Here is a 57,671-nt window from a genome sequence, read left to right on the forward strand (position 1 = left end):
GGGCCGCCGCGAGCCTCGACGAGGCGAGGGAACATCCCCTGGGGCGTTCCGGCACCTGGCCCAGCGAGGACCTGGAGGCGGAGGTCACCGGGTGACCGCTCGTGGGACCCGGTCTCAGCCGAGTTTCTCGTTCTGGCGTTCCACGGAGGCACGGGTGAACCCCACCAACATCTCCTCGTAGTCCTCGATGCCGCCGGGGCCCATGATCGACGTGGTGCCGACCAGCCCGCCGTTGCGGTACATGACGCTGTACATGTGGTTGCGATCGTCACCGGTCTCTACGTCCACGGCGAAGGCGCGCGACTCGTCGCCCAGCTCCGGCAGCTCCGTCAGGTCGCGCACCCCGTAAGCGGAGGAGGTGCCGTCCTCGTAGGTGGCGGTGTAGGTGTCGCAATCGGAGGGCGGCCGGGAGGCCAGGGCGGCGGTCGCGCCCTCGTCGTCCAACCGGACCAGGAGGTGGGTCAGGGAACCCTGATCCCACTGGTACGAGGTCAGGGACGCGGGCGCGGCCTTCACGGACTCGGTGTCCGCCCACCGGTTGGCGGCGTCCAGGCAGGCGGGCTTGTCGAGTTCGGTGGAGGCCCGCACCTGCTCGCTGTACCGGACGGTGACCAGTTCGGAGTAGACGCCGGCCTCGCTGCCCTCGGGTATGAGTTCGGCGCCCTCGAACGTGATGAGCTGTGCCTCGTGCAGCAGCGCGACGGCCTCGGCGTCCCCGCCGGTGTCCTCCACGGCCTGGCCGCCGCAGGCGCTCAGCGCGAGGACGAGAGGCAGGCCCAGAGAAAGGGCCCATGATCGGACGGCCTTGCGATCCCCGCCGTCACGGCGGCTCTGACCAGGGACGACCCGGGCTGTCGTGGTGGGTTCCGGACGCGAACGCATGGTGTTGTCTCCTCGTTTGTGCGATATTTCCGCTGGGAGCGGTGACCGACCCGGACGCGCGATCGCTGAGCGTGTCGCGGGGTTAGCACAAAGTATTGAGGAAGGACAATGGTGTCGGAGTCGAAATCGCCATATCTGCGGTCGGTGCTGGAGAGCATCCCCGCCTACAAGCCCGGCAAGAAGGTCATCGGGCCCGACGGGCGATCGATCAAGCTGTCCTCGAACGAGAGCCCTTACGGGCCGCTCCCTTCGGTGCGCGAGGCCATCGCCCGCGCCGCCGCCGAACTCCACCGCTACCCGGACCCCGGGGCCACCGAACTCACCGCGGCCCTCGCCCGCCGGTCGGACGTCCCCGAGGACCACATCGCCCTGGGCGCCGGCTCCGTCGGCCTGCTCCAGCAACTCCTCGAAGCCGTCGGTGAACCCGGCGCCGAGGTCGTCTACGCCTGGCGTTCCTTCGAGGCCTACCCGCTGCTCGCCGAACTCGCCGGGGTCACCTCAGTCCGGGTCCCGCTGCGCGACGAGACCCACGACCTCGACGCCATCCTCGACGCCATCACCGAGAACACCCGCATGGTGCTGGTCTGCAACCCCAACAACCCCACCGGCACCACCGTGCGCGAAGCCGAGCTCACGGCCTTCCTGGACCGGGTCCCCGACCACGTTCTCGTGATCCTCGACGAGGCCTACCGCGAGTACGTCCGCGACCCGCGGGTCCCCGACGGCGTCACCCTGTACCGCGACCGCCCCAACGTCGCCGTGCTGCGCACCTTCTCCAAGGCCTACGGCCTGGCCGCGGTACGCCTGGGCTTCCTCGTCGGTCACCCGCCCGTCGTCGCCGCGGTCCGCAAGACCCTGGTGCCGTTCGCGGTCAACCACCTGGCCCAGGCCGCGGGCATCGCCTCGCTCTCGGCCGAGGACGAACTGCTGGAGCGCGTGGCCGCCACCGTCGCCGAACGCACCCGGGTGCGCGACGCCCTGATCGCCGCAGGGTGGACCGTCCCGCCCACCGAGGCCAACTTCGTGTGGGTGCGCCTGGACGAGGACACCCTCGACTTCGCCGCCGAGTGCGCGAAGGTCGGTGTGTCCGTGCGCCCCTTCGACGGCGAGGGCGCCCGCGTCAGCCTGGGCACCCCCGAGGAGAACGACGTGTTCCTGTCGGTCGCCCTGGAGTACGGCAAACGTCGCTGAGGCCCGCCGGTCCGCGTGGACCGGCGGAGACGGGGGCGCCGTCCGGTCCCGGACGGCGCCCTTCCCGCTCTCGGGAGTGACCTTCAGGGGCGGCGGGCCGTCCGTGCCAGGTCGCGGGCCAGGTGGGACCGGCGCGGTCGCCGGGTGCGCAGCAGTCGACGCAGGTCGGCGCGGATGTCGTGCATCAGTTGCACGTGGAAGTAGTTGACGTGCTCCAGGATCGCGAACAGTCCCAGCGCCACGCCCACCGCCGCCCGGGTCCACTGCTCGCCCTCGACCAGGGCGACCGCCACCAGTGCGCCGGTGAGCGCGAACAGCGCGACGTTGATCCACCGCAGTACCCGGAACACCGCCATGCCCGCGGGCGTGCGCCCGCCCCCGGCGGTCTGCCGGAGCTTGAGCCACCAGTAGGCGGACCCCTCCGCCAGCAGCAGGGCGAACACGCCGAACCCGGCGAGGTTGGCGGGGGAGGCCGGGGCGCCGAGCACCCCGAACAGGGCGAACGCGAACAGGGGGATGTTGACGAGTTCCAGTACGGCCAGGGAGAGCAGTCGTCGGCGGATCATCGCAGGATCCTCCCAGCACGGGGGCGTGCCGCGCTCGGGGGGTGCGGGTCGGGCGCCGTTCGGACGGCGCCCCCATCGTGCCGGGCCTCGGACGCCTTCCCGCCAGGGGAACACGCAAGGGGCGCCTCCCGGGGGGAAGGCGCCCCGTGTGCGAGGGCGGCTACTTGCCGGCGGCGTCCTTGTCGAGCTTCTCAACGATCAGCCGGTACAGCTGGCGGGGGCGCCCCGGCTGGAGCGTGCGGTTGGGGGGCAGGGGCCAGGCCAGGCCCTCCTCCACGAGGGTGCGCAGCAGTCGACGCGCGGTCCGGGAGGTGACGCCGAGCATGCGACCGGCGTTCTCCGCGTCGACGACGAGGGGACCGTCCTCCTCCGCGATCTTCTCCGAAAGCCGGATCAGGGTCTCGCGGCCCTTGGTGCGCAACGGTTCGGAGGACTGCCGTGAGGGCGCGCGCTGGGCGGGGACCAGGGAACGCCCCTCCCGGTCCACCGCGAAGCTCTGACGGGACGCCTGAGCGCGGTTCAGGGCCGCGCGTGCGTGCGCCTCGGCGTCCTGGGTCGTGCGACCCATGCCGATGCCCACTTCGATGGCGATCCCGAGTTCCGCCTTGATGCGTTCCACGAACGGCGGCTGCCGGAACCCCTCGGTCGCCGTCACCAGCGAACCCCGGGTCGCGGTGATCATGAACGAGTGGTCGTCCAGCCGGTGCGCCGTGGCGTTGATCCGGTGCGCCTCCTGGAGCAGCAGCCGGTGCAGTGACAGGCGCAGTTCCTCTCGCCAGTACCGGGGGGTCGACCGTCGAGAGGAGTCGCGCAGCGTCGGCACGTCCACCACGACCACACCCAGCTGCGCCTCCTCCAACCGGTGGTGGGCGCCCAACAGACCGGCGGTCTGCAACGCGCTGCGCACCCCGGCGTTGGTCGGCCGCAACCGGATGACGGGGACACCGATGGCCTCCAGCCGCTCCGCGACGCCGCGCACACACGTGATGGCCATCTTCGTGGCCTTGCGCCGCCACAACCCCTCGTGGAACGAGGTGAGCTGGGCGGTGTTGGTCAACTCCTCGTGGACGTGGATCCCGTCCACGGGCAGGTCCACCTCGGAATAGGCCTCCACGACGTCGGCGCGACTGAGCACGTCCAGACTGGCTCTGGTCGGGTCGTAGCGCTCGTCCAGGGTGGCGCGCAGTAGGGCCTCGTGCAGGCTGGCGCCCCCGAGCGGCACGTAGGTGGCGGGCATCGTCAGCACGCCCGCCTTCCGCGCGAACTCGTAGGGCACCGGGCTGGCGAACAGGTACGCGTCGATCGCCGAACCCAGCCTGACGACCTTGTCCGTCGCCTCTTGCTCATCTCGGTATGCGGCGGCGATGAGTCTGGCGTTGAGGGGTCCTGTGGACCCGGGACCCATGAGCATGACCCGCTCGACCACCTCATGGGGCCCTATGACGCCGATCGTCAAATCGCCAGTACGCTGGGCACTCACCTCGGGTTGCTCCCCGCTACCATTCCACGCTCTTCACTATGTGCGCCCACTGGTTTCCCGACCCGATCTCTGTCACGGCATGATTGCCGAGATCGTACCCATTGTGCGGGGCCAAAGAAGATCGTTTTCCATATCAACGCCGAAAGCCCGGGTGGGAGACGGGCTCCCACCCCGGCTTGAACTGCGCTTTCGACCCGCTACGAGGCGACGACGCGCTCCACGTCGGCGCCCAGCGCGGCGAGCCGTGTCGCGAACTGAGCGTGACCGCGGTCCACCAGATAACCAGGCGCCACGATTGTCTCACCTTCGGCGACCAGTCCTGCGAGGACCAGGGCCGCACCGGTGCGCAGATCGTGTGCGATCACCTCGGTACCGCGCAGGTGGGTGGTGCCGTGCACGATGGCACGGGTGCCCTCGACCTCGATCTTCGCGCCCATCTTGTTCAGCTCGTCGGCCAGCGCGAAACGACCGTCGTAGATCGCCTCGTGGATGTAGCTCTCGCCCTCGGCCAAGGTGGCCAGGGCCATCAGCGGCGACTGGAGGTCGGTGGCGAAGCCCGGGAACGGCGAGGTGACGGCGTTGATCGGACGCAGCGGCACCGCGGGGTCGCGGGTCACGTGCAGGACCGCGCCCTCCTGCGAGAACCCCACGCCCATCTGCTCCAGCTTCCACCGGGCCACGCCCAGGTGGTCCAGGTTGGCGCCGACCAGGCTGACCTCGCCACCGGTGGCCGCGACGGTCATCGCGAACACGCCGGCGTCGATGCGGTCCGACATGATGGTGTGCTCGACGGCGGTGAGCTCCTCGACGCCCTCGACCGTGATGAGGCCGGTGCCGCCACCGCTGATCTTGGCGCCCATGGCGCTCAGGAACGAGATGACGTCCAGGACCTCGGGTTCGAGCGCGGCGTGCTCGATCACCGTGGTGCCGGGGGCCAGGACCGCGGCCATGATGAGGTTCTCGGTGCCGGTGTGGGACGGGGTGTCCAGGTACAGGCGACCACCGCGGAGGTTGGAGGCCTCGACGTTGATGTGGTTGCGCTCCAGGTCCTCGGTGACCTCGGCGCCCAGGCGCGCGAAGCCCCGGTAGTGGAAGTCCAGGTTGCGGCTGCCCAGGTTGCACCCGCCGACGCCCTCGATCCGGGCGCGGCCGGTGCGGTGCATCAGTGCGGGAACGAAGAGCACCGAGCCGCGGAAACGCGCGGCGATGTCGGCGGGGAGGACGGCCCGCTCGGGGTCGTTGAGCCTGGAGGCGTCGATGACGACGGTCCGCTCGGCTTCGTGGAACTCGACCTTGGCACCCACGTGCTCGGCGAGTTCGAGCGATCGGTAGACGTCCTCGATGACGGGGACGTTCCGCAACACCGTGCGTCCCTTGGCCGCGAGGAGAGCGGCCCCGATCATCGGCAGGACGGCGTTCTTCGCGCCTTGGATGAACGCCGTACCGCTGAGGGGGCGTCCGCCGCGGACGCGGTAACGAACCTCCTGGCCCATGCTCATGTGCTCCTTCGTGAGGCAGATGTGAAAAAAGGTCACCCTCGTCGGGTTTCGCCTATGTGCGTTTTAGACGCGGGTTTCCCCTGGAACGTTCGACGATCTTGCGTGTGACCTGCACGGCCAGCGAACCGGGTGTTCGGCACGACTCTATAGCACCCTGTGGTCCGTACCGGTCCAGAACGTGGTATACCCCCGGAACAGGGATGGAGTACCGCCAAACGGCCAAAGAGGCATCCGCTTAACGGAAAGAACCGGGGTGGATGTGGGGACGCCGTGCGCGTGGCCGGACACCTCTGGATGTCCCGCACAACCCCACCACCATACGCGCTCCGGCGAGCGATTCCGAGACCGCGTGCCCGGAATCACTGCGCCGGACGCGCGTCACAGCTTGGGTTCGGCTCCGGTCAACCGCGTGTAGATGTCCACGTAGCGGTTCAGCGTGCGCTCCACCACCGGCTCCGGAAGCTCCGGCGGCGGTGCGTCGGCGGCCCGGTCCCACCCCGACTCCGCCGACGTCAGCCAGCCCCGGACGATCTGCTTGTCGAAGGACGGCTGCGCGCCGCCCGGAGCCCACTCGTCGGCCGGCCAGTACCGGGACGAGTCGGGAGTGAACACCTCGTCGGCCAGGACCAGGGCGCCGTCGGTGTCCCGGCCGAACTCGAACTTGGTGTCCGCCAGCAGGACGCCCCGATCGCGCGCCAGCTCCCGGCCGCGCGTGTACACGCGAAGGGTGAGGTCGCGCAGCGCGCCGGCGAGTTCCCCGCCGTGCCGGTCCGCGACCGTCTCGAACGACACGTTCTCGTCGTGCTCGCCCACCTCGGCCTTGGTGGCCGGTGTGAAGATCGGCTCGGGCAGTTCCGAACCGTCCACCAGGCCCTCCGGCAGCGCCACCCCGCACACGGTGCCGTCCACGCGGTACTCGGCCAGACCGGAACCGGTCAGGTAGCCGCGGGCCACGCACTCCACCGGCACCATGTCCAGCCTGCGGCAGACCAGGGTCCGCCCGGCCCAGTCGGCGGGCGCGCCCGCCGGCGGCACGTCCGAGATCACATGGTTCGGCACCAGGTCGGCGAGCCGGTCGAACCACCACAGGGACAGCTGCGTCAACAGCCTGCCCTTACCGGGGATCTCGGTGGGCAGCACCCAGTCGAACGCCGAGATCCGGTCGCTGGCCACCATCACCAGTTCACCCGAGGCGGTGGCGTACAGATCGCGCACCTTCCCGGTGTGCAGGTGTGTCAGGCCGTCGACGTGGACCGGCTCGGGCCGGACGACGAAACCGCTCATGGTGGATGCGGTCCTTTCCTTGCTACGGTTCGGCGCTCGCCGCTACGACTCGGCGGCGGCGCGCTCGGCGATGTCGGTCCGGTGGAACGACCCGCGCAACTCGATCCGCGACACCGCCGCGTAGGCGCGCTCACGGGCCTGGGCCAGGTCGACACCGGTGCCGACGACGCTGAGCACCCGGCCGCCCGCCGACACCACGTCGCGCGCACCGCTCCAGCCGGTACCGGCGTGCAGCACGTAGGCGCCCTCCAGGGCGTTGGCGGCGTCCAGCCCGCCGATCACATCGCCCTTGACCGGGTCGCCCGGGTAGTTCTCGGCGGCCACCACCACGGTGACCGCGGCGCCCGACTTCCACTGGAGGGAGCCGATCGAGCCGAGCCCGCCGGTGTCGGTGGCCTGGAGGACCGCGCCGATCGGGGTGGCCAGCCGGTCCAGCACCACCTGGGTCTCCGGGTCGCCGAACCGGGCGTTGAACTCGACCACGCGCGGTCCCTCGGAGGTGAGCGCCAGGCCCACGTACAGCAGGCCCTGGTAGCGGGTGCCGCGCCGGTTCATCTCCTGAAGGGTGGGTCGCACGACCGAACCCATGATCTCGTCCACCAGGCCGGCCGGCGCCCACGGCAGCGGCGCGTAGGCGCCCATGCCACCGGTGTTGGGACCCTGGTCTCCGTCGTAGGCGCGCTTGAAGTCCTGGGCGGGCAGCAGCGGCAGCGCGTGCACGCCGTCGCTCAGCACGAACAGGGACACCTCCGGGCCGTCGAGGTACTCCTCGATGACGACCCGGCCGCACTCGCGGGCGTGCTGCTCCGCCAGGGCCCGGTCCTCGGTCACCACGACGCCCTTGCCCGCCGCCAGACCGTCGTTCTTGACGACGTAGGGGGTGCCGAACTCGTCGAGCGCCTCGGAGACCTGGCCCGCGGTGCGGCACACCCTGGCCTTGGCGGTGGGTACGCCCGCCGCCTCCATGACCTCCTTGGCGAACGCCTTGGAGCCCTCCAGGCGCGCGGCCTCCTTGTCGGGGCCGAACACCGGGATGCCCCGCTCGCGCAGGGCGTCGGCGACCCCCGCCACCAGCGGTGCCTCCGGTCCGACCACGACCAGCTCCGCGCGGATGCGCGCGGCCAGCTCGGTCACCGCCAGCCCGTCGGTCACGTTGATCACGTGGTTGTCGGCCAGTTCCGAGATCCCCGGGTTGCCGGGGGCACAGTGGATACCCGTGACACCCGGGTCGAGGGACAAGGCGCGGACGAGGGCGTGCTCGCGGCCTCCGCCGCCGAGGACGAGGGCTTTCACTACTGGGGGCCTCTTCGTGTGGGAGACGGACAGCGGACAGGCGGACGCCGGTCAGACCAGCGAACGCAGTTCGAGGGTCTGGTCGCGACCGGGACCGACACCGATGGCGGAGATCGGGGCTCCGGACATCTCCTCCAGAGTACGCACGTACGCCTGGGCGTTCTTGGGGAGTTCGTCGAATTCCCGTGCTCCGGTGATGTCCTCCGACCAGCCGTCGAGGTACTCGTAGACCGGCGTCGCGTGGTGGAAGTCGGTCTGGGTCATCGGGATCTCGTCGTGGCGGACCCCGTCGACCTCGTAGGCGACGCAGACCGGGATGCGCTCCAGGCCCGTGAGCACGTCGAGCTTGGTCAGGAAGAAGTCGGTGATGCCGTTGACGCGTGTCGCGTACCGGGCGATGGGCGCGTCGAACCAGCCGCAGCGTCGGTCGCGCCCGGTGGTGACGCCGTACTCGTGGCCCTGGGTGCGCAGCCAGACGCCCTGCTCGTCGAGCAGCTCCGTGGGGAAGGGGCCCGAACCGACCCGGGTGGTGTAGGCCTTGAGGATGCCGACGACCTTGGTGATCCGGGTGGGGCCGATGCCCGAACCGGCCGCCGCGCCGCCGGCGGTGGGCGAGGAGGAGGTCACGAACGGGTAGGTGCCGTGGTCGATGTCCAGGAGGGTGCCCTGGGAGCCCTCCAGGTAGACGGTCTTGCCCTCGTCCAGCGCCGTGTTCAGGATGAGCGAGGTGTCGGCGACGTAGGGGCGCAGCCGCTCGGCGTAGCCCAGGTACTCCTCGATGATGGGCTCGGCTTCGAGGGAGCGCCGGTTGTACACCTTGGTGAGGAGCTGGTTCTTGTCGTTGAGGGCCAGCTCGATCTTCTTGCGCAGGATCTTGGGGTCGAACATGTCCTGGACGCGCACGCCCTGACGGGACACCTTGTCGGCGTAGGTGGGGCCGATGCCGCGGCCGGTGGTGCCGATCTTGCCCTTGCCGAGGAAGCGCTCGCTGACCTTGTCGAGGGCCCGGTGGTAGGGCATGATCAGGTGCGCGTTGGCCGAGATGAGCAGGCGTGACGTGTCCACGCCGCGGGCGTTCAGGCCGCTCAGCTCCTCCAGGAGCACGCCCGGGTCGATGACGACGCCGTTGGCGATGACCGGCACCACGTTCGGGGAGAGGATGCCCGAGGGGAGCAGGTGGAGGGCGTATTTCTGGTCGCCGATGACCACCGTGTGCCCGGCGTTGTTGCCGCCCTGGTAACGGACCACGTAGTCCACGCGGTCGCCCACAAGGTCGGTCGCCTTGCCCTTGCCCTCGTCGCCCCACTGGGCACCCACGAGCGTGATCGCCGGCATTGGTCTCTACCTCTTCGCTCGACACCTGACCGGGGTGTTCCCGACCCCGAACATGGAAGAACCCCTGGCGCAAGGCAGCGACAGGGGCCGTTGCGTATTGAGGGTACACGACCCGTCCGTCCCGGTTGAGTGGCGCCCGAGGTGGGGTTTCCTCACGTCGGGGACGGCGGGCGCCCCGGTCCGGGGCGCCCGCGCGGGAGTCAGGAGTTGAGGACCTTGTCGGCCTCGGCGCTGGAGTCGCGCAGGAAGGTGGCGCAGCGCTCGGCCTCGGCGGTCTCGCCGATCTGCTCGGCGGCCTTGCCCAGCGCGTGCAGGGCGCGCAGGAAGCCCTGGTTGGGCTCGTGCTCCCACGGGACGGGCCCGTGCCCCTTCCAGCCCGAACGGCGCAGCTGGTCCAGCCCTCGGTGGTAGCCGGTGCGCGCGTAGGCGTACGCGGTGACCGGCTCGCCCGCCGCCAGGGCGTTCTCGGCCAGGCGCGCCCAGGCCGCCGAATACCCGGGGAACCGGCCGGCGACCGGGGTGGGGTCCTCGGAGGCGGCCAGCGCCTCGCGGGCCTCGGGGTCGTCGATGAGGCGGGTCTCGGGCGGCTCGTTGAGCAGGTTCTGGTGCAGGTTCATGTCCTCCATCCTGCCACCCGGACGGGTCCGGAGATCGGTCGTCCACAGGCCGGATCCCGGCCGGCGGCCGTATCGGGGCCCACCCGCCCGCCGTCGCGCTCCCCGCTCGTCGCTGCGGCGCGACCCCCGGACCTCGCCGGGCGGTTCCCGCCGCGCCCCCGCCCGGACGCACGGCGCCCGGTGACCGGCATCGGCCACCGGGCGCCGCCCGCGTCGAACGCGATCGCTACTTCATCTTGTTGCCGGCGGACTTCAGCTGCTGGGCGGCCTCCACCACGCGGGCGGCCATGCCGGCCTCGGCGGCCTTGCCGTAGGCGCGCGGGTCGTAGATCTTCTTGCTGCCGATCTCTCCGTCGACCTTCAGCACGCCGTCGTAGTTCTTCAGCATGTGGTCCGCGATCGGGCGGGTGAACGCGTACTGCGTGTCGGTGTCGATGTTCATCTTCACCACGCCGTACTCGATGGCCTCGTGGATCTCCTCCAGGGTGGAGCCCGAACCACCGTGGAACACGAAGTCGAACGCCTTGGCCTTGCCGTACTTCTCGGCCACGGCCTCCTGGGCCTTCTTCAGCACCTCGGGACGCAGCTTCACGAAGCCGGGCTTGTAGGAGCCGTGTACGTTGCCGAAGGTCAGGGCGGTCATGTAGTAGCCCTTCTCCCCGAGGCCGAGGACCTCGGCGGTGCGCAGGGCGTCCGCCGGGGTGGTGTAGAGCTTCTCGTTGATCTCGCCGACGATGCCGTCCTCCTCGCCGCCGACGACGCCGACCTCGATCTCCAGGATGGCGTGGGCGGCCTTGGAAGCGGCCAGCAGCTCCTCGGCGATCTGGAGGTTCTCCTCCAGCTCCACGGCCGAACCGTCCCACATGTGCGACTGGAACAGCGGCTCCCCTCCCTGGGCCACGCGCTCCTTGGAGATCTCCAGCAGCGGACGCACGAACCCGTCGAGCTTGTTCTTCGGGCAGTGGTCGGTGTGCAGGGCCACGTTCACCGGGTACTTGGCCGCCACCACACGGGCGTATTCGGCGAAGGCCACCGAGCCGGTGACCATGTCCTTGATCGTGGAGCCGGACAGGAACTCGGCGCCGCCCGTGGAGATCTGGACGATGCCGTCGCTTTCGGCCTCGGCGAAGCCCCGCAGCGCGGCGTGCAGGGTCTGGCTGGAGGTCACGTTGATCGCCGGGTAGGCGAAGCCCTCGGACTTCGCGCGGCTCAGCATCTCGGTGTAGACCTCGGGGCTGGCGATGGGCATGGTTTGACTCTCCCTGGAATCGGACCTGGAGCGATCGGCCGACGGTCGCGCCGACGGCGCCCCACGTGCGTTGCCCGGTGGAACGGGCCGGTCGTCGGGGGCGGCCCACAGGTCGGGCCGTGCGTCCGGACGTGTCCACCAGGTGTCACCCAAGTATCGCGAACCAACAGAGCCGATGGAAAGGTCTAGACCAAATTACCGAGGTTTCCCGGCCGCGGCATCGTCGATTCGCTGGGTGATTCGTGAAGTTCTCTACCTCATCGCGGGAGCTTGTGAAGTTCCGTGCGCGCGTGACCGAATTGTGGGAACCGGGGAGGTTGTATGCGATCACTGTCGCTTTTTGCCGTGATACACGCTACATTCAACGCCGTGGGAAGGCATAGGAATGATCCTCGCGGCGTTGGCCAGGTAGCGGCCATCGTCGGGGCAGTCGTGCTCCTGATCGCGATGCTCGCGCTCGGCGGGTTCTTCTTGTACCAGTCGCTCCCCGGCAACTCCGGCTCCAGTGTGAGTGCCAACGCCTCCGGAGCGGCGGCCGAGGGAGAGACCCCCAAGGGCGCGTTCTACGTTCGCGTCATCGGTGAGTCCAGTCGGGTGTTCGTCCGCGTCCCCGGCGGCGACGTCCTGCACGACCAGGACGTGCGGCAGGGCAGTTCCCTCCGGTACGCCGACATCCCCGAAGGTGGCCTTGAGGTCACCATCGGCGACCCCTCCGCGGTCGAGCTCTACGTCAACGGCAGCGAGCGCGACATCGCCGATCGCGGACCGGACTACAGCTTCACCATCGACGGCTGAGCCGTCCCCCCGCGACATCCCGCCCGCCAGAGGGCGCGCGTCCGTGTCCGCGTCGTCCCGAGCCCGAGCGGCGGGGACGAACGCCCCGCCGCTCCCTCATCTCTCCCGGGCGCCCTAGAGGTCCAGGTCCGACACCTCGTAGACGGCCCGGTACTCCAGACCCTCCTTCTCCACGCGCTCGCGCGCCCCGCGGTCCAGGATCAACGCGACCGCCACGATCTCGGCACCCGCCTCCCGCAGCGCCTCCACCGCGGTCAGCACCGAACCGCCGGTCGTCGAGGTGTCCTCCAGCGCCAGCACCCGGCGCCCGTTCACGTCCGGGCCCTCGATGCGCTTCTGCAACCCGTGCGCCTTGCCGGCCTTGCGCACCACGAAGGCGTCCAGCCTCCGTCCGCGCGCGTGCGCGGCGTGCAGCATCGCGGTCGCGACCGGGTCCGCGCCCAGCGTCAACCCGCCCACCGCGTCGAACTCCAGGTCCGCGACGTTGTCCAGCATGACCGACCCGACCAGCGGCGCGGCCTCCCCGTCCAGTGTCACCCGGCGCAGATCCACGTAGTAGTCGGCCTCCTGGCCGGAGGACAGGATCACCTTCCCCCGCACGACCGCCTTATCGTTGATCTGACGCAGGAGTTCATCACGTTCGCTCATGATCCATGAGCGTAGAACACCGGGCGACACCGCACGTCATCGGCGGCGCCCGGACGGAGGGACCGCCATGCCGCACACGTCGACGCCGGGGATCGTCCGGGTCGAGGTCACCGTCGACACCCGCGACGGCGCCGACCGCCTGGCGGAGTCGGTGGTCGGACACCGGCTCGCCGCCTGCGCCCAGGTGGGCGGCCCCATCACCTCCCACTACCGCTGGGAGGGGGAGGTGCGGCGCGACGAGGAGTGGACCGTGGTGCTCAAGACCGCCGAGGACCGCCTGGACGACCTCACCGCGCGCATCGTCCGCGAACACCCCTACGACGTTCCCGAGGTGGTGGCCGTGCCCGTCGTCGGCGGCAACCCCTCCTACCTGGCCTGGGTCCGCGACGAGACCCGCCCGGCGGAGGCGCCGGGGGCGGTCGGCGAGGGTCGGGGCGCCGCCGAGTGATCGCCGTCCTCCTTCCCCCCACCCTGGGTCGCCCCACCCGCCTGCCCGCCCTCGGGGACGAACTGGCCGGGACCGGCCTCACCCCCGTCCGCGTCACCGTCACCGGCGACGAACGGCCGCCGCACGCCGCCCGGTACGTGGCCGGCGCCAGCCTGGAGATCAACCGTCTGGTCGCTCCGGGCGCTCCCACGGCCCTGGTCGTCGAGGGGGACGCCGGGCCGCTGACGGCGGCCCTCGGCGCGGCACAGCGCGCCGCGCACCGACCCGTGTTCGGGTACGTGCTCGTCGACGCCCTCCTGCCGCAGCCGGGCCTCGCCACCCGCGCCGACCTGGACCGGGCCCAGAACCCGGAGGGTGCGCCGCCTCCGCCCACCGTCGGGGAGCCGGACGGTTACCGCGCGGAGACCCTGCCGCCCTCCGCCGACTGGCCGGACGCACCGTGCGGGTACCTGCTCACCGACCCCTCCCGCGCGCACACCGCCCGACTGGCGGGGATGCGCGGCTGGACGGTGCGCGAGTGCGCACCGCAGGACGCCTCCAGCGTCCTGGCCGCGCTGCTGATCGACCTGCGCGGCATGGGCTGAGCCGTCGACCGGCCCGCGCCGCGTGCCGGGACCCCTTCCCGCCCCTCCTCGTCGCCCAGTCGGCGAAAACGGGCTGCGGATCCCCTCCGGCCACGGCAACATCGCCCCATGATCACCGACCACTTCCCGATCCTGGGCCTGCGGGTCCGCACCCCCCGTCTGGAACTGCGACCGCCCTCGCTCGACGACCTCTCCGCGCTGGCCGACCTCGCCGCCGACGGGGTCCACGACCCCGCCGTGATGCCGTTCCTCGTCCCGTGGACCGATCAGCCCCCGGCCGGGCGGGCCCTGTCGGTGATCCAGTACAACCTCGGCGTCTACTCCCGGTGGACACCGGAGGAGTGGCACCTCCCGCTCGCGGTCCTGCGCGAGGGCCGGGTCGTGGGCGTCCAGGACATGACGGCCCGGGACTTCGCCGTCACCCGCCAGGTCTCCACCGGCTCGTGGCTGGGCCTCGAACACCAGGGCAAGGGCATCGGCACCGAGATGCGCGCGGCCGTCCTGCACCTGGCCTTCGCCGAACTCGGCGCACGGGAGGCCGCCTCGGGGGCCATGGAGGGCAACACGCCCTCCGAGCGGGTCTCCCGTCGGCTCGGCTATCGCGATGACGGAACCGCCCTCTTCGCGATCCGGGGTGCTCCGCTGCGCGAGCGACGGTTCCGCCTCACCCGGGAGGAGTGGGCGTCGCACCGCCTCGACCTGTCGATCACCGTCACCGGGTTGGAGCCCTGCCTGCCGTTCTTCGGTGCGGAGGACCGTTCGGAGTGACGCGGTCGGACGGCGTCGTCACGCGTCCGGTACCGTTCTGCACCGACAGAGCCGGCCGCCGGAGTCCTCGCCTGTGGGTGCGCCCGGCGGTCCACCGTCCCGGTCGTACGCCTCGGGCCACCTGCGCCCGCACCCGCCGTCCCCGTCTACCGCGTCCGGTCGGGAAGGGGGATCCTCTCCGGAAGCCCGAACCGGACCGGCAGGCCGTCGTCGAGGAACCGGGTGACCGCCTGGATCCGGTCCTGCCCCAGGGTGAGCACGATCAGCCCGACGGGGTGCGCGACGAGCCCGGAGTCGTCGGGGAGGTAGCAACCGAAGGCGGGCTGGGTGTTGGCCCGCACCGGGACCAGGTGGAACCTGCGTCCCGCCCGCCAGGCCGCGCCGGCCTCCAGGAACGAGGTGATCGCCGCCGCCCCGTGGTACTCGTGCGCGGCCGGTGGCATGGCGAGCCACGCGTCGTCGGTCAGCAGGGCGACCACCGCGTCGACGTCGTCGGCCGCGAACGCTTCGGCAAAGCGACGGGTGAGGTCGCTTTCCCGCACGGATCCGGGTCGTTCGCGGGGCGGTGCCGGACTCGGGGAGCCACCGCGCTCGGCGCACGCGGCGCGCGCACGCTGTAGGGCGCCCTTCACCGCCGTCCCGGTCGTGCCCAGCATCTCGGCGACCTCGACCGTGGAGTAGCCGAGCACGTCGCGCAACACCAGGACCGCCGTCTGGCGCGGCGGCAGCCGCTGTAGTGCGGCGATGAACGCCAGCTCCACGGCCTCTCGGCTCCGGTAGCGGGCCTCCGGCCCCGGGACGGTGTCGGCCACCTGGTCGAGCAGTGTGTCCGGGTAGGGCTGGAGCCAGGTCACGTGCCCGCGGCGCGAGGGTTCGGGCGGCTCGAACGGCGGCACCGGAGCGCGCGGGACACGCCGCCCCGCGCCTCGCAGGGCGTTGAGGCAGCGGCGGGTGGCGATGCTGTATAACCAGGCCCGCAGCGACGACCGCCCCTCGAATCCCGCCAGCCCCCGCCAGGCCGCCAGCAGCGTCTCCTGCAGCATGTCCTCGGCGTCGGCCAGCGAACCCAGCATCCGATAGCAGTGCAGGTGCAGCTCACGGCTGTAGGGGGCGGTGAGCGCACCGAACGCCTCCGGGTCACCGGCGCGGGCGAGGTCAAGTGTGTCCTGGCTCACAATTGCGCCCTCCACCGTTCCGTCCGGGTCGACCCTGGTGTCCCAACACACAGGAGTACCGCTTTGAGGCGGATGCGCACAAGGAGCGTGCAGCCGCCGAGGGGCGACGCCGCGACCATCGAAGGGACACCACCATGACCGACCGCACCGGCCCGGCCCTGGCGACCGCACTGGCCTACCACGAGGCGTGGACCGGAGGGGACCTCGACCGTGCCATGACCTACATCGCCGACGACATCGTGTGCGACGCACCGGCAGGGCGTATCGAGGGAGCCGCGGCCTACCGCGACTTCATCGGCCCGTTCACCGGAATCCTCGTCCGCGCGGAGATGATCGCGGCCTTCGGCGACGAGGAGACCGCACTGGTCATGTACGACACCGAGACGATCCCGGTTCGGAACGCGCCGGGCGCCGAATGCGTCACCGTCAAGGACGGCAGGATCATCCGCAGCCGGTTCCTCTTCGACCGGGCACCGTTCCAGACCGCTGCCGAGGCCGCCGCCGAGATCTCCTAGCACTGCGTGGTCGGAGCGCTTGTCGCGATCTCCTGGCCCTTGCGCGCGGGCCGGGGCGTGTGACGGTGTGCGCACGCCTCGGTGGCCGTCAGGTACGCGTTGAGTCGCACAAGGTGATGACCGCTCCCGCCGGTGAGAAAGCAGAACATCCCCGCCGGAATCACGCCGTGTGCGCGACTGCGATCCTGGCGGGGATGTCCGCCCATGCCGCCCCTCCGGCCTCTCCGGCCTCTCCGCGTCGGTCGACCTCGCCGCCGACGGGGTCCACGTCCCGGCTGTGCGGCCGTTCCTCCCGTCGGCTCGGCTATCGCGATGACGGAACCGCCCTCTTCGCGATCCGGGGTGCTCCGCTGCGCGAGCGACGGTTCCGCCTCACCCGGGAGGAGTGGGCGTCGCACCGCCTCGACCTGTCGATCACCGTCACCGGGTTGGAGCCCTGCCTGCCGTTCTTCGGTGCGGAGGACCGTTCGGAGTGACGCGGTCGGACGGCGTCGTCACGCGTCCGGTACCGTTCTGCACCGACAGAGCCATCGGAACCGCCTCAGGGCGGGCATCGGTGACGAGTCGGAAGGAACGTCTCCGTTGTACGAGAACCGACCCCCCGCCGATCGGGCGGTGACGGCTTCGCTCCCCCCGGGACTCCAGTTCCCGTACGCGATCCGCAGACCCGACCCGTACGAGTCCACCGGCCCCCGCCCCCGCCCGATCCGGGGCGGGTCCGGCGTCCCCGGTCCCCTCCCTCGGGCGATGACGCCCCCACGGGGTGCGCCGAGGGCTCTGCCGCACGACCAGGGCCCGCCTCCGAACCGACCGCGCCCTCCCCGCACCCGGGTGGTCGACGCGACCGCCGCCGCCTTCCTCGCGGGGGAGCCCCGTCCGATGACCGGTCCCCGGCGGGGGACTCCGCGCTCCTGGTTCGACGTTCCGGGTCAGGGGCCGTCCCGCCCCTGAGCGTGAGTCGCGCGTACGCGTCACCGGGCGTGCGGGCCGGGGACGTCCTCCACCCGCCGACGCCGCCTCTTCCGGCCCTCGCGCCACCGCTCCCTCAGGAGTGGGCGGTGCCGCCGACCGGCTCCCCGTCCGCCGCGCCGTCCCCCTTACCCCGGGAGGCGCGCAGCATCCCCACCATGCCCACGAGAATGCCCGCCAACATGCCCACGCCGCTGAGGACGCCGCTGACGAACGGCACCCACTCCGCGAAGCCGGCCGCCGCCATCACCAGCCCGGCGGCACCCAGTGTGGAGAGGTAGACCGCGACGCCCAGGATCTGCCCCATGCGCCAGTACCAGGCCAACGGCAGGAAGTGCAGCCCCACGACCAGGGCGATCCAGGCGACGTTCGCCTCCATGGGGGCTCCCAGCGCCCGGAGGACCTGGATGCCGCCGAGGAGGAGGACGACCTCCAGCAGCACGACGATCCCGTAGAAGGGACCGAACCGGAATCGGGGGGCGGCCTCCGTGCCCGGAACGGGGTCGTCCCCTCCCCGGCGCGACAGGATCACCGCCGACGCGATGACGGCCACCAGCGCGCCGACCGCGAGGAGGCGCAGGATCAGACCCGCGGCCGACGGCAGGGGCGGTCCGGCGTTGGCCAGCACGAAGGCCGTTCCGAAGCCGCCGCCGATGAAGAAGCCAGTGAATTGACGCATGATGCGAACCTAGCGGTCGAATGTCCGATCACGGGGTGATCGGGCCGTATGCGGTCAACCCGAGACCGCGGACCGTTCAGCGCGAGGTCTGGACGACCACCGAGCGGGAGAAGCGGTCGTGCAGGCACTGCCTGCGCTGCTTGTCGCGCAGGTGCCAGAGCACGTTGGTGAGCGACCACGGCAACAGCAGGTTGACGAGGTTGAAGACCCCGGGGGCGAAGCACAGCGCGCGCAGCAGGGCCCGGCCCGCGGGCAGCCTCCGCTTGCCGCCCTCAGTGGGGACGACCCACAGGCCGAGGGCGATCTTGCCCAGGGACCGGCCCCACACGGAGACCTGGAACCACTCCCACAGGATCGGCAGCAGGAAGAACGAGAAGACGTACCCGATCGCGAAGCCCGTCTCCGAGGCCCCGTCCACGATGTCGCCCCCGCCGATGGCCACGGCGGTGAGCGTGGAGGCCATCATCGACAGGAACCACAGCACCCCGACCGCCAAGGTGTCCAGGAACCGGGCGAGGAAGCGCTGCCCGGAGTCGGCCAGCCCCACGGTGGGGTTGTTCGGATCCCATTGGGCGGGGTCGGAGAGCCGGACCACCGGTGTCCCGTACCCGGAGCCCGGGTGACCGACGGGGTAGCCGGGACGTCCACCGGGGTGCACCGGGTACCCGGCCGGAGGAACGGGGTATCCGGCGAACGGCGGGTGGCCGTGGGCGGGCGTACCCGCGGGCGGCATCCCACCGCCGCCGTAGGGGGCGCCGGGAACGGGGTGACCGGCGGGGCCCACCCCCGTCGGGTGGGCGGATGTCGCGTACGCGGGCGGCCCCGGCGGGGCGAACTGCGGGCGGGGCGGCCCGCCGTCGGTCCCCGTGATCGCCGGTGCGGTCGGCGGAGCGTCCCCCGACGGCGGCGGCTCCGACACGGCCGCCTTCGCGGACGGGGCCTCCGGCTGCGGGGCGGTCGGGCCGGTCGGCAGCACCCGCGGCTCGCCTTCGCCGGTCGCGGGGGTCGCGGTGATCGTGTAACCGGCGTAGCGCCGTGCGGGCGCGGCCTCCTCGGCACCGCCACCGTTCGGAGCGGTCTCGGGGACCTCCCGACCGATGTCGTCGAGGGCGTTGAGTTCGGTGTCGGTCTCGGGGGCCTTGGGGGTGTCTCCGAGGTGGTGGAGCAGGGTGCCGCGGTGGATGCCGGCTCCGTCGATGTCGATGGTGCCGGTGGTGGAGAGGGAGAAGCCGCCGCCGCGTTCGTACATGCGGATGAGGGGTTCGAAGGGGTCGGGCAGGTCCGGTAGGGACGCTCCGGCGTCGCGGGCGGCGGCCAGGTGCAGTGCCCAGACACAGGTCTTGCCGACGGTGGGGAACTGCCGCACGATGTCGGGGTCGTCCTTGACGCCCTTGAGGACCTCGTCGGTGGCGCGGATCCCGGGTGCGGCGAACTCGGCGAGGTCGTAGAAGGGCCAGCCCCTGGCGTCCAGTGTTCGGGTCCAGAGCGCCATCCGGCGCAGGTACTCGCGCATGAGCAGGACGCGCGACCGGGTGTGATCGAGGTTCCCGTTCCAATCGATCGCGTGGATACGGACGGCCAGGGCGTCGACCTGGGTGGCACCGCTCATCGGGTTCCTCCCATGGTCGGAGCCGAGGGAAGGGCCGCCGCTGTCGGGGTGCTGGGACGGGGGCTGCATGCTACTCCTGCCGCAGTCATCGGATGATTTCGAGGCGTGACGTCATCAGGGCGCCGGTGTCCACCCGGGCGTGGCCCGGCGCGCATCCCTTCCGATGCCGGAAGGACGCGGGGGGTTTCGGACCCGAGGCCACACCTGTCCCACGGCCGGGACGGTCCGGAACCCGCCCCGGCCCTCGCCGCGCCTCAGTCCCGCAACGCCGTCTGGATCAGGTGCGTCGCACCGCCCCGGGTCACCCACTTGCCGCGACCGGGCGGCTGCGGGGCCGCGTACACCCGCGGCAGCAACTGACCCTCCGACCGGTCGCCCGACATCACCAGCGCGCTCGTGCCGATCTCCCGGACCGCCTGTACCAGCGGTTCGTACATCCCCCGCCCGGAGCCGGCCACCCGCCTGGCCAGCACGAAGTGCAGACCGATGTCCCGCCCGTTGGGCACGAACGGCACGAACGGCGCCAGTGGTTTCTGCCCGGCCGTGGTGAGCACGTCGTAGTCGTCGGCCAGGACCACGATGCGCGGCCCCTTGAACGAACCCGGCTCCAACGAGTCCAGGTCACCGTCCTCGGGGATGCGCGACTCGACCTCCTTGGCCACGCCCCCGGCCAGCCCGGCGCACACCTTGGGGGTGCTCGCGTACCCGCCCATGTACTCCTCGGGCACCACGTTGCGCAGGGTGCGACGCGGGTCCATCACCGCGAACACGACCTCGTCGGAGGAGTACCGGGCCACCAGCCCCTCGGCCACCAGCCGCAGCAGGTTGGTCTTGCCGCACTCCCCGTCGCCCAGCACCAACAGGTTCTGGTCCCGGTCGAACAGGTCCAACAGCACCGGGTCCAGCGCCCGCTCGTCCACCCCGATCGGCACCAGCCTCGGCTCCGACTCCCGGGTGGGCAGGGTCCGTGCCGACAGCTTGTGCGGCAGCACCCGCACGCTCGGCGCCCGGCGTCCGCCCCACGCGCCGTCCACGGCCCGCACGGCCTTCTCCACGGCCTCGCCCAGGTCCTCGTCGCCGTCGACCCCGTCGATGCGCGGCAACGCCACCTGTCCGAACAGTTCGTCGTCGGTGAGCGCCCGGCCGGGGGCCTTGGCGCTGATGGTCTCGGCGAGCTTGCGGTCGATCGTCGACTCGGAGGCGTCGTTGAGGTGCAACTCCACCTTCTGTCCGAAGTTCGATTGCACGGCGATGCGCACGTCGTTCCAGCGCAACATGCCCGCGACCACGTGGACGCCGAACCCGCCACCGCGCTGGAGCAGCTCGTTGACCATGCCGTCGATGTCCTCGAAGTCCTTGCGCAACGCCCCGAACCCGTCGATGACCAGCAGGACGTCGGCGCTGGCCAGCTCGGGCACCTCGCCCCGGGCGTGCATGCGCCGCAGCTGGGCCACCGAGTCGATGCCCCGCTCCCGGAACACCTCCTGGCGGTGCTCCAGCATGCCCCGGATCTCCTCGACCGTGCGCCGCACCCGCTCGGTGTCGGTGCGCCCGGCCACCCCGCCCACGTGCGGCAGGGAGGACAGCGATTGCAGACCGCCGCCCATCAGGTCCAGGCAGTACATCGCCGCCTGCTGCGGGGTGTGGGTCATCGCCAGGGACAGGACCAGGGTGCGCAGCAGGGTGGTCTTGCCGCTCTGCGGACCGCCGATGATCGCGACGTGACCACCGGACGCGGTCAGGTCCAGCCTCCACACGCCCTGCCACTGCTTGGTGGCGTCGTCGAGCAGACCGATCGGGACGCTCATCCGCGGGTGCTCACCGGGAAGCCGCAACCCCAGGTCGGTCTTCTCCGGGGCGCCCGCCATCGTGTCCAGGGCGGCGGCCGTGGGCAGCGGCGGCAACCAGATGGACCGGGTGCGCTCCCCGTGCCGGTCGAACTGGCCGACCATCACGTCGAGCAGGGTCGGGCCCACCGACCGCGACGGCATCGGGCTCTCCTCGGCCGCCGGCACCGCGCTCACCCCCGGTTCCTCCGGAGCCGTGTTGTACGCGGTGTACGGGCGCACCGACACCGACGCGTCCCTGCTCTCCTCCTCCGCCACCGGACCCCGGTAGGGGCCCGACACGTACCCCGCCTTGAACCGCTGGTACACGCTGGTGTCCACCTTGAGATACCCGAACCCGGGCAGTGACGGCAGGTGGAAAGCGTCGGGGGTGTTGAGGACGGTGCGGCTCTCCTCCTCGGAGAACGTGCGCAGACCCAACCGGTACGACAGATAGGTGTCCAGGCCGCGCAGCTTGCCGCCCTCGATGCGCTGGCTGGACAGCAGCAGGTGCACGCCGATACTGCGACCGATCCGGCCGATCGACAGGAACAACTCGATGAAGTCGGGGCGGGCGGTCAACAGCTCGCCGAACTCGTCGATGATCACCAGCAGGTGCGGCAGCGGCGGCAGGCTCGGGTCGTGTCGGCGCTTGTAGGCGTAGTCGCCGATGTTGGGCACGTTCCCGGCGTCGCGCAGCACCTGCTGGCGGCGCTGCACCTCACCGGACAGGCTCGCGTACACCCGCTCGATGAGCGCGGCGTCGTCCTCCAGGTTGGTGATCACACCGGCGACGTGCGGCATGTCCTCGAACGGCGCGAACGTCGCACCGCCCTTGTAGTCGACCAGCACCATGCTCACCCGATCCGGCGAGTGCCCGGCCGCGAGCGCCAGCACCAGGGTGCGCAGCATCTCGCTCTTGCCGGAACCGGTCGCGCCCACGCACAACCCGTGCGGGCCCATGCCGAGCTGCGCCGACTCCTTCAGGTCCAGCACCACCGGTTGGCCCATGTCGTCCATGCCGATGGGGACCCGCAGGAACGCCCGCTCGCTGCGCGGCGCCCACAGCCGCTGCACGTCCATCGCCCCCGGGTCCTGGACGCCCATCATGGAGGTGAAGTCGACGCTGCCGCCCTCCTGGGCGGTCTCCTCCACCGACTCCGGGGACAGCCGGAGCGGCGCCAGCATGCGGGCCAGGCCCATGAGGGTGGCGGCGGGGACGTCGTCCACGGTGCCGACGGTGACCACCGGGTCGGAGCCGCGCAGCTCCTCCACCCTCACCTGGTCTCCCTTGACGGTGACGCGCACGTTCACGTCACCGGGTTCGTCCACCTGCCGGGACACCAGGTGCAGCACGGTCACCGCGAGCGCGCCGGGGTCCACCGCGTCGTCGGGGCGCACCAGCTCCGCGGCCACCTCGCCGTGCGTGTCGTGGACGACGAGCAGGCGGCGCATCATCTGGTACGCCTCCCGTTTGCCCATGCCCCGACGGATCTCCGAGGCGAAGTCGGTACGGGCGCGCAGTTCGTCGGCGAGCAGCCCGCCCAGCTTGGCGGGGGTGGGGGCGATGAGCCGCACCGCGGCGCCGCCCTCACGGCGTTGCGGGTCCAGTACCTGTGGCAGCCACGGCAGCCATTCCCAGTCCCGGGCGCGGTCGGCGGGGTAGGACACCGCCAGACCGGCGTCCTCGGGGGCGTGGAACGCGCCGAACTGGGCGACGAGCGCCCGCATCAGGCGCATGACGTCGGCGCGTTCACCGATGACGCTGACGTTCCCCGCCATGTCCAACGGCAGGGCCAGGGGCATCTCGGGGATGGTGGAGAACCGGCGGATCGCCGCCTGGGCCTCCGACAGCATGAACGGGTCGGTGGGGGTGAGCGCGGTGCCCTGCTCGGCCAGCCGCATCGGGCGGCCCTCGGTGAGGCCGGTCCCCACCCGCACCCGCAGGAAGTCGCGGTGCCGACGCCGGCGCTCCCACAGCCGGGTGGGGTCGCGCACCACGTCGTACAGGGCCTCCGGCGGCGGGTCCAGCAGGCGGGCGTGCGAGCGGGTGGACTGCTCCCACTCGGTCAGCTCCTCGCGCAGCTCCTCCAGGTACTGGAGGTAGAGCTCGCGCTGGTTGCGGCGCTGGCGGCCCACCTGGCCGCGACGGGAGAACAGCATGCCGACCGCGGCCAGCAGCGCGATGACGAGGACCACGCCGCCCAGCGCGATGAACGCGGGGTTGCGCATGACCATCATGATGGTCATCGACCCCATCATGCCGACCATCGGCAGGATCGTCATGAGCGGATTGCCCTGCGCCTTGCCGTCCGGAAGGGTCGGCGGGGCCTCCACCTCGTGGGGTTCCTGTGCCGGGGCGGGATGCACGGTTCGTGTCGGCCGGTGCACGACGCGAAGGCTCATCGGCGTTCCTCTCGGCGGTGCAGGGGTGGAGGGGGAGACGGGGGCGCTCGGGGTCCGTGAGAACCCTACCGAACACGGACACCGTGGACCTTTCGGTGAGCACGGGCGCCAACGGGTATCAAGCGGTGGCGGGTTCGCCGTCGGGGTGCAGGTGGGCCATCAGCTCACGGAACCGCGTCCACGCGTCGTCCTCGATCCCGTCGCCGATCCGGTACCACAGGGCGGGGGTCATGGGCGGGCCGAACGGGATGCCCCGCACGGGAGCGGACAGGGCCCGCTCGGTGCCGATGGAGGACACGCCCTCCACGCCCACGGCCATGCCCACCGGAAGCGGCAACCCGGTCCAGTGGGGGGCGTAGGTGAGGTCCGCACGGCCGCCGGCGCGTCGCACGCTCATGGTCCGCAGCACGTCCCGGTCGGTGAGTTCCTTGACCACGGACGCCAACGCCGACAGGTCCGGCTCCTCGCCCTCGGTGTATCCGACGGCGAACGTGATCGCCTCGCGCACCCCGGACGCGGTGCGGCTCACCCGCACCGTGCCGGCGAAGGGGCGCACCCCGTCCTCGCGCACGCCCTCGGGCGGGCCGGCGATCACCGCCCAGGTCTGGCCGGGGGCGCGACCGCGGGCCAGCCGGGTGAACACGGCCCGCTTCCACTCCTGCGGCAGGGGCTCGGCGGTGCCCCACACGGACGGCGCCGCGCCGCCCAGACGTTCGGCCAGCAGCTCCACGGAGGTGCCCAGGACCAGGCCGTTGTCGGCGGGGTGCTCGACGTTGAGGTCGACGTGCACCTGGCAGCCCCGATCGGCGTCGTCGGCGCGGAACGCCTCCGGAGGCCCGTCGGGGCGGGCGTCCTCGTCCACGACGAACGCCTCCCGGTCGTCCCAGCGCAGCGGGACGCCGGAGAAGCCGTCGTAGTAGGAGCCGTTGGGGGTCTGGGCCACCCAGCGGGCGGTGGGCGTCATCAGGATGGAACGCAGGGCGTGCGTGACGCGCGAGGTCGAGGGGGTGACGACCTGGAGGCGCAGGCCCTGGCGGCCGTAGCGCGCCATCGCGTCCACGAGCCAGGGGGACATGGGGACCAGGGGGCGGTCCTGCACCACGACCACGGTCTTCTCGGTGCGGGTGGTGACGGCGGGGTGTTCGGTGGCGCCCTCCAGGAAGGCGTCACCGCGGACCAGTACGGGGGAGGGTTCCCACACGGCGCCCCCGAGCCGCTCGGCCAGGTCGCGGACGAACCGCCCGACCATGCCCGCCGTGTCCGCGTCCGGCAGGTCGGCGCCCCGGGCCTCCACCCAGTAGGGCTGGGCGGGCAGTTCGTCGCCGATGTCGTCGGTGAGCAGCCGCTCGGCCTCGGCCGACAGGGCCAGGCGCTGTGCGGCCTGCATGGCGGCGACGACCCGGTCATCGAAGTCGAGGAGTTCGACCAAGGCGCCGTCCGCGGCCAGGCGTACGCGCAGGTCCGGGCCGGCGGCCACGAGTGCCCTGGTGAGGGCTCTCCGGTCGGGGGGATCGGCCAGCAGGGCGACCGCGTCGTGGCTCAAGGGGTCTCCTCAACACTCGTGGGGGCCGGACGGGTATCGAGTGGGATACACGGAGTGTCCGGAAGGTTCGCGTTCGGGGGATTCCCGAGTGTCCGCAGTGTTCCTCTCCGCCCCGGGGCCTCACCCGGCGGCGGTGCCCCCGGCCTCCTCGCGAAGCTTCTCGTTCAGCCAGTCGGGGATGTACTCGGGGTCGCGGGGGAAGTGCCGAAGGTCCAGGGCGAAGTCCGACGACTGCGGGTAGAAGACGAACCGCGGCTGTCCGTCATAGTCGTAGTCCGCCTTGAATTTTCCCGGTCGGGTGATGGTGTAGGTAAGGGTGAACCAGGTGCCCTTGTTCTCCTGGTACATCCCGGCGCGCAATTCCCTGACCAGGTCGATCACTCCGAGTGGGATGCGTCTGCGCTCTGGCTCCCCGCCCGCCCGGGTCTCCTCCAAGCGCTCGGACATCTGACCAATGAGAGCACACGCGGTGTAGGTGATGGTCTCCCATTCGTCACTGACCGCCGTGAGCAGTTCCCCGCCGATTTTCTGAAGGATTTCCTGCTGCTCCTGGGGTTTCAGGTGGCTTCGTTCTATCATTGGTTCTCTTGTGAGCTTGGCTCGGGCGCTCGTTCGGAATTCTTGGAATTACACTGTTCCCTCGCCCCCGGCCTCCTCTTGGAGTTTCTCGTTCAGCCAGTCGGGGGTGTGCTCGGGATCGCGGGGGAAGTATTTGAGGTCGTTGGTGAATCCCTTGGCGGTGCCGAAGGTGATTCCGGGGTCGTCGTCGTAGTTGTAGTGGACCTTGAATTTTCCGGGTCGGGTGATGACGTATTCAAGGGAGAACCAGGTTCCCTTGCCTTCGATGTACATCCCGGCCCGGAGTTCGTCCAACGGGATCCCGATATCGCTCGGAGGTGATGCGCGCTTTTTTTCGCCGTTCGCGAATTCGATTTCCACTAGACTGTTGGCCACCTCGATCAGTGCACTTCGTGTGTAGATGATCCTTTCCCAGTCATTCGGCGCCTTGCCTAGAATTTTCGATCCGACCTTGGTGAGGATCTCCTGCTGTTCCGCCGGTCCCAGATGTCCGCGCTTGAAAGTGTGGTCTACCAAGGATTTTTCTCCTATTCAGTGAGGGGAGGGAGGTTCTTGTATTCGATCATCTTCATGTCAACGCCGTTGAGGGACCACTCGACGATCACTTCGCCGGGCGGCGGTCGGAGGGCGTCGACCACGTCACCGTTGTCGTCCAGCACGTCGATGGGCTTCGGATCCGGGTGGTCCAGGGTGGTGATCCACACGTGGATGTTCGGCGGCTGCGGCCCGTTGCGGATGATCTTCCGCCATCCGGTTATCGCGGCGTCTCAGTTCGCGGCGGGCACGCCTTCGCGCTTTTCGACCCTGCGCAACTCGGACCGGTTCCCGCTCGGAAGTTCGCCCCGTCGCGCATTCCTCGACCCCAGCGCTGCTCGGGGAGGTCGGGGAACACCATCCCGTGGCTCGCTCCGCTGCCCCGCTCGACGTCGTGTGGAGCCTTCGTCGGAATCGATGGCGAAGGCCGCCCCACGACCGCGTCCGGCACGGGAACACCACCCGCGCCCGGCCCGCGCCGGCGCAAGGTCGGTGGTGACGGCTCCCGAGCGATCTCCTTCCACCGCCCGCCCACGGCAGGCCCACCGGGGGCGGGTAGGGATGCCCCGGGCCCCTTCGACCACCGTGCTTCCCTCAGAGTGCGATCTCGCCGTACCGGGTGCGTTCGAGGATGTGCTTGGGCAGGTAGGGGGATTCGAGGTCGGGGTTGAAGTCCGGGACGGCCCGGGCGAGGTCGTAGGCCATGCACGCCACCCCGAAGAGGTGCAACGGAACCGTTCCCTCGCTGTCCTTGGCACGCTCCTCGTCGGCGGTGTAATAGGCCCGGAACAGTCGGATGCCCTGTTTCATGGCCTCGTTGAATTGCGCGGTGTCCTGCCGGACGAGCCGGTAGAAGGCGTTCATCACCGGGAAGACCAGGTGGTCGAGGCCCTCCGCGCTGCTGATGGAGGCGTTCTCCGGTTTGGACAGCTCCATGGCACGTTGGAGGTTGTCGCCCAAGGCGGGGCGGTTGAGGACGAAGTCCTGCAAGGCGCCGATCCAGGGGTAGATGTACTCGTCGTAGGCCCCGCCGCGTTTCTCACCGGCCTCCTTGAGGAACTCGGGCGTGATCCGGCACAGGGAGTCGACGCGCTTCTCGTCGCGGCAGCTGACGGCGAGGAAGAACGCGGTCAGCCAGGTGCCCGCGTCGCACTCAGGGCCCGGAGGCAGAGGGTGGAGCGTACGGGTCTTCTGGTTGATGACGCGCTCGACGGTCTCACCCGAGGCCAGCGCGCACATCGCGAAAGGAGCCTCCGCGACCTGCATCCACGTGGTCCAGGCCTCCCAGCTCAACAGTTCGGCGGCCCTGGGATCCACGGACAGGCAGATCCGGGTCTCCAAAGCGATGTTGTCCAGGGCCATGCCCGCCATCGATGGAGCGGTGACCAGCCAGGAGACCTGTTCCTCGATCTCTTCCGGGAAGTCCTCCATCATTTTCCTGAAGTGGGGCAGACTCGTATCGTGCTTGGGGGTGTCCGACAACATCGAACGTCACCTTCTCTCTAGTTTCCCGGACGGCTCGGGGATATATCGAACATCCCGAAGGAGACGCCCCTGTGCTCCCCTGTGGGCGTGGAAGCACCCTTGACTTCCACGTAGTGGAGCTTACCCGAGTTGAAGGCACTCAGCATTTTCAGTGCAAGGTCTCGTTCGTTGACATATCCTGAGCCGAAAGGCTTATCGCTCTTCCGGGGGTCGTTCTTTCCACGCTCGATCATGTCGTCGAAGGTCGCCCGGAGGTAATCCTCCGTTCCCTGGGAAACCCTTCGTTCGTTGGTGCCGGATCCGACCTTGCGCTCGCCGAGTTCGGTCTGGACGTCTCCCTTGGCCTCGGTGATGACGAATCCTTCATCAGCGGTCCGGTGGACAAGGTCGAACTGGTAATTTCCGCTCGCGGGGGCGGTCTCCACCTTCCCCAGGACGTCGCCTCCGATGATCTCCGGAAGAGTCACATTCTTCTTTGTGATATTGCCGTCGGTATCGATCGACTGGACGTCGTATTTCGTTTTCCCGTCGAAGATCTCGGGGAGGTACGACCTTGCGGTCTCCTCTCCGTAGAATTCGCTGGCCCGGGTCACTCTTCCTTGGTTCTGAGACCTTTGCTCATTGAGTGCGACGACGTCGGGGTGCTTATTGTCACCGTTGTGATCGTTGGTCTTCCGCTCCAGATCATCCTTCACACGCATGTGGGAATCGATTTCATCTCTTCGGACGCCGGCCATCAGGTCCAGCTTCGCGTTGTCGGCATGGCCTTCGCGTCGCGAGAAGAATTCCCTTTTCTCGGGGAGGAGGTAGTCCGGCTTCGGCGGGGTGGGGAGGTCGCTCTTGGGCTCCCACGTGCCGTCGTCCGCCCGTTTGATCTCGGGGAGCCCGAAGTTCCCGATCTTGTCGTCCACGCTCCAGCGATGACCGTCACTGGCCCGGTAGAAGATGTCGACCAGTTCCGGCGACGCGTTCAGGCGCTCCACGAAGTCCTTGACGAACGCCTTCCCGGAGCTGGTGTCGAGACCCTCCAGGTGCGGCCGCGCAAGTTCGAGCTTCTGCTCGATGGACTTTCCGTAGCCGGTGACCTTCGGCTTGTCGCCGTTGCTCCCCGAATCGCCGTTCGTCGGGGTATCCGCATCGGGGCCTTCGGCGTCGGCGCGGCGGGGGGCGTCGTCGGCGAGGTCGGGGTTGATCCGGGTGGACGGATGGGAATCGTAGAGGTCCGGCCTGATGTCCCCGCCGGAGCCGCCCGATCGGGAACCACCCGGGTCCGTGTCGATGTCGATGGCCATCCCCGGAGCGCTGCCGCTCGGCCGGTCGCCCGTGGGGTAGCCGCCCTCGGGGTTGCGTTCGCGCCACCAGTCCAGGGCGTTGGCGGCGACCCGGTCCAGGTTGGACATGTCGTCGGCCAGGCGGAAGTTCGGCTCGGGCTCGGGGATGCCCCACTTCTCCCACAGCGCGAAGTTGTTGTCCCGACCCTCCAGCGGTGAGATGTCGTGCGCGCCGTTGTTGTCCCGGGTCGGGATGTAGTAGTCGTCATGCCACAGCTGCGGGTCGCGCGAGCGGTACGGGACCCCTTCCCGCATCAGGCGGGCCTCGACGTACTCATGAGCGACCAGGCGCCGGAAGTGGTTGGCCTCGGAGGCGTCCAGCGTTCCGGCCTCGGCCTTGCGCCACAGGTCGGCGATGTGGTCCATGGGTGCGAACCGGCCGCTGCGCAGTCGCCCGTCCGGCGGGGCCGGCACGTCCGGGTGCTCGCGGAAGAACAGGTGCTGTTTGATCTCGCCCAGCACGTTCCCGTCGAATCCGGTGTTCTCCGAGATGCGGTCGACGTCGCCGTCGTTGGCACGGATCTCGTTGTACCGCTCCAGCGCCCGGGCGCTCTCGGGGACGTCGACGTACCGGTTGCCCTCGTCGTCGAAGTAGAGGCCGTTCTCGTCGCGATAACCGACTTCGATGTGCCTGCCGTCGGCGTCGTAGAATCCTTCCCCGGCCTCCATGTTGGCCCGGGGGTTGTTGTCCCCTTCCATTCCGCCGGCACGCTGGACGTACTCCGGTTCACGGCGCTCCGGGGCGTCCGGGGTCTCTCCCCGGCCCGGGGTGAGGTCGTCCGGGCCCTCGGGGCCGTCGAGCCGCTCGGGTCCGTCCGGCAGACCGTTGCCGTCCGGGGTGTGCGCACCGTGTCCCGGCCCGCCTGTGCCACCGGCACCGCCACGGCCGGAACCGGAGTCCACGTCGATGACCGCCGTGCCGCCGCGCGGGGTGTCCAGGGTCGCGGTCCCCCCTGCGCTGTCGGTGACGGTCCCGTCGTTGCGCGCGTTGATCTCGTTGCCCGCGCTGTCGACCTCGACCTTCTCCTCGGCCTCGAACCGGGACGGCTCGGTCTCGTAGCGCTGCACCGGGGTGTCGTTGACCGAGGAGATGTCGTCGGGGGCGGTCTGCGAGGCCACCCAGTCGTCCTGCTCGGCGTCCGTCCGTCCGCGTGTCGTCTCGACGACCTCTTGTCCGTCGTCGAGCTGCCGCGCGGTCGGGTTGACGGTTCTTTGGGCGTCGACATCGGCGTCGCGGTCGTCCGCGGTGTCGGTGCGCCGCCGCTCGGTGCCCTCCGGCGTCGACTCGGTGCGCGTCGTGGTGACGCGCTGCGAGGACGTGTCGCCGGGGGCGTCGGGGGCGTCCGCGGTGACCGGTGCGCGTCGTCCGTCGGTGCCTTCCGGCGTTCCCGACCCCTGACCGTTCCCGTTGTTGTTGGTCGAGGCGTTGAGCCGTTCCAAGGCCTCGTTCATCCGGCCCAAGTCGGCACCGTCGATGTCGAGGTCGGCCACACTGCTGAGGTCCACCGGCGTGATGGACCCGTCGCCGAACCTGGGCACCCGGGCCAGCAACGCCGGATCGATGCCGCCCGGCAGGTCCGCCGCGTCCGGGACGTCCGGGGTACGGCTGCCGCCCACCGAGTTCACGATCTTGGCGCCGCGCCAGGCCATCAGCGGAACACCGACGACCGCGCCCACTCCGGTGGCGGTCAGGAGCGCGCCGCCCACCACCGCGCCGACGTTCAGCAGCGCCGTACCGATGGTGTACCAGGGCCGCTCGCCCCACTCCTCCCACGGCACGACCGCGTGCGCGGCCTCCTTCCAGGAGTTGCCCATGGTCGACCAGGAGAAGCCCCAGTCCCCGTTCTCGTCCTTGCCGACGCCCGCCAACCCGGCCAGGCCCTCGACGGTGCCGCCCCAGTAGTCCCAGAGGTTGTCCCCCCAGTTCCCGGAGAACCACCCGTTCGGACCGTGCGCGCCGACCATGCCTCCCGCGTCCTCGGCGATGCCCACGAAGAAGTCGCCGACGGCGTCGCCGAAGTCGTTGTACCAGGCGTGATCGGTGGTCTGCGGCGCCCCCCATTCCATGGGAACGCCCTCCAACGGCTTGTCGAACCCGTACACGAACTCCTTCGAGCCCGGCTTGACGGACCCCTCGGAGTTCTGGGCGATGAACGTCGTGCCGCCGAACAGACCGGTGATGGCGTTGGCACAGGTGCGCTCCGCCTCCTGGAACTCGTGCAGGAGACCGGCCGCCCGGTTGAGCAGTTCGTTGTGCTCGCCGACCTCGGCGCTCTCGGACTTCCACCAAAGGAAGCCGCCGCCGTCCCGCCAGCCCTCTTTGTCGCCGTTGTCGATCTTGCGGAGGAACTCGTTGGAGTCGGTTCTCAGGGTGGCCCAGCGCGCCTTGATGTCGCGGACCTTCTCGGCGAAATCGCTGAGCGCGTTGGAGGTGCTGGACAACGCCGAGGACACGTCCCCGGCATCGCCGGTGATCGGCTTGAGGACGTTGAAGAGCGTCTCGTCCTCGGGAGCGGAGTAGATGCCGTCCAACCCCGCCCACGCGCCGGTGATGTCACCGGCGGTGTCGGTGAGGTCGGTGCCGTCGGTCTTCAGCTTGGCCGCCACCGCGTCCAAGGCGTAGGTGAGGGTCTTCGGGACGGGAAAATTACTCGGATCGATCAGGTCGGACAAGGTGGACCACCGTTACCTGTTCCGGGGGAGGCCGCGGGCGGGGTCGAGGGCCGTGGCGGTTCCCAGGGTTCCGTACGTGTCTGGGGTGGATCCGTGCGGCGCGTTCGTGGGGGCGGACGGCGCGGATCCGGGGGCCGGTGGGGTCGGGCACCGGGGGAGGGGCGGGGATCGGGAAGTCTGGTGTGCGGGGCGGCGCCGCGCGCCGGGGCGCGGCGCCGGATCAGTCGTCGAGGGCGTTGAGTTCGGTGTCGGTCTCGGGGGCCTTGGGGGTGTCTCCGAGGTGGTGGAGCAGGGTGCCGCGGTGGATGCCGGCTCCGTCGATGTCGATGGTGCCGGTGGTGGAGAGGGAGAAGCCGCCGCCGCGTTCGTACATGCGGATGAGGGGTTCGAAGGGGTCGGGCAGGTCCGGTAGGGACGCTCCGGCGTCGCGGGCGGCGGCCAGGTGCAGTGCCCAGGCGCAGGTCTTGCCGACGGTGGGGAACTGTCGCACGATGTCGGGGTTGTCCTTGACGCCCTGGACGATTTCGTCGGTGGCGCGGATCCCGGGTGCGGCGAACTCGGCGAGGTCGTAGAAGGGCCAGCCCCTGGCGTCCAGTGTTCGGGTCCAGAGCGCCATCCGGCGCAGGTACTCGCGCATGAGCAGGACGCGCGACCGGGTGTGATCGAGGTTCCCGTTCCAGTCGATCGCGTGGATACGGACGGCGAGGTCGCTCACCGCTGTGCTCATCAAGGGATCCCTTCACTTCCAGAGCGGAGGACGGCCGGTGGTGGCCGCCGATGTCTTCTCCCGGTCGAGGATGCCGTGCATCCGGACGCGGATCGCACGACCTCCTCGACCGTTCTCGACGTGGGGGGTGTGGTGGGGCGTCGGGTCGGTCACGCGTTCACGTGTCCCCGGACCATGCGGGTGTCAGACCGCCAGGTTGGGACCGTGGTTGCGGGGCGGCTCGGGCTCGGGGACCACCCCGGCGTTGCCCTGGGCCTCCTCCGCCATCTCAAGGTTGCCGTTGACGTAGTGGGTGGTGGCCTTGCTGGCGCCGGACACCGCCGACATGGTGAGGGAGGCCATGTCGCCCATCGTCTTGAAGTAGTGCGTGGCGAACTCGCCCAAGGCCATGCCGACCACGCCGCTCTGGGCGCAGTCACCGCATTCGCCGAGGTGCTTCTCGATGTTCTCCATGACACCGATGAGACCGTCGCCGCTCCCCTCCTCACCGAGGTGACCGGCGACGGTGGTCAGGACACCGCCCACCGCTGCGGGCTGGATGTTCCACTGCGACACGGACTGCTCCTTTCACGTGTTGGTCGGCTCTCGGGCCCGTCGGTGCGTGGGTGACCGGGGCGCCGTGCCGACGTGTCGATGATCGGGGTCGGGGGTCGGGGGCAGGGACGAGGGGGTGCGTCAGGCATTGCGCGAGGAGAAGGCTCCGGGGCGGAAGTTCGCGGGGGTCACGGAGTCGGCCGGGAGGATCACGGACTCCTCTGCCTGGACGGAGGTGATGGTCTCCCACATACGGCCCAGGGCGGACTGAAGGGCCTCCCTCTCCAGACGAAGGCGTTCGCGGGCACGGTCGGCGGCGGCCCGGACGGGGCCGACGACGGCCTGCGGCGGCTCGGGTGCCTCGGACCGAGCGGTCTGCGGCGGGTCCTCCCAATCGAGAGGTTCGACCAGCTCGAACTTCACGGTGTTTCCTCCGGCGGCGGTTCAGTGCCCTTCGTTGGCTTTCGTCCGCCTGTGAGGAGGCGGATACAGGTATGGGATGTTCGTTCGGCGTCGATGGTTTCACCGACTGTGGCGCGAAGGAAAGTCATGACCGGGGAGGGATTTCAGGCACGCCGATGACCTGCGGTCATGCGGATGGGAGTGGCCTCGGTCTCAGCGGGGGCGTGGTGCGCGCGGGGACCGCGTACGCGCCACGGGTGCCCGTGGGGCGGGTGGAGGGCCGGAGGCGCGCGGAACGTGCGGAGCCCCGAGGACGCGGGCACACGAGAGGACCTCTGGGGGCGGGAGGTCGTCGGCGGGTCACAGGGCCGAGTGCGCGCGCAGCCGCTCCTCAAGTTGTTCGGGGGTGGGCTCGACCTCCGTGCGCCAGGGTGCGTCGGGGTCCCGGTGAGTGGCCATCCACAACGATCCCGTCCAGGCGATGCGATGGGTGCGCCCCCACGTGGACCTGAGCCGTTCGAGGGTCTGCTCCGGCGGCTCCCAGGTCTGCCCCTTGGCGTCCTCGTGCGGTCCGCTGTGCCCTGCTTCCAGCAGGCAGACCCGCCGGGCGCAGGCGTGGTCGAGTCGGGCCTCTCCGCACAGCGGGGCGACATAGGGGGTGGAGGGAAAGGGAGGGGTCGCGGTCACGGAGCGGGCTCCTTGCCGTCGCGGAGCCTCCGGTCCAGGATCCTGACGGCGGCGTGGGCGTCGTCGGTGTGCCGTGCGCGCCGCAAGGCTTCGCGGACCGCCCGAGCGCACCGTTCCTCCTCGGCCCCCGGGTCGGTTCGGGCACCGCCGCGGTCGAGTGCGTCCGCGGCGGTGGTCGGTGGATCGTCGAGATGGATGCCGTTCATCATGGGGAGCTGTTCCCTCTCCGGCGATGAAAATGCCGATGTGCCGTGAGTGGGCTCGTGAGGTTTCCCACGCGATCACTGTGACCTGCGGAATCGACGTTCGATCAGTGGTGTCGGGTTTCTCGGGAACGAAAGATGGAGGTCGGGAACGGCGTATGGATTCTCTGCCGTGAATCTTCGGGGATTCCCTCCGACCCTCGTGGAAGCCGCCGCGGTGGCCGACATGGTGAGAGGTCTCCGTCGGACTCCATGACGTTCGGCACAAGGGAACCGGGTGTCCGGAGCCCACGATGGCGGGCGGTCGGTCCCGGCGGGTTTCACCGAACGCACCGGCCGGCCTCCGTCCGGTCGAACGACAGCGCATAAGAGCCGGTTCCTTCCCCTGCCGGACATATCCCTTTTCCTGCTCGACGGGTTATGAATTCTTGGGAATCGAATCAAAGACCCACGTCGGCTATTTCTTCTCGACCGCCTCCATGCGCAGGTCAAGGGGCGGAGCGGCGGCGTGGTCCGCTCCTCGCGCGGGATTCGTCCACAGGTTGTGGATAACTTCCGCCGTGTCCATGGGAGGCTCCCGGGCACCACGTCCAGCCCGCCTCCGGAACCGCCGCCGTCACCTGAACCACCGACCGGGCCCGGGGAGACGCCCCCACCCACCTCGGCCTCATGACGCGGATCCTTCCCGCGCACCCGCCCCTCGGCCGGGGCCGACGACACGCCGAAGCCGCCCCACGCCGGATGGCCGCAGGGAGGGACCGCAAGGACACGGTTTCAAAGAAAGCGCGCCCTTCCGCCGACGCCGCCGGGAGATGATCGCTCCGCTCGGCCCCGGCGAGGACCTCCCGCCAGGGGGCGAAGGCCGACCGGCGTCGCACCCGGTCGATCTCGGTGACGGTCACCACCTCATTCGTGCTCGCCTCCATCAGTCCTGGGGGTGGGAGGGGCGACTGGTGAGGAAGGTGCGGGAGAGGCGCGGAATTCGGTGGGGGTGACGGGGCTCGTGGTCGAAGTGCTGTGATGAGGATCACTTTTTGCTGCGGCGATCGCCGACCACAGATTTCCGATGGCCGCCCGGGTGGCCGCGATATCCGCTTTGACCTGCGAATTCACCTGCTCGGTGATGAGTTCGATCGGATTGCGTTCCTCGGCGGCCCGATTTTCTTTCCCTGGTTCGGGATCTGCCTCGGCGGACGTGTCCGTCCCGCCGTCGGGTGGTGCCTCGTCCCAGTCGTCGGGCTCCACGACCTCGAACTTCACGTGCCCTCACCCCTTTGTCCACAGGTAGCCGACTCGTCTATTTCTCGGCCCGTGACCGCTTGTAGTATGCAGATCCTCCCCATCGGGTGTATCGGGTCCCTTGTACGGCTTCGTGGTCGTTCTTCTGAACTGTCGGCACGCTCTGTGCATCCTCTCTCCACGGGAGGCGACAGCCTCGCGAGGACCCCCGAGAAAGAACAGGTGAACGGATGTCACGTTGGGAAGTCGGCGACACCACGCTGGCCACTCTGGGGCAGAGCACCGCGGGCTCGGGCGACGAGCTCAGCTCGCTCATTCAGCAACTCGTTCAGGCGGCCGAACCGCTCGTCGGCAAGTTCGACGGCGCCGGTAAGGCCGCGTTCGACTCCTTCAAGACCCGGGCCGACGGGATCACCGCGGACCTGCGCGCGGGACTCGGCTCGATCCAGGTCGGCCAGGAGGGCATGAACACCGCCTTCACCGGTGGCGCGGACACCATGGCCGACGACGCCAACACCAACATGGGCGCGGCCAACTTCGACGCCGCCAAGTTCCGCTGATCCCCCCGAGGAGCCTCAGATGAAGAACGCCTACGACATCGGCGCCTCCCAGGAGGCCCAGGGCAACATCAACACGATCATGAACCGGCTCGAAGCGATCATCGGCGAACACGACACCGACGTCAGCGCCGCCATGTCCGACTTCGAGGCCACCGGGGTCTCCGAGGAGTACAGCGCCAAAGAGCTCAAGTGGCACAACGCGGCCAACGAGGTCCGCGAGATCATCCGCCTCGTGCGGGAGACCCTGGAGACCAACGACTCCACCGCGCAGGAGACACTGAGCCGCGCCAACTCCGCGGTCCAGAGCATCTGACGCGCGGAGCGGAGCACCGGCCGGGAACGAGAAGCGACGAGGAGCACGCGTGGCACGCGACTACGACAGTCAGTTGCTGGAGTCCGTCGCCGTACGCCGACAACGCCTGCGGGAGGCGGTGCTCTTCGGGGGACAGCGCACCAGGCGCCGTCTCGACGAGAACATCACCAAGGTGATGATCAGTGCCTGTCTCGCCGCGGTGATCTGCGGCGGGACGGTCGGCTGGTCCTTCGTCAGCCACCAGCTCGGCACCCAGCGCGTCGAGCGGGAGCAGGCGGCGTCCGGTCCCACCACCAAGGCGCTCCCGGCCACTCCCGGTGCCTGGGTCGGCACCGAGGTCACCTTCGACCAGCTCCGCGCCGAGCTCGACGCGGCCGGGGTCCCCGAGAGCCTGTACGTGCTTCCCGGGGACCCGCGGCCCGAAGCCGGCACCATCGACAGCTACTACCTCGTCACCGAGGACGCCGACGGTTATCCGGCGGTGTCCGTCATGGACCACGACCAGGGCCGCCCCGGCCCCGGGTTCAGCACCGAGGACGAGACCGCCCGCTGGCTCCACCGCGAACTCGCCACCACCGAGGCCGCCCCCGAACCCCTCACCGCGGCCGAGGAGGCCGAGATGGCCGAGACCTCCGCCGAGCTCGTCGAAGAGGTCCGCGGGAACCTCGAACAGCGCAGCGGCGGCTCCTACCTGCACACCCTCGAACCCGGTGACGTCCTGGACGCCTTCGGTCAGGAGAGCGGGCGCCACCTCAACCCCGACGGCACCCCCTTCGCCGAACGCGGTCTGCCCGCGTACGTGCGCACCGACGCCGACGGAGAACCCCTCTACCACCGGTACCGGGTCATCCACCCCTTCCAGGTGACCGCCACCACCGCGCCCGCCGACGGCGACGCGACCGGCGGCGGGATCCGGTTCACCCTCGACACGGCCGGGTTCGGTGAGGTGCCGCCCGTGCCCACGATCCGCTGGCTCATCGGCAACGGCTACGTCGAACGCGTCGCCGTCACCGACATGCCCGGCTGACCCTCCATCACCCACCGAACCCGACACAGCGAACACAGCAGGATGGGAAGGCAATGACCGCTTGGAGCCGCGTCACGCTCGTCGGCGAGGAGCGCAGGGTCGACGCGGTCCTGCCCGCGGGCGAACCCGTGGGCGCGCTCATGCCGGAGGTGCTCGACCTCCTCGGCGATCCCGTCGAGAACCCGGCGCGTCTGAGACACCTCGTCACCGCCTCCGGGACCGTTCTGGAAGGTGACACCACCCTCGCCGAACGGCAGATCGCCGACGGTGCGGTCCTCCGCCTCGTCCGGGCCGAGGAACCGGTGCCCGCACCGGTCGTCCACGAGGTGCCCGAGGCGGTGTCCAACGCCATCGACGACCACCGGGGGCGCTGGAACCCCGACGCCGCCCGGTGGACCGCCACCGGTTCCCTCGTCGCCCTCTCCCTCGTCGCCGCGTGGATCGCGCACCTGTACGCGCCCTCCACCGGCGGCATGGTCGGGCTCGCCGTGGCCGCCGCACTGCTCGTGGCGGTCGGCGCGGCCATCGGCCCCACCTGGCGCGAACCCCTGGGCACGGCACTGGCCATCTCCGGCGCGGCCGTCGGCGGCCTCACCCTGTGGCTGGCCTGCGACCTCTTCTCCTGGCCCGAATGGGCGCGCTGGGGCGGCCTCGCCGCCCTCATCGCCGCGCTCGTACTGCTGCTCGGCCTCACCTCCGGCCTCGGCCGGGGCGGCCTGACCGGCGGCGGGGTGGGCCTGGCCCTGGCCGTCGTCTGGTCGGCGGGCGCCGCCTTCGGTCTGCCCGCGTACCAGGTGGCCGCGCTCATGACGGTGGCCTGCGTGGTGCTGCTCAGCCTGCTGCTGCGCCTGGCGCTCATGCTCTCCGGGTTGGCCGTGCTCGACGACAAGCGCAGTTCCGGTGACGCGGTCGCCCGCGGCGACGTGCTCGCCTCCGTGGCGGGAGCCCACCGCAGTCTCGTCATCGCCACCGTCGCCGTCGCCGTGGCCACCGCCATCGCGGGCATCGGTCTGGCCGGCCACTTCGACCCGTGGACGGCGGGCCTGTCCACGGTGCTGGCCATCGTCGTGGCCAGCCGGGCCCGTCTGTTCCCGCTGGTCGCCCAGAAGGCGGCGCTCACCGCGGCGAGTCTCGTCGTGCTGGCGGCCTTCCTCTTCTCGTGGACCCAGGCCTACGCGTGGGGGGTGTGGCCGGCGCTCGGCATCGCCGTCGGGATGGCCGCCATCCCCGCCGTGGTGCTGTCCGTGGAACAACCCGAACACGTGCGGGCCCGGCTGCGCGGGGCGACCAGCAGGTTCGAGGCCGTCGCCGTCGTCGCGCTGGTGCCGTTGGCCATCGGCGCGTTCGGCACCTACCAGCGCCTCCTCGGCACGTTCTGAGCGGGGGACGGATGAACGTTCGACAGACCGACCCCAAGCCGACGACCGGCGACGGGTGGACCCGGAGGATGGGGCGGGCCGTGCTGCGGCCCTTCCGTCCCGTGGACGAGGTGGCCCGCGCCATCGACCTGGGGGTCGGACTCCAACGGTCCACGGCCACCGGGCGGCGGATCGTCGTGGACGACCTGGGCACGGGCTCCGACGCCACCGTGGTGGCGGCACTGATGGCCCGTGCCTTGGCTCACTTCCGGCACGACCGGGTGCTGGCGGTGGACGCCACGGGGCGAGAACCGTCCCTGGCCACCCGGCTGGACGTCGAGGAACCGGGTGACCTCGCCAAAGCCGACGGGACCGCCTTCGAGACCGTGTGCGAAGGCTTGGGCGATGTCACCGACCGGCTGTGGACGGCGCGCACCGACCCCGCCGATCCCGGTGCCTACGCCGCCGGATTGCTGCCGGTGTCCCGGTTCTTCGGGGTGACCATCGCCGTGGGGGAGACCGGCGGGGGATTCCTGGAGACCGTGGCGGCGGGCGCGCACTCCCGGGTGCGGGTGGTGCGGGCGACCCGGGAGGCCGCGTTGCGGGTCGGTCGCGAACTGGACGTCCTGACCGCGCAGGGGCGCGAGGACGAGGCCGCACGGACCGTGGTGGTGGTGTTCGACCAGGAACGCGGTGAGGACCGGGGTCTGGACGTCGAGCGCACGGCGCGGATCATCGCCGGCAGCGGTGCCGAGGTGATCGCCCTGCCGCACGACCGCCACCTGGCGCAGGGAACGGCGGTGCTGCCACGGCGGATCGCCGAGAGCACCCACCGGCTGGTGCAGACGGTGGCGCTGGCGGCACTGGACCGCGCGATCGACGGCGGCCCGAACACGGGGAGCGGACGATGAACCGGTACGACCAGGATCCCGAACCGGACGAGGAGGGACCGGCCGAGGCCGTTCCCGAGGGCGGCGTCCCGCCGGTCCCGCCCCCGGCGTACGCCCGGCCGCCCTCCGGCGGACGGTCGCCCTACACGCCGGGGCGTCCGTACCCGGGCACGCCACCCGCCGACCGGCCGGGATGGGACGCTCCGTCCGGTGGTCGGCCCGCTCCGGGGTATCCGAACCCGGGCGGTCCCGGCGGTCCCGGTGATCGGGGGGTTCCCGGTGACGCCTCGGGTGGTCACCCGGGGTGGGGTTCTCCTTCGGGGGGCCGGCCGCCGCACGGTGCCCCGTCCGGTGGTCGGCCGGGGTGGGGTGATCCCTCTGGTGGTCGGCCCGCTCCGGGGTATCCGAACCCGGGCGGTCCCGGCGGTCCCGGTGATCGGGGGGTTCCCGGTGACGCCTCGGGTGGTCACCCGGGGTGGGGTTCTCCTTCGGGGGGCCGGCCGCCGCACGGTGCCCCGTCCGGTGGTCGGCCGGGCCGGGAGCCTTTTGGCGACGAGGGTGTGGCGGGGCGTCCGTACCCGGGTGTTCCCGCCGGTCAGGGTACTCCTGCCGGTGGTGATCCTTCGGGTGGTCGGCCGGGGTGGGGTGATCCCTCTGGTGGTCGGCCCGCTCCGGGGTATCCGGCCCCGAGTGTTCCCGGCGATCACTCCGGACCGAATGCGCCTTCGGGCGGCCACCCGGGGTGGGAACGGCACGACCCCTCCGGCGGCGGGCCCGCCTGGGGTGCCCCTTCCGGCGGACAGACCCCGCCCCCGGGACGAGGCGGGCAGGGGCGCGCGCGGCCGGAAGGCCCCGGAACCCATGACCACCAAGGCTTCGTGCCGGGGCGGCAGAACCCGGACCACGGTGACCGTGCGGAGAGCGGGCCTTGGAGCGGCTTGCCGCCCACGCCCTACGCGATGGACTCCGGAAACGAACGCCCATGGCCGGACCGGTCCGGGCCACAGAACCCGCGCACCTTCGCCCAGGACTCGGTCGCCGAGGCCTTCCTCTCCGGTACCCCCATGCCCCAACGGGAGAATCCGCAGTGGGGCCCCGAACCCGTGCCGGGACCACAGGCGGCGGTCGCGCCTCCCGTGACGCCGCCTGCGTCGCCCCGGCAGCCGGGTCCGGCCCAGGAACAGTGGTGGAGCGGCCCGGGACAGTCGTGGCAGGGCCCTTCGGGCGCGCAGGAGCGTCCCGACACGGGCGGATGGACACGCGCTCCGCGTGTGGTCGGGCCGCCGCGCCCGGCCGACCCGGCGGTCATCAACGTGTGGGGGGAAGAGGAGACCACCGACCCGGACGCCGAGGAGACCGATGTCTTCCTGGTGCTCGGAGCCGACCGGCGTGCCCGAGTGGAGAAGAAGAAGGAAGAGGAGGAAGGAGAGGAGGAGACCCGGACCGAGGCCGAGGAGCCGCGGACCGGACCCCTCGCCCCGGATCCCGCTTCCGAATCCGAGGGTTCCCTGCTCTACCGGGGCGTGTCACTGTTCGCTCCGGAAGCGGGAGAACCGTCTCTGGGCGCTTCCACCGCCGATGATGCGGGGGGACCGGTCGACGCCGCCGGTTCCGTGGACGCCGTCTCGGTCGTGCCCCGGGACCCGTACCGGGCTCCGGAGACGGCGGATCCCCTCCCCGCGTCCGGCGGCACCGATGAGGTCACGGACACGTCGGCGGAGAAGCCCACCGGTCTTCCAGCCGAACACTTCGACACCGATGCGCCCCCCGCGCCCCCCGACACCCCGGAGCGCCCCGCGGGCGTCGCCGGTCTCGGCGCCGTGGCGTCGGTCGCCCCTGTCGACGAGGATGCGGACACACCTTCGGTGGAGCCGGCCGCCACCGACGATGCTGCCTTCATCGCCGTGGACGCCATCGCCGATCCCGCCACCGCCGCTTCCTCCGACGACGCCCCCGGCCCGGCGAAGGAGTCCGTGGCCTCGGATCCCGTCGGGCGGTCCGATGGCGCGGACGACGGTCTCGACACCGCGCTCCAAGGGCCGGTGGAGCACGTCGGGGATCTCGGGTCCGTGGCGTCGAGCGGGCATGGGACGTCCGCCGGTGGGGCGGACACGGTCCTCGGGGTGTTCTCCGGGGGAGACCTCGGGCGGATGCCACCACCCGGGTACGCGACGGCCGACGCCGCGTCGGCGTTCCTGACCGGGCGGGTCGCGGACACCGGCTTCTCGCCCGCGTACGCCGCGCCCGGCGGATACGAGCAGCGCATCGCCGCGGTCAAGCCCGTCCCCGTCTCCGCCTGGCGGCGGGCCGTCTTCACCGTCACCCGGGGCCGCGTCAACCCCGGTTGATCCCGTCATCGGTTCACAGGGTGAAGGAGGCGCGCCCACACTCCCCTTGCGGACGCGCCTCCCGGGGGCGCCGACAAGGGCGCTCCCCCTCACCGGACGGCGCGGACCGCCCCCTCCCGGGGCCAGAGGGTCCGCCATCGTCGTCCGGCGGGGCCGACCGACGGTCCGTCCCCTCAGCGGAACCCGTCGATCGGCCCGACCGCCCGGCGCCGGGCCCAGCCCCCCTCAAGGCGGGCCGCGCGACGCCGGACGGCGTTCATGTGGTCACTGCCGTTCCCCCAAGCGGTCGATCAGGGTCAACGCCTCCCGGTGGCCCTTCGGCAGGGGCGTCCCCCACACCGCCGCCCCCTGCTCCCCTCCCGGGCCCGTGCGCAGCCGGTCCAGGTCGCTTTCGAGGGAGGGCGTGTCCGGGGTGAGCACCCCGATGCGCCCCTTGCCCAGCAGGCACACCGATTCCCCCCGCGTGAAGAAGCGGGACAGCTCGTAGCCGAGCACGATCATGCGGGCCGCCCGGCGCCACGGGTCCAGCCCCGGGTCGAGCATCACCACCACGAGCCAGTGGGAGACCTCGTCGGTGTGGCGGTACAGCTCTCCCAAACGGGTGCGCAGGTACTCCGGCGTGCCCAGCCCGGTCAACGGGTCCAGGTAGGTCCTCCGGTCCCGTCCGGCCTCCGCCCAGCCTTCGGCCAGGGCGCGGACCAGCTCCAAGGGCGGTTCGCCCCGGCTCGCGACCTCGGTGAACGCGGCCAGGTCGGTGATCGCCCGACCGATCCCGATACCCGAGCGCGCCCGCGCCTCGCCCAGCCGCGCGCACGCCCCCGCCAGGTCGCCGCCCGTGACGAAGGTCGTGCACACCAGGTCCACGGCGGGCGTCCACCAGTCCTCCGGCGACGCCCACCCGGTCTCCCGGCTCCGGCGCTCCCACGGGGTGCGCAACCCTCGGGCGGAAACGGTGCCCGCTTCGGCCTCACCCATGGTCCCTCCCCTTCCGGCTCACGGTCGGGCCCGCGCCCCCGCGACGGGCTCTTCCGTGCGCCCTCACCCCTGATTACGGAGATCGGTGGCGCCTATGACGCGGATGCGGGATATTTCTTTGACGTGTTCCCACGAGGCCGGAAACCCCATCTCCTCCGGCCCCTCCACAGACGGCTCCGCGCAAGAAGGGACGTTGGGTGACCAACGCCGAGGTAGATCACACAGAGGTACTCACGGGTGACTCCGAGTTCATCCGTCGTGTCCGTGATGGGGAGACCTCCGCCTACGCCGTCCTGTACGAGCGCCACGCCGCCTCCGCCCGCGGTCTGGCCCGCCAGCTGCTCAGGAGCGACGCCGAGGTCGAGGACGCGGTCGCCGAGGCGTTCACACGGGTGCTCAGTGTCATCCAGCGGGGCGGAGGCCCCACCGACTCCTTCCGGCCCTACCTGCTCACCGCCGTGCGCAACGCCGCCTACGACCGGGGGCGCGGCGAGAAACGCCAGGTCGTCACCGACGACATGGAGAGTCTGGACCCGGGCGTCCCCTTCGTGGACCCGGCACTGGAGGGCCTGGAGCGATCGCTCATCGCCCGCGCCTTCCTGTCCCTGCCCGAACGTTGGCAGGCGGTGCTGTGGCACACCGAGATCGAGGGCGCCAAACCCTCCGAGGCCGCCGCCGTCCTGGGTCTGAACGCGAACGGTGTCGCGGCCCTGGCCTACCGCGCCCGGGAGGGGCTGCGGCAGGCCTACCTCCAGATGCACCTGGCGGGCGGCGCGGTCGCCGAGCCCTGCCGTCCCACGGTGGGTCTGCTCGGCGCCTACGTGCGAGGCGGCCTGTCCAAGCGCGACACCGCCAAGGTCGACGGTCACCTCGACGGTTGCGCGGACTGCCGTGAGGTGTACGCGGAGCTGATGGACGTCAACGTCGGCCTGCGCGGGGTGGTCCTTCCCCTGGTGGTCGGCGTCGGTGCCACGGGCTACCTGGCCCTCACGCCCGGTGGCGCGGCCACGAGTGCCTGGTGGAGCCGGATGTCGCGTCGGCGGCAGCAGGTGACGGCGGGGGCCACCGCCGCGGCCGGTGTGGCGGTCGCCGTGGCGTTGGCGCTGGTGGGGGCTCAGGGTCCGCTGCCGCAGGACGAGACGGCCCCCGCCGCGGCCCCGCCGGTGCTCCCCCCGGGGGCGGACCCGGACGCCCCGCCGCCGGCGGACCCGCGACCGGACTTCCCGCCCGCCGCCGATCCACTCGCCGCCGATCCGCCCGCCGCGGACCGGCCCGACCCGGCTTCCCCGTCGGACCCTCGCCCGCGGCCCGGCGAGCCCGCTCCGGCGGTACCGCCCGCGGACGTCCCCGAAGGGGAGGTGCCGGCGGAGGAGGCCCCCCAAGCGTTCTTCGCGGTGGGCATCGACCCGGTGGGCGCGCTGGTCCCCGGTGGCTCCGGGATCATGGTTCTGGACGTGCGCAACCTGGGCGCCCCCACCGTGACCGAGGTCATCGCCATGATCACGCTGCCGCCCGGGGTGGAGATGATCTTCTCCGGCGGCGCGGGCAACGGCGTGCCGATGGCCGACGGCGAGGGCGACTGGAGCTGCGCGGCGGGCGGCGTCGGCGGCGAGTGCGCGCGCTCGGCGATGGGCGCCGGTGAGAACAGCACCTACTTCTTCGACGTGCGGGTCTCCCCCGACGCGGAACTCGACGTCCCGGCCACGGCGACCATCACCTCCGGTTCGGTGAGCGCGGTCGCCAGCGGCGAGCGTGGCGTCACCATCGAAGGGGTGCCCGCCCGATACGCCACCGCGGGCCGGGTGACCGCGGAGACCGTCGGCAACTCCCTGATGACCTGTGCGGAACCCGAGGACGAGGGCGGATGGCCGTGGCCGTGGTGGGAGCGGCCGGTCGCGCCCGGTACCGGTGCGGAGCGGGAACCCGCACCCATCCCGGAACCGGACGAGGACGCCGATCTGGCCCGTGCTCCCGGGGACCCGGAGACCCCCGCCCCCGGAGCGGCCGACACCTCGGTGCGGGAAGGGGCGGAAGAGGCGGATGAGCCCTCAGCGCCGGAGGTGATCCCGTCGGCCCCGGAGAGTGCGCCGGATGACGATGCGGTCACGGAAACCGGCGAGGACACGCCCCAGGGCTACACGCCGGAACCGAGTCCCGCACCGGAGGTCGGGGAATCCCTCTCCGACGGCCCGTGCGCGCAGGCGCGCGCCCGCGAGGGCGACAGACGCGACAACGACAACTGGGTGATGGCGCCCCGTGACGACGACTGGAACCCGACCACCCTCTCCTCCAGCGCCGCCACCTGGGTCCTGCCCGAGGGCGCCCGGGTGCGCTGGGCCGGTCTGTACTTCTCGGCGGCCGGTGCGCACGACTCCTACACCGCCCGTGTCAAGGGCCCCGCGGAGGACGTCTACCACACGGTCACCGCGATCGACGTGAGCGTCGTCGACCTGCCGGGATTCCCCGCCTACCAGGCGTTCGCCGACGTCACCGGGTTGGTGCGAGCGCAGGGCGGCGGCCAGTGGTGGGTGGGTGACGTCCCGGCGCTGGAGGGCCGCGCCCTCTACGCCGGGTGGAGCCTGGTGGTCGTGATCGAGGACCCGTCGATCGGCTCCTACAACCAGGCGATGGTCCTGGACGACGCCGGCGCGGTGTTCCACGACTCCGTCGGGCTGGGCTTCCCGGTGGCGGGCCTGTTGCCGGCCGCGGTGCCCGCGCGGTTGGACGTGGTGGCCTGGGAGGGCGACGCCGACCTGGGTGGCGACCGGGTGACCGTGGACGGGACGGTGGCGGCACCGGTCGGCGGGTACGGGACGGCCGACAACGTGTTCGCCGGTTCGGCCCGAGGCGCGGTGGGCGACCCGTTGGCCTTCGGTACCGACGTCGTGCGATTCGCCCCGGTGGTGGGAAGGAAAACGGATATCCGAATCGTCTCCGAACAGGACGCCGTGCTGGCCGGCGTGATCGCCCTGGTGGCACCCATGCGCACCTGAATCCCCTCCCGCGCGGGGGCCGCGGTGTGATGGGGAGCGTACGGGGGAGTCCCCCCACCGGTTCTCCTTACTCCTGGTTCTCCGAACCGTGACTGTCCGTGTTCGCAAGGGGCACGCAAAACCACACAGACTTGGCTAGGCTGTGCCCCGGCCATGGATATGGCCCCAGAGTCAACAGGGAAGGGGGCGATGTCGTGGACCGTTGCGCGTTGTTCGTCGACGCGGGGTACCTTCTCGCGGACGGTGCGATGGCCGTGCATGGAACCCGCAACCGGGACTCCGTCTCCTGGGACTACTCCGGCCTCGTGCAGTTCCTCAACGAGGTCGCGCGCGACCGTACCGGCCTGCCCTTGCTGCGCTGTTACTGGTACGAGGCGGTCTCCGACGACCGGCGCACCCAGGAGCAGGAGGGCATCGCCGACATCCCCGGCGTGAAGTTCCGCGCCGCGCGGATCAGACCCGGTCGTCGTGAGGGTGTGGAGAGCTACGTCCAGCGCGACCTCACCACCCTGGCCCGTAGCGGTGTCCTGTGCGACGCCGTCCTGGTCAGTGGGGACGAGGACATGGCCGCGGTCGTCGCCGACGTCCAGGACATGGGGGTGCGCGTCACGGTCGTGCACGTCTCGGTCGAGGGCAACTGGACGATCTCGCGCGCGCTGCGCCGGGAGTGCGACGACCTCATCGAGATCGGCGCGGGACACCTGCGCCCGCACGTCAGCCTGCTCTCCAGCAGCGGCGCGCCCCAGGAGACCGCGGCCAAGACCACCACGCCGTTCGCCAACGGGCGGGGTCGGTCGGCCCCCGAGACCCCGCGCCGCCCCGTCGCCACGGCACAGCCAGGGGGCTCCCGGGTCGAGCCGGTCGACGCCTCCACCGGCGACCTGGAGGCGATGTTCGCCGGCACCGGCGGACAGTCGATCGCCCAGGGCAGTGCCATGGAGCAGCTCCGCGCGATGCGGCGGACCCTGGCCCAGCAGCGCGGCGGCGGCGATCACCTCGCCGGCTCGGGCGGCGACGGGCGCGGGAGCGCCGGGACCGGCGGCATCGACGCCAACGGTTTCCCCTCCGGAGGCCAGTCCTCCGTCACCGGGGCCCCCGGATATCCGGGGGCGGCCGGTCACGGATACCCGGTCACCGGAAGCCATCCGTCGCTGCGCGGCGACCAGGGCGGGTACACGATGCCCGGCGGTCAGGACCCGGGGCGGTCGATGACCGGCCCCCAGCAGTCGTTCACGAACGGCACGGGCCCCCAGCAGTCGTTCGCCTCCGGAGCCGGCGGTCAGGACCCGGGGCGGTCGATGACCGGCCCCCAGCAGTCGTTCGCCTCCGGGACCGGCCCCCAGCAGTCGTTCTCGTCGGGCACGGGGCCACAGCGCTCCTTCGCGGAGGACGGCCGTCAAGGCCACGCGCCACCCAGAACGGGGCGACCACAGGACCCGAGGTTCCCCGGAGGGGAAGGCCCCGGGTACGGGGGTGGGGGTACGAACGACGTAAACCCTACCTATGGGACCAGTACGGCAACTGACACCGCTCATCGCGGTTCGGTGCCCTCCTACGGGAGCGCACCGCCTACTGGTCCCGGTCACGAGGACGGGTTCGGGGCGACCGGATACCGCGAATCGCGGTCCGGTCCCGGATATCCCCAGCAGACGCACGCCGGCGCGCATACCGTTGACGAAGCGGTGCGTGTCGCGCACGGAGAAGGGAACGATTTCGCGGAGTCGATCGCGCGAGAGGCCCCCGCCCTGTGGGTGGAGGCCGTCCTCGCCCGCAGGCCTCGGATGCCCTCCGACCTGGAGGCGCGTCTGCTCCAGGGGTCTTCGCTGCCGATCGACCACCTGTTGCGCGACGAGGTCCGGGACGGACTGCGCCAAGGGTTCTGGCAGGCGTTGGAGCGGGCCAGACGCTAGCGCCGTGTGCGAGTGCGGAAGGTGGATGGGCCGATGCGGGTGACCCGCGTGACGACGGCGGAACTCGACCGTCTGGAGTTCCACGCCGTGCGGTCCGGTGAACACGGTGAGGTCGCCGCCCGGCTCCTCGACCTGGCCAACCGGGTCGACGCCGGGAGCGAGATCTCGCGTGCGGAGCTGTTCGTCCGGGCGGGGGAGCAGTGGGAGATCGCCCAGGAGTACGAGCGCGCCTGCGCCGCGTACCAGCGGGCGATCGACGACGGCGGTCCCACGGTCATCGACGCGCGGGCCCTCAGCGCGGGCGCCCTGCTCCAGCTCGACGAGATCGAGCGGGCCCACGCCCAGCTCGACCGGTTGCGGAGCGAGGAACCGCGCGGCCTTCAGACGTACCTCCACGTCTCCGAGGCCCTGTACGCCCACGACGACCTGGCGGGCGCCGAGCGGTGGGCGACCGAGGGGGCGCGACGTTTCCTGCACCGCGACCTCACGCCCTACGTTCGGGACCTGCTCTGGGAGTTGCTGCGGATCCGTTTCCGGATCCGGGCCGACCTGGGGCTGCCCGAGGACGATCTGGACCGCCGCCTCGACGAGGAGTGAGTTTCCCGACGTGTCGCCCGGTGCGTGTGCGACACGCCCGGGACGCGGGTGACCGAGGTCGCCCAGAGGCCCTTGTGACGCCCCGGGCGGCCCTCGTCGCCGGACCGGGTACACCAGGTTCCTCCGGCCTCTCAGGCCGGGCGACGACGGCGATCCGACGCCCGTCGGCCTCCCCGGCGGCCGGCGTGGGCACGGACCGCTCCACGGGAGTCCTAGGCTGGCCACGGCCCCCTCGCCGTGGGGCCGGCGATGCCGTTCCACGTGCCCCGATGCGGCCCCCATACCACGCCCTCAGGGCATGTTCGACGGCCGTCGAAGAATATGAGAAAACAGCGACACGCCATTATCTTGCGGTGGTTCCTAGCGTAGGCCCCTAGATGTAGTATCTGTCCCGCTGGTGCTTCACCCCTCAGGGTGACAGGCGACCCGGAGGGACTCCGGGAGCGACCCTGCCGGCCGAGTGGAACGCGACCGCTGTGAGAACACCCGGGACCCCCGAGATCCCGGTGATCCACGGACCGCGCGAACGAGGGCCGGAGACCGGCGCGCAAGCGCTAGTACGACCGGGGGCTTTGGGAGAGGGCGACCCGCGTGACACACCGATCGACGACCGTACGCACCCGGTGCTGCGGCCGCACGGTGAGCGCCGCGCGAGCCTGTAGCCACCGTCCCCACCCCGCCGGGACTTCTTCTATCGAGGTTGGAGCCGCTGTATGACCCTTGACGTCGAGGCCGTGCCCGCATCCGTTCGGCCCGAGCCGACCACCGAGGGCGCGCCCCCCACCGCCCTCGACCGGATCGAGCACGTCGTGACCGAGGCCTGTGCGCGGCTTTCCGGTGTTTCGGCGGACAAGGTCCTGGTCGAGGCCCGCCGCGGTCTCTACCCCGGCATCCCCGACTCCGAGGTCGAGCTGGCGCTCATCATGGCCGCCCGCAGCTATGTCGAGGTCGACCCGGACTACTCCTACGTCGCCGCGCGCCTGCTGCTCGACAAGCTGCGACGCGAGGCCCTGACCTTCATCAGCGGCGTCTCCGACGCCGCCACCCAGTCCGAGATGCGCGGACGTTACGCCTCCTACCTGGGCGCCTACGTCGGCCGCGGCATCGACCTGGGCCAGCTCGACCCGGCTCTGGCCAAGTTCGACCTGGACCGCCTGGGCAAGGCCCTGCGCCCCGAGCGCGACGAGCAGTTCACGTTCCTGGGCCTCCAGACCCTGTACGACCGCTACTTCCTGCACAGCGACGAGACCCGCTACGAGCTGCCGCAGGCGTTCTTCATGCGCGTCGCCATGGGCCTGGCCCTCAACGAGGACGACCGCGAGGCCCGCGCCATCGAGTTCTACGAGCTGCTGTCCTCGTTCGACTTCATGGCCTCCACGCCCACCCTGTTCAACTCCGGCACGGTGCGCGCCCAGCTCTCCTCCTGCTTCCTCACCACCATCGGTGACGACCTCCAGGCGATCTTCCACGGCATCAGCAACAACGCGATGCTGTCCAAGTACTCCGGCGGTCTGGGCAACGACTGGACCCCGGTCCGCGGCCTGGGCTCCCACATCAAGGGCACCAACGGCAAGAGCCAGGGCGTCGTCCCGTTCCTGAAGATCGCCAACGACACCGCGGTGGCGGTCAACCAGGGCGGCAAGCGCAAGGGCGCCGTGTGCGCCTACCTGGAGACCTGGCACATCGACATCGAGGAATTCCTCGACCTGCGCAAGAACACCGGTGACGAGCGCCGCCGCACCCACGACATGAACACCGCGAACTGGGTTCCGGACCTGTTCATGCAGCGGGTGGAGCAGGACGGCCAGTGGACCCTGTTCTCGCCGAACGAGGTCCCCGAACTGCACGACCTGTACGGCAACGACTTCGCCGAGGCCTACGCCGCCTACGAGAAGGCCGCGGACGAGGGCCGCATCAAGGTCCACAAGCGGGTCCGCGCCGTCGACCTGTGGCGCCGCATGCTCACCATGCTGTTCGAGACGGGCCACCCCTGGATCACCTTCAAGGACCCGTCGAACCTGCGCTCCCCGCAGCAGCACGTCGGCGTGGTGCACTCCTCCAACCTGTGCACCGAGATCACGCTCAACACGAACTCCGAAGAGGTCGCGGTCTGCAACCTGGGCTCGGTCAACCTGGCCCAGCACGTCGGACCCGACGGCATCGACGTCGAGCGCCTGCGCCGCACCGTCCGCACGGCCGTGCGCATGCTCGACAACGTCATCGACGTGAACTTCTACACGATCCCCGAGGCCGAGCGCGCCAACATGCGCCACCGTCCCGTGGGCCTGGGTCTCATGGGCTTCCAGGACGCGCTGTTCAAGCTGCGTCTGCCCTACTCCTCCCGCAGCGCCGTGGAGTTCGCCGACGAGAGCATGGAGCTCATCAGCTACCACGCCATCGAGGCCTCCATGGAACTGGCCGCCGAGCGCGGCGCCTACGAGACCTTTGAGGGCTCGCTGTGGAGCCAGGGCATCCTGCCCATCGACTCCGTGCGTCTGCTCGCCAAGGAGCGCGGCGGCGAGCTCGACATGGACCGCGGCCAGACCCTCGACTGGTTCTCGCTGCGCGAGAAGGTCAAGCGGACCGGCATGCGCAACTCCAACGTGATGGCGATCGCGCCCACCGCGACCATCGCCAACATCACCGGCGTCAGCCAGTCGATCGAGCCGGTCTACCGCAACCTGTTCGTCAAGTCGAACATGTCCGGCGACTTCACCGTCGTCAACGACTACCTGGTCCGCGACCTCAAGGAGCGCGGTCTGTGGGACGAGGACATGGTCTCGCAGCTCAAGCTGCACGACGGCAGCCTCGGCGCGATCGCCCGCGTTCCGGACGACCTGAAGGCGCTGTACGCCACCGCCTTCGAGGTCGACCCGAACTGGCTCGTGGACGCCGGATCGCGTCGCCAGAAGTGGATCGACCAGGCCCAGTCGCTCAACCTGTACATGGCCGCCCCCAGCGGTAAGAAGCTGGACGCCCTGTACCGCCGTGCCTGGCGCTCCGGTCTCAAGACCACCTACTACCTGCGTTCGCAGAGCGCCACCCACGTGGAGAAGAGCACCATCAAGGGGACCGACGGCCGTCTCAACGCGGTCGCCGCGACCCCGGCTGCCGCCCCGGCCCCGGCCCCGGCGGCCGTCGTCCACCCGGAGCCCGTGGCCGAGCCCGAGCCGATCGAGGACGAGTTCGAGATCGTCGACGGGCAGGCCTGCTCCATCGACGACCCCGAGTGCGAGGCCTGCCAGTAGGTCCCCTCGGCCCTTCCGGCCGCGACGACTCCTCGGCCGCCCGCCCCCGCCCGGGGCGGGCGGCCCTCTCCACCCCACGAAGCGCTTCCGGGCACTCCCGGAGAAGGAAAGACACCATGACCGTGACCTCTGAGAACACCGCGAGCGCCACCAGCGGCCTCGGCGAGATCGAGCGCGACGCCGCGCGCGTCAACGTCGACGACAAGGCGATGATCAACGCCCGCGCCGACGTCAACCAGCTCCTCCCGCTCAAGTACACGTGGGCTTGGGAGAAGTACCTCTCCGGGTGCAACAACCACTGGATGCCCACCGAGGTCGCGATGCAGGCCGACATCGCCCTGTGGAAGTCCCGTGACGGGCTGACCGAGGACGAGCGCCTCATGCTCAAGCGCAACCTGGGCTTCTTCGCCACCGCGGAATCGCTGGTCGCCAACAACATCGTCCTGGCCGTGTACCGCCAGCTCACCAACCCCGAGTGCCGCCAGTACCTGCTGCGCCAGGCGTTCGAGGAGGCCGTGCACACCCACACCTTCCAGTACATCTGCGAGAGCCTCGGCCTGGACGAGGGCGAGCTCTTCAACATGTACCGGGAGGTTCCGTCCATCACCGCGAAGGACGCCTGGGCGCTCAAGTACACGCAGAACCTGGAGAACCCGGACTTCCGCACTGGCACCCCCGAGGCGGACCGGGCGTTCCTGCGCGACCTCGTGGCGTTCTACGTGATCTTCGAGGGCATGTGGTTCTACACCGGCTTCGCGCAGATCCTGTCGCTGGGCCGGCGCAACAAGATGGTCGGCATCGCCGAGCAGTACCAGTACATCCTGCGCGACGAGTCGATCCACCTGAACTTCGGCATCGACGTGATCAACCAGATCAAGATCGAGAACCCGCACCTGTGGACCGAGGAGTTCCAGGCCGAGGTCCGGCAGATGCTGACCGACGCCTGCGAGCTGGAGGTCGCCTACGGGCGCGAGACCATGCCGCGCGGCATCCTGGGCCTCAACGGTGACCTGTGCGAGAAGTACATGCACTTCATCACCGACCGCCGCGCCGAGCAGATCGGCCTGGCCCCCATCTTCGGGGAGACGGAGAACCCGTTCCCCTGGATGAGCGAGATGATGGACCTCCAGAAGGAGAAGAACTTCTTCGAGACCCGCGTGATCGAGTACCAGACCGGCGGCGGCCTGGACTGGGACTAGCCTCCGCGCGGTCCCCACGAACCCGGCCCTTCTCCCCCATCGGCGGTGGGGGAGGGGGGCCGTTCACGTTCCCGGGGCCCGATGCGGGCCGACCGGGGCGGCCTCCCACCGTTCGAGATGAACGGCACGCGACGGAAGTGGGCGAACCGCCTCCCTCGGGCGGTTCGGACAGTACCTTTCTCCTGGGAGGGCTTCGCCCTCCTGCTCCGGTGGCCCGGGTCGAGGCGCGCGACCCGGGCCACCGGCCTGTCCGGCCCGCCCAGCGCGGCCCCGCCGCCCCGCGTCGGGAGCGGATCCCGGTCGCCGGCCCCTCCCCGAGGACGTCCGATGAATATGTCAAAGGGCGGATGTATAAACCGACAGCAAGGCATGAAACACCCGGCTTTCAGGGGCCTTCGCGGTGGCACTCCGATGATTCGCGTAGGCCATCGGCAATGTTATGGAAAAGCGACCACACTGGTCTCGCCCGTCACTTGCCTTCTACTTCGGGCCGTGAAAAAAAGATCAGGTGTTTGGTGCGCCCGGCGTGGGGTAGACGACAGGGCTCTGCCGGTTCGGGGCACTCTGCTCTTTGGACCGCCATATTTCTTGTGAATAATCCCTTTTTCCTTGTGCTGGGCATGCCTTTTTGTCGGCATATCGGTCAGAGTGGACGGATAATGATCAACAGCCCGGAAAAGGGTTCGGATTTCTTCGGCCGGTGGCGGAAGTCGCGCTATTCTTATGATGTGGGTGCGTGCTGTGAAGTGCTGAACCTGGAATCCGGGGAATCGTACTTCCGGGATTCGGTGAACCCGGACCTGGCGCGGCTCGGATTCAAGAACGACGAATGGTCCACCTTCCTGGCCACGGCCAAGCGCTGAAATCCTTCTCCGTTCTCCTCTTATACGACCATCACGGGTAGGACATCGCAGTCCTGACGGGTGTACGAGGACATGGAGGCCACGGAGGGGTGGGCGGAGCCGAAACGCTCGGCGAGGGTCCGGCGCAGCTCCGACCACTCCTCCTTCACGTCCTCGCCCAGGGTGTGCCTGCTCACCAGATGATTGCGCCGGGCGGTCAGCAGGATGGGGTGCGTGTCCGCCACGAGGTCGCGACAGCCCGCCTCGGTCAGGGCGTCCAGCTCACGGGCGTCGGCGTGACGCTCCGACCCGTACAGGTCCGTCGCCAGGTTGAGCGCCGCGGGCAGGGTGGTGAACGATCCCGGCCCGTAGATCCTCTGAAGACGCTCCAGAGCGGCCTGATCCATGACCGCCGCCCGGGTGAACGCCCCTTGGGCGCGCAGCACGATCCCGATGCCCACACGGGCCCAGGCCGGGAACGGGTGACCGTCGGGGAACCGCTCGTCGGTCGGGGGCAGGACGCGCCGCGCCTCCTCCGCCGCCTCGTCCCGGCGACCCGCCCGGGTCAGCGTCACCATGTGCACCACCCGGCAGTACAGCGTCTGGCGCACCGTCGGCGGGTAGTGGCGTCGGTAGAGGGCGAGCGCCCGGGAGGAGTACTCCAGCCCCGTCTCGGTGTCGCCGAGGTCGCGGTGGACCAGCGCCAGGAACAACAGTCCCTGAAGGGCGTGCGGGGTCTCGGCGGCCGAGATCGCCTCGAACCGTTCCATGCACTCCTCCAGGCGGTCGCGCGCCTCCTCCCAGCGCCCGAGGGACATCAGGGTCAGCCCCAGGTTGAGGTCGGTGCGCAGGGTCGGCACGCTGTCGGGCCCCAGCAGGGCGGCGCGTTCGCGCAGGTTGCGCTCGGAGACCAGGAGCGCCTGGTCGAACCTCCCCTGTTCCTGGAGCACCTGGGCGTAGTCGTGCGCCGCCTCCAGGGTGTGGGCGTCCGGCTCGGACCCGGTGCGGGCGCGCCGGTGCTCCAGGATCTGCTCGAAGAGGTGCTCGGCCTCGTCGAACCGGGCGAGTCCGCTCAGGGCGATGGCCACCGCCCGCAGCGCCTCCAGGGTCTCGTCTGCCTCCGGTCCGCCCCGGTCGAGCTGTTCCCGGTGGATGTCGCGCGCCTCCGCCAGGGCGGTCGCGTACTCGCTGTGGATCCGCCGGATCTTGTTGCGCCGCAGACGGGCGTGCATCAGGGACGCCGGGTCGTCCCCCCACGCGTTGACGGCCTGGTCGGCCACGCCCACGGCCTTGGGGTACTCGCCGGTCTCGGTGAGGAAGTCGATCACGTTGAGGACCAGGGAACGCACCCTCGGGTCACGGCTCGACCAGGCCTGGGACTCCTTCACGTGGGCGTGCAGCACCAGGTAACGGTCGCGGTGCGCCGGGTCGGCGGGCTCTCCCGGGTCGTTGTGGGCCAGGACCCGCCGGGCCAGCTCCCGGTAGCGCAGTTTCTCCACCAGGGGCATCGAGTCCCGGATCACCTCCTGGAACAGTTCGTGCAGGTGGAAGGTGTCGTTGCCGGGGTCGACGGAGACGAGTCTGCGCCGCCGCATGAACTCCAGGACCCGATCCAGGCGGACCTCGTCGCCGAACGGCCCCCTCCGCCCAGGGGCGTCCCCCAGGCCGCGGGCCCGGGTGAAGAAGGACCGCGACAACGGCAGCGGGGCCAGGAAGGCGCACAGGCGCACGAGTTCGACCACCGCTCGGCCGGTGTCGTCGTCGGTGTCCCCGAGCAGTTCCTCGGCCTGGATCGCCCAGGCCGCCGCCAAGGGCGCGGTGTGCTCGTCGTCGGTGCCCATCCGGGTCACCATGTCGGTGTAGCGCTCCTGGAAGCGCTCGAAGAACTCCTCGGTCTCCAGCGGGGACTCCCGTAGGAACGCACCGACCTGCGACAGGGCCAGGGGCAGGTGTTCGAGGTGCTCGGCCAGGCGCTCGCCGGTGCCGAGCGGCTCCACGCGTTCGGGGCACACCTTGCGCAGCAGGGACAGGCTCTCGGCGGTGTCCAGCCGGGGCACGACCCGTCCGTCGATGAGACGGCCGACCCGGTTCCACCGTGGGCGCCGGTGGTCCCGGCTCGTGATGAGGACCCGGCCGGGCCCTCCCTCGGGCACGTAGTCGGAGACCAGGGTCTCGATGTCCGCCGCCCCGTCGAACACCAGCAGCCACGAACCGATCCGCGGGTCGCGGGTGAGGGCCCGGCGCACCCCCTGCACGGTGCGGGCGATGTGGTCGTGGGAGACCGTCAGCCCGATCTGCTCGGCCAGGCGCAGAAAGGAGCCGTTGGCGTCGATGTCGGTGGCGGCGGGCACCCACCAGATCAGGTCGTAGTGCTCGGCGTACCGATGCGCGTACTGGCGGGCGATGAGGCTCTTGCCGACACCGCTTCCGCCGCCGATCAGGTAGCGGGCCCCCTCGCGCCTTTGCAGGGCTTCGTGGATCTGTTCGAGGATCGCCTCGCGGCCGGTGAAATCGGGATCGGCGGGGGGAACGCCGCCCATCACCGGTGGATGGTCGCGGCTCCCACCGATCGGGCCGGTTCCGCTCGTCATGGTCCTCCCGCTTTCTGTGCGGCGGCTCGGGAAGGCCGTTCGTCCACGATTCTCGGACGGATGGGGGCGTCGGAGGTGGGGAGACGGTCGAGGAGCGGCTGCGGGGTGGCCCCGGTTCCGCCTGATTCCAGGCTAGGCGGCGGCTCTGGGGATGTCGATACTCGTCCACGTCCTGTGGACGGAAGGGCGGGAGCCGACATCGGCGACCCGGCCGGCCGAACCGCGCTCGGTCATTTGTCCCAGCGGACGAAACCATGGGCCCCGGCATGGCTCAGCGGACAATAATGGCCGGTCAAAGACTCAGCGAGGTCTCGAAGTGGTGTTTTTCCGAGCCCGGGTGTTGTGACCTGATGAACAAAAGGTGATGATCCGGGACAGTGAACATAAAGAACGCGTGAGCACTCCTCGCGCGTCGTCCAGGAAAGGAGGGTGGCCTTGACCGAGTCCATGCTCTGGTCCACCGGCGCCTTCGGCGTCTACCTCATCGCCATGGTCGCCATCGGCCTGTGGGCCTACAAGCGCACCGTCTCCCAATCGGACTTCGTCCTAGGCGGACGTCGGCTCAACAGCTGGGTGGCGGGCCTGAGCGCCAACGCCAGCGACTTCAGCGGCTGGCTGCTGCTGGGCCTGCCCGGCGCCATCTACGTCTCCGGCCTGGGTGAGGCCTGGATCGCCGTCGGATTGGCCTGTGGCTTCGCCGGAAGCTGGATCCTCCTGGCCCCGCGCCTGCGGGTCTACACCCAGCGGGTGACCGACGCCCGGGTCGGCGGCGATTCCGACTCGCTGACCCTGCCCTCCTTCCTGGAGAACCGCTTCAACGACCCCACCCGCCTGCTGCGCGGTGTGTCGTCGCTCCTCATCATCGTCTTCTACTTCTTCTACGTCGCCTCCGGCCTGGTCGCCATGGCCGCCCTGTTCGACCAGATCTTCGGTCTGGACCCGGCCCCGGCCATCGCCATCGGTGTCGGCATCGTGGTGCTGTACACGGTGCTCGGCGGGTTCCTCGCCGTCTCCTACACCGACGTGGTCCAGGCCGCGATGATGTGGCTGGCCCTGCTCATCGTC

48 protein-coding genes (1 of these 48 running past the window's edge) are annotated in these 57,671 nt (G+C 70.6%); 20 read left to right on the forward strand and 28 right to left on the reverse strand.

All coding sequences use genetic code 11. The features are described from left to right. Positions 1-114: 114 nt before the first annotated feature. The gene (locus RM479_RS00005) at positions 115-882 is read right to left on the reverse strand and encodes a hypothetical protein (protein WP_311509563.1); all 768 of its coding nucleotides are present in this window, start codon (positions 880-882) and stop codon (positions 115-117) included. Positions 883-990: 108 nt separating this feature from the next. Between RM479_RS00005 and hisC the strand changes: the two genes are divergently transcribed. Continuing rightward, positions 991-2,073, forward strand: a complete 1,083-nt coding sequence (gene hisC / locus RM479_RS00010; RefSeq protein WP_274811696.1) for a histidinol-phosphate transaminase — start codon at positions 991-993, stop codon at positions 2,071-2,073. Positions 2,074-2,156: 83 nt separating this feature from the next. Here the strand turns inward: hisC and RM479_RS00015 are convergent, their stop codons facing one another. The 8 genes from RM479_RS00015 to fbaA all read right to left on the reverse strand — a co-directional run bounded on the left by RM479_RS00015 (position 2,157) and on the right by fbaA (position 11,396). After that, positions 2,157-2,639: a hypothetical protein gene (locus RM479_RS00015; protein WP_311509564.1), complete on the reverse strand. Its 483-nt coding sequence runs from the start codon at positions 2,637-2,639 to the stop codon at positions 2,157-2,159. Between the two features lie 160 nt (positions 2,640-2,799). Beyond that, on the reverse strand, positions 2,800-4,050 hold the full coding sequence (locus RM479_RS00020) for a transcriptional regulator (protein ID WP_245833275.1): 1,251 nt from the start codon (positions 4,048-4,050) through the stop codon (positions 2,800-2,802). A gap of 266 nt (positions 4,051-4,316) precedes the next feature. Continuing rightward, entirely contained in the window at positions 4,317-5,612 is a 1,296-nt protein-coding gene (murA, locus tag RM479_RS00025; RefSeq protein WP_274811694.1) for a UDP-N-acetylglucosamine 1-carboxyvinyltransferase, read from the reverse strand. A 384-nt stretch (positions 5,613-5,996) separates the two neighbouring features. Next, entirely contained in the window at positions 5,997-6,902 is a 906-nt protein-coding gene (locus tag RM479_RS00030; protein WP_311509566.1) for a phosphoribosylaminoimidazolesuccinocarboxamide synthase, read from the reverse strand. A 42-nt stretch (positions 6,903-6,944) separates the two neighbouring features. Then, positions 6,945-8,195 carry a phosphoribosylamine--glycine ligase gene (purD, locus tag RM479_RS00035; protein ID WP_311509567.1) on the reverse strand — a complete coding sequence of 417 codons (1,251 nt, stop codon included), beginning with the start codon at positions 8,193-8,195 and terminating at the stop codon, positions 6,945-6,947. Positions 8,196-8,246: 51 nt separating this feature from the next. Beyond that, a complete protein-coding gene (locus RM479_RS00040) occupies positions 8,247-9,530 on the reverse strand; it encodes an adenylosuccinate synthase (RefSeq protein WP_311509568.1) in 1,284 nt (427 codons plus the stop codon). 200 nt (positions 9,531-9,730) lie between these two features. Then, entirely contained in the window at positions 9,731-10,147 is a 417-nt protein-coding gene (locus RM479_RS00045) for a DUF3151 domain-containing protein (RefSeq protein ID WP_274811690.1), read from the reverse strand. A gap of 226 nt (positions 10,148-10,373) precedes the next feature. Beyond that, on the reverse strand, positions 10,374-11,396 hold the full coding sequence (gene fbaA / locus RM479_RS00050; protein ID WP_311509569.1) for a class II fructose-bisphosphate aldolase: 1,023 nt from the start codon (positions 11,394-11,396) through the stop codon (positions 10,374-10,376). A gap of 447 nt (positions 11,397-11,843) precedes the next feature. Here fbaA and RM479_RS00055 point away from each other — a divergent pair, with 447 nt between their 5' ends. Further along, the gene (locus RM479_RS00055; RefSeq protein WP_274811778.1) at positions 11,844-12,191 is read left to right on the forward strand and encodes a RodZ domain-containing protein; all 348 of its coding nucleotides are present in this window, start codon (positions 11,844-11,846) and stop codon (positions 12,189-12,191) included. Between the two features lie 114 nt (positions 12,192-12,305). On the opposite strand, the gene pyrE is transcribed toward RM479_RS00055, so the two are convergent. Further along, complete coding sequence (pyrE, locus tag RM479_RS00060; RefSeq protein WP_311509570.1) at positions 12,306-12,839, reverse strand: orotate phosphoribosyltransferase; 534 nt, start codon at positions 12,837-12,839, stop codon at positions 12,306-12,308. 67 nt (positions 12,840-12,906) lie between these two features. Here pyrE and cutA point away from each other — a divergent pair, with 67 nt between their 5' ends. The 3 genes from cutA to RM479_RS00075 all read left to right on the forward strand — a co-directional run bounded on the left by cutA (position 12,907) and on the right by RM479_RS00075 (position 14,639). Next, on the forward strand, positions 12,907-13,287 hold the full coding sequence (cutA, locus tag RM479_RS00065) for a divalent-cation tolerance protein CutA (protein WP_311509571.1): 381 nt from the start codon (positions 12,907-12,909) through the stop codon (positions 13,285-13,287). Continuing rightward, positions 13,284-13,871, forward strand: a complete 588-nt coding sequence (locus RM479_RS00070; RefSeq protein ID WP_311509573.1) for a hypothetical protein — start codon at positions 13,284-13,286, stop codon at positions 13,869-13,871. Before cutA ends, RM479_RS00070 begins: the two co-directional genes overlap by 4 nt. 108 nt (positions 13,872-13,979) lie before the next feature. Further along, on the forward strand, positions 13,980-14,639 hold the full coding sequence (locus tag RM479_RS00075; RefSeq protein WP_311509574.1) for a GNAT family N-acetyltransferase: 660 nt from the start codon (positions 13,980-13,982) through the stop codon (positions 14,637-14,639). A gap of 146 nt (positions 14,640-14,785) precedes the next feature. Here the strand turns inward: RM479_RS00075 and RM479_RS00080 are convergent, their stop codons facing one another. Further along, the gene (locus tag RM479_RS00080) at positions 14,786-15,814 is read right to left on the reverse strand and encodes an RNA polymerase subunit sigma-70 (protein ID WP_311509575.1); all 1,029 of its coding nucleotides are present in this window, start codon (positions 15,812-15,814) and stop codon (positions 14,786-14,788) included. Positions 15,815-15,948: 134 nt separating this feature from the next. Here RM479_RS00080 and RM479_RS00085 point away from each other — a divergent pair, with 134 nt between their 5' ends. Then, positions 15,949-16,329 carry a nuclear transport factor 2 family protein gene (locus RM479_RS00085; RefSeq protein ID WP_311509576.1) on the forward strand — a complete coding sequence of 127 codons (381 nt, stop codon included), beginning with the start codon at positions 15,949-15,951 and terminating at the stop codon, positions 16,327-16,329. Positions 16,330-16,523: 194 nt separating this feature from the next. Further along, positions 16,524-16,805: a hypothetical protein gene (locus RM479_RS00090; protein WP_311509577.1), complete on the forward strand. Its 282-nt coding sequence runs from the start codon at positions 16,524-16,526 to the stop codon at positions 16,803-16,805. Positions 16,806-17,374: 569 nt separating this feature from the next. On the opposite strand, the gene RM479_RS00095 is transcribed toward RM479_RS00090, so the two are convergent. The 15 genes from RM479_RS00095 to RM479_RS00165 all read right to left on the reverse strand — a co-directional run bounded on the left by RM479_RS00095 (position 17,375) and on the right by RM479_RS00165 (position 35,776). Next, positions 17,375-17,977, reverse strand: a complete 603-nt coding sequence (locus tag RM479_RS00095; protein WP_311509578.1) for a hypothetical protein — start codon at positions 17,975-17,977, stop codon at positions 17,375-17,377. A 76-nt stretch (positions 17,978-18,053) separates the two neighbouring features. Then, positions 18,054-19,586 carry an RDD family protein gene (locus RM479_RS00100; RefSeq protein WP_311509580.1) on the reverse strand — a complete coding sequence of 511 codons (1,533 nt, stop codon included), beginning with the start codon at positions 19,584-19,586 and terminating at the stop codon, positions 18,054-18,056. Between the two features lie 254 nt (positions 19,587-19,840). Continuing rightward, positions 19,841-23,818 carry a type VII secretion protein EccCa gene (gene eccCa, locus RM479_RS00105; protein ID WP_311509582.1) on the reverse strand — a complete coding sequence of 1,326 codons (3,978 nt, stop codon included), beginning with the start codon at positions 23,816-23,818 and terminating at the stop codon, positions 19,841-19,843. Positions 23,819-23,936: 118 nt separating this feature from the next. Next, positions 23,937-25,361, reverse strand: a complete 1,425-nt coding sequence (locus RM479_RS00110) for a DUF6177 family protein (RefSeq protein WP_311509583.1) — start codon at positions 25,359-25,361, stop codon at positions 23,937-23,939. Positions 25,362-25,481: 120 nt separating this feature from the next. Next, entirely contained in the window at positions 25,482-25,940 is a 459-nt protein-coding gene (locus tag RM479_RS00115) for an immunity protein YezG family protein (protein ID WP_311509585.1), read from the reverse strand. A 48-nt stretch (positions 25,941-25,988) separates the two neighbouring features. Continuing rightward, complete coding sequence (locus RM479_RS00120) at positions 25,989-26,456, reverse strand: immunity protein YezG family protein (RefSeq protein ID WP_311509586.1); 468 nt, start codon at positions 26,454-26,456, stop codon at positions 25,989-25,991. Between the two features lie 11 nt (positions 26,457-26,467). After that, entirely contained in the window at positions 26,468-26,644 is a 177-nt protein-coding gene (locus tag RM479_RS00125; protein WP_311509587.1) for a hypothetical protein, read from the reverse strand. Positions 26,645-27,068: 424 nt separating this feature from the next. Then, positions 27,069-27,959, reverse strand: a complete 891-nt coding sequence (locus tag RM479_RS00130; RefSeq protein WP_311509588.1) for an immunity 49 family protein — start codon at positions 27,957-27,959, stop codon at positions 27,069-27,071. Positions 27,960-27,976: 17 nt separating this feature from the next. Then, positions 27,977-31,963, reverse strand: a complete 3,987-nt coding sequence (locus RM479_RS00135) for a hypothetical protein (protein WP_311509590.1) — start codon at positions 31,961-31,963, stop codon at positions 27,977-27,979. A 220-nt stretch (positions 31,964-32,183) separates the two neighbouring features. Further along, positions 32,184-32,690 (reverse strand): hypothetical protein, encoded by a 507-nt coding sequence (locus RM479_RS00140; RefSeq protein ID WP_311509593.1) that lies wholly within the window; start codon positions 32,688-32,690, stop codon positions 32,184-32,186. 183 nt (positions 32,691-32,873) lie between these two features. Beyond that, positions 32,874-33,245, reverse strand: a complete 372-nt coding sequence (locus RM479_RS00145) for a DUF6507 family protein (protein ID WP_311509594.1) — start codon at positions 33,243-33,245, stop codon at positions 32,874-32,876. A 120-nt stretch (positions 33,246-33,365) separates the two neighbouring features. Next, positions 33,366-33,647 (reverse strand): hypothetical protein, encoded by a 282-nt coding sequence (locus RM479_RS00150; RefSeq protein WP_311509595.1) that lies wholly within the window; start codon positions 33,645-33,647, stop codon positions 33,366-33,368. A gap of 339 nt (positions 33,648-33,986) precedes the next feature. Then, positions 33,987-34,313, reverse strand: coding sequence for a hypothetical protein (locus tag RM479_RS00155; protein WP_311509596.1), 327 nt, complete (start codon positions 34,311-34,313; stop codon positions 33,987-33,989). After that, positions 34,310-34,522, reverse strand: coding sequence for a hypothetical protein (locus tag RM479_RS00160; protein WP_311509598.1), 213 nt, complete (start codon positions 34,520-34,522; stop codon positions 34,310-34,312). The genes RM479_RS00155 and RM479_RS00160 overlap by 4 nt, the downstream gene beginning before the upstream one ends. 900 nt (positions 34,523-35,422) lie before the next feature. Continuing rightward, entirely contained in the window at positions 35,423-35,776 is a 354-nt protein-coding gene (locus RM479_RS00165) for a hypothetical protein (RefSeq protein WP_311509599.1), read from the reverse strand. Between the two features lie 209 nt (positions 35,777-35,985). Here RM479_RS00165 and RM479_RS00170 point away from each other — a divergent pair, with 209 nt between their 5' ends. From RM479_RS00170 to RM479_RS00195, 6 genes are all read left to right on the forward strand, one after another. Beyond that, positions 35,986-36,315 (forward strand): hypothetical protein, encoded by a 330-nt coding sequence (locus RM479_RS00170; RefSeq protein WP_274811672.1) that lies wholly within the window; start codon positions 35,986-35,988, stop codon positions 36,313-36,315. Positions 36,316-36,334: 19 nt separating this feature from the next. Continuing rightward, positions 36,335-36,628 (forward strand): pore-forming ESAT-6 family protein, encoded by a 294-nt coding sequence (locus tag RM479_RS00175; protein ID WP_311509601.1) that lies wholly within the window; start codon positions 36,335-36,337, stop codon positions 36,626-36,628. Between the two features lie 49 nt (positions 36,629-36,677). After that, positions 36,678-37,655, forward strand: coding sequence for a TNT domain-containing protein (locus tag RM479_RS00180; protein WP_311509602.1), 978 nt, complete (start codon positions 36,678-36,680; stop codon positions 37,653-37,655). A 53-nt stretch (positions 37,656-37,708) separates the two neighbouring features. After that, complete coding sequence (gene eccD / locus RM479_RS00185; protein WP_311509603.1) at positions 37,709-39,034, forward strand: type VII secretion integral membrane protein EccD; 1,326 nt, start codon at positions 37,709-37,711, stop codon at positions 39,032-39,034. 11 nt (positions 39,035-39,045) lie between these two features. After that, positions 39,046-39,924: an ATPase gene (locus RM479_RS00190; protein WP_311509605.1), complete on the forward strand. Its 879-nt coding sequence runs from the start codon at positions 39,046-39,048 to the stop codon at positions 39,922-39,924. A 917-nt stretch (positions 39,925-40,841) separates the two neighbouring features. Continuing rightward, complete coding sequence (locus RM479_RS00195; RefSeq protein WP_311509607.1) at positions 40,842-42,251, forward strand: hypothetical protein; 1,410 nt, start codon at positions 40,842-40,844, stop codon at positions 42,249-42,251. 264 nt (positions 42,252-42,515) lie between these two features. On the opposite strand, the gene RM479_RS00200 is transcribed toward RM479_RS00195, so the two are convergent. Next, positions 42,516-43,226: a hypothetical protein gene (locus RM479_RS00200; protein WP_311509608.1), complete on the reverse strand. Its 711-nt coding sequence runs from the start codon at positions 43,224-43,226 to the stop codon at positions 42,516-42,518. 197 nt (positions 43,227-43,423) lie between these two features. Here RM479_RS00200 and RM479_RS00205 point away from each other — a divergent pair, with 197 nt between their 5' ends. The 6 genes from RM479_RS00205 (at position 43,424) to RM479_RS00230 (ending at position 54,036) form a co-directional block, all read left to right on the forward strand. After that, entirely contained in the window at positions 43,424-46,219 is a 2,796-nt protein-coding gene (locus RM479_RS00205) for a sigma-70 family RNA polymerase sigma factor (RefSeq protein WP_311509609.1), read from the forward strand. Positions 46,220-46,413: 194 nt separating this feature from the next. Next, complete coding sequence (locus RM479_RS00210) at positions 46,414-48,129, forward strand: NYN domain-containing protein (RefSeq protein WP_311509610.1); 1,716 nt, start codon at positions 46,414-46,416, stop codon at positions 48,127-48,129. Between the two features lie 33 nt (positions 48,130-48,162). Next, a complete protein-coding gene (locus tag RM479_RS00215) occupies positions 48,163-48,726 on the forward strand; it encodes a hypothetical protein (protein WP_274813180.1) in 564 nt (187 codons plus the stop codon). A gap of 713 nt (positions 48,727-49,439) precedes the next feature. Then, a complete protein-coding gene (locus RM479_RS00220; RefSeq protein WP_311509611.1) occupies positions 49,440-51,974 on the forward strand; it encodes a ribonucleoside-diphosphate reductase subunit alpha in 2,535 nt (844 codons plus the stop codon). A gap of 116 nt (positions 51,975-52,090) precedes the next feature. Next, on the forward strand, positions 52,091-53,173 hold the full coding sequence (locus RM479_RS00225) for a ribonucleotide-diphosphate reductase subunit beta (RefSeq protein WP_311509612.1): 1,083 nt from the start codon (positions 52,091-52,093) through the stop codon (positions 53,171-53,173). A gap of 659 nt (positions 53,174-53,832) precedes the next feature. Beyond that, complete coding sequence (locus RM479_RS00230) at positions 53,833-54,036, forward strand: DUF397 domain-containing protein (protein WP_274812905.1); 204 nt, start codon at positions 53,833-53,835, stop codon at positions 54,034-54,036. A 20-nt stretch (positions 54,037-54,056) separates the two neighbouring features. Here RM479_RS00230 and fxsT read toward each other — a convergent pair whose 3' ends face one another. Next, positions 54,057-56,606, reverse strand: coding sequence for an FxSxx-COOH system tetratricopeptide repeat protein (gene fxsT, locus RM479_RS00235; protein ID WP_311509613.1), 2,550 nt, complete (start codon positions 56,604-56,606; stop codon positions 54,057-54,059). 447 nt (positions 56,607-57,053) lie between these two features. Between fxsT and putP the strand changes: the two genes are divergently transcribed. Further along, positions 57,054-57,671, forward strand: the beginning of a protein-coding gene (putP, locus tag RM479_RS00240; RefSeq protein ID WP_311510392.1) for a sodium/proline symporter PutP. 957 nt of this gene lie beyond the right edge of the window; 618 of the gene's 1,575 nt are visible here — the first part of the coding sequence; it begins with the start codon at positions 57,054-57,056; its stop codon lies off the right edge, out of view.

It is taken from the genome of Nocardiopsis lambiniae (assembly GCF_031845465.1).
In the GTDB taxonomy this organism is placed as follows: Bacteria; Actinomycetota; Actinomycetes; order Streptosporangiales; family Streptosporangiaceae; genus Nocardiopsis; species Nocardiopsis lambiniae.

Excerpts from the sequence above, each read along its gene's own strand:
- RM479_RS00005 (WP_311509563.1), bottom strand. The coding sequence starts at position 882 with ATGCGTTCGCGTCCGGAACCCACCACGACAGCCCGGGTCGTCCCTGGT.
- hisC (WP_274811696.1), top strand. The coding sequence starts at position 991 with ATGGTGTCGGAGTCGAAATCGCCATATCTGCGGTCGGTGCTGGAGAGC.
- RM479_RS00015 (WP_311509564.1), bottom strand. The coding sequence starts at position 2,639 with ATGATCCGCCGACGACTGCTCTCCCTGGCCGTACTGGAACTCGTCAAC.
- RM479_RS00020 (WP_245833275.1), bottom strand. The coding sequence starts at position 4,050 with ATGCTCATGGGTCCCGGGTCCACAGGACCCCTCAACGCCAGACTCATC.
- murA (WP_274811694.1), bottom strand. The coding sequence starts at position 5,612 with ATGGGCCAGGAGGTTCGTTACCGCGTCCGCGGCGGACGCCCCCTCAGC.
- RM479_RS00030 (WP_311509566.1), bottom strand. The coding sequence starts at position 6,902 with ATGAGCGGTTTCGTCGTCCGGCCCGAGCCGGTCCACGTCGACGGCCTG.
- RM479_RS00040 (WP_311509568.1), bottom strand. The coding sequence starts at position 9,530 with ATGCCGGCGATCACGCTCGTGGGTGCCCAGTGGGGCGACGAGGGCAAG.
- RM479_RS00045 (WP_274811690.1), bottom strand. The coding sequence starts at position 10,147 with ATGAACCTGCACCAGAACCTGCTCAACGAGCCGCCCGAGACCCGCCTC.
- fbaA (WP_311509569.1), bottom strand. The coding sequence starts at position 11,396 with ATGCCCATCGCCAGCCCCGAGGTCTACACCGAGATGCTGAGCCGCGCG.
- RM479_RS00055 (WP_274811778.1), top strand. The coding sequence starts at position 11,844 with ATGCTCGCGCTCGGCGGGTTCTTCTTGTACCAGTCGCTCCCCGGCAAC.
- pyrE (WP_311509570.1), bottom strand. The coding sequence starts at position 12,839 with ATGAGCGAACGTGATGAACTCCTGCGTCAGATCAACGATAAGGCGGTC.
- cutA (WP_311509571.1), top strand. The coding sequence starts at position 12,907 with ATGCCGCACACGTCGACGCCGGGGATCGTCCGGGTCGAGGTCACCGTC.
- RM479_RS00075 (WP_311509574.1), top strand. The coding sequence starts at position 13,980 with ATGATCACCGACCACTTCCCGATCCTGGGCCTGCGGGTCCGCACCCCC.
- RM479_RS00085 (WP_311509576.1), top strand. The coding sequence starts at position 15,949 with ATGACCGACCGCACCGGCCCGGCCCTGGCGACCGCACTGGCCTACCAC.
- RM479_RS00090 (WP_311509577.1), top strand. The coding sequence starts at position 16,524 with ATGTCCGCCCATGCCGCCCCTCCGGCCTCTCCGGCCTCTCCGCGTCGG.
- RM479_RS00095 (WP_311509578.1), bottom strand. The coding sequence starts at position 17,977 with ATGCGTCAATTCACTGGCTTCTTCATCGGCGGCGGCTTCGGAACGGCC.
- RM479_RS00100 (WP_311509580.1), bottom strand. The coding sequence starts at position 19,586 with ATGAGCGGTGCCACCCAGGTCGACGCCCTGGCCGTCCGTATCCACGCG.
- eccCa (WP_311509582.1), bottom strand. The coding sequence starts at position 23,818 with ATGAGCCTTCGCGTCGTGCACCGGCCGACACGAACCGTGCATCCCGCC.
- RM479_RS00115 (WP_311509585.1), bottom strand. The coding sequence starts at position 25,940 with ATGATAGAACGAAGCCACCTGAAACCCCAGGAGCAGCAGGAAATCCTT.
- RM479_RS00130 (WP_311509588.1), bottom strand. The coding sequence starts at position 27,959 with ATGTTGTCGGACACCCCCAAGCACGATACGAGTCTGCCCCACTTCAGG.
- RM479_RS00140 (WP_311509593.1), bottom strand. The coding sequence starts at position 32,690 with ATGAGCACAGCGGTGAGCGACCTCGCCGTCCGTATCCACGCGATCGAC.
- RM479_RS00160 (WP_311509598.1), bottom strand. The coding sequence starts at position 34,522 with ATGATGAACGGCATCCATCTCGACGATCCACCGACCACCGCCGCGGAC.
- RM479_RS00170 (WP_274811672.1), top strand. The coding sequence starts at position 35,986 with ATGTCACGTTGGGAAGTCGGCGACACCACGCTGGCCACTCTGGGGCAG.
- RM479_RS00175 (WP_311509601.1), top strand. The coding sequence starts at position 36,335 with ATGAAGAACGCCTACGACATCGGCGCCTCCCAGGAGGCCCAGGGCAAC.
- eccD (WP_311509603.1), top strand. The coding sequence starts at position 37,709 with ATGACCGCTTGGAGCCGCGTCACGCTCGTCGGCGAGGAGCGCAGGGTC.
- RM479_RS00190 (WP_311509605.1), top strand. The coding sequence starts at position 39,046 with ATGAACGTTCGACAGACCGACCCCAAGCCGACGACCGGCGACGGGTGG.
- RM479_RS00200 (WP_311509608.1), bottom strand. The coding sequence starts at position 43,226 with ATGGGTGAGGCCGAAGCGGGCACCGTTTCCGCCCGAGGGTTGCGCACC.
- RM479_RS00215 (WP_274813180.1), top strand. The coding sequence starts at position 48,163 with ATGCGGGTGACCCGCGTGACGACGGCGGAACTCGACCGTCTGGAGTTC.
- RM479_RS00220 (WP_311509611.1), top strand. The coding sequence starts at position 49,440 with ATGACCCTTGACGTCGAGGCCGTGCCCGCATCCGTTCGGCCCGAGCCG.
- RM479_RS00225 (WP_311509612.1), top strand. The coding sequence starts at position 52,091 with ATGACCGTGACCTCTGAGAACACCGCGAGCGCCACCAGCGGCCTCGGC.
- RM479_RS00230 (WP_274812905.1), top strand. The coding sequence starts at position 53,833 with ATGATCAACAGCCCGGAAAAGGGTTCGGATTTCTTCGGCCGGTGGCGG.
- fxsT (WP_311509613.1), bottom strand. The coding sequence starts at position 56,606 with ATGACGAGCGGAACCGGCCCGATCGGTGGGAGCCGCGACCATCCACCG.